Annotated in this window: 46 protein-coding genes (2 of these 46 running past the window's edge); 16 read left to right on the forward strand and 30 right to left on the reverse strand. The window is 72.5% G+C overall.

The window, feature by feature from the left end:
• The 4 genes from AB0F40_RS04915 to AB0F40_RS04930 all read right to left on the reverse strand — a co-directional run.
• A protein-coding gene (locus AB0F40_RS04915; protein WP_357464794.1) for a metallophosphoesterase family protein crosses the window boundary here: on the reverse strand, positions 1–371 show its 5' end (the start). Its footprint begins 376 nt before the window's first position; only the first 371 of its 747 coding nucleotides appear in the window; it begins with the start codon at positions 369–371; its stop codon lies beyond the left edge, outside the window.
• A gap of 31 nt (positions 372–402) precedes the next feature.
• Positions 403–1,284, reverse strand: coding sequence for a hypothetical protein (locus tag AB0F40_RS04920; protein ID WP_357464796.1), 882 nt, complete (start codon positions 1,282–1,284; stop codon positions 403–405).
• A 62-nt stretch (positions 1,285–1,346) separates the two neighbouring features.
• Positions 1,347–3,977 carry a tetratricopeptide repeat protein gene (locus AB0F40_RS04925; RefSeq protein WP_357464798.1) on the reverse strand — a complete coding sequence of 877 codons (2,631 nt, stop codon included), beginning with the start codon at positions 3,975–3,977 and terminating at the stop codon, positions 1,347–1,349.
• Between the two features lie 65 nt (positions 3,978–4,042).
• Complete coding sequence (locus tag AB0F40_RS04930; protein ID WP_357464800.1) at positions 4,043–6,271, reverse strand: DEAD/DEAH box helicase; 2,229 nt, start codon at positions 6,269–6,271, stop codon at positions 4,043–4,045.
• Positions 6,272–6,368: 97 nt separating this feature from the next.
• Here AB0F40_RS04930 and AB0F40_RS04935 point away from each other — a divergent pair, with 97 nt between their 5' ends.
• Positions 6,369–7,025 carry an MSMEG_1061 family FMN-dependent PPOX-type flavoprotein gene (locus AB0F40_RS04935; protein WP_357464802.1) on the forward strand — a complete coding sequence of 219 codons (657 nt, stop codon included), beginning with the start codon at positions 6,369–6,371 and terminating at the stop codon, positions 7,023–7,025.
• Here the strand turns inward: AB0F40_RS04935 and AB0F40_RS04940 are convergent.
• Positions 7,016–7,708 (reverse strand): GNAT family protein, encoded by a 693-nt coding sequence (locus tag AB0F40_RS04940; RefSeq protein ID WP_357464804.1) that lies wholly within the window; start codon positions 7,706–7,708, stop codon positions 7,016–7,018. The two genes, AB0F40_RS04935 and AB0F40_RS04940, sit on opposite strands and share 10 nt — an antisense overlap.
• A 169-nt stretch (positions 7,709–7,877) precedes the next feature.
• On the opposite strand from AB0F40_RS04940, the gene AB0F40_RS04945 reads away from it, so the two are divergent.
• Positions 7,878–8,579 (forward strand): hypothetical protein, encoded by a 702-nt coding sequence (locus AB0F40_RS04945; RefSeq protein ID WP_357464805.1) that lies wholly within the window; start codon positions 7,878–7,880, stop codon positions 8,577–8,579.
• A gap of 407 nt (positions 8,580–8,986) precedes the next feature.
• Positions 8,987–9,364 (forward strand): helix-turn-helix transcriptional regulator, encoded by a 378-nt coding sequence (locus AB0F40_RS04950; RefSeq protein WP_357464807.1) that lies wholly within the window; start codon positions 8,987–8,989, stop codon positions 9,362–9,364.
• Positions 9,365–9,430: 66 nt separating this feature from the next.
• Here AB0F40_RS04950 and AB0F40_RS04955 read toward each other — a convergent pair whose 3' ends face one another.
• Together AB0F40_RS04955 and dxs are read right to left on the reverse strand one after the other, a co-directional pair.
• Positions 9,431–10,516 (reverse strand): glutamate--cysteine ligase, encoded by a 1,086-nt coding sequence (locus AB0F40_RS04955; RefSeq protein ID WP_357464809.1) that lies wholly within the window; start codon positions 10,514–10,516, stop codon positions 9,431–9,433.
• Positions 10,513–12,435: a 1-deoxy-D-xylulose-5-phosphate synthase gene (gene dxs / locus AB0F40_RS04960; RefSeq protein ID WP_357464811.1), complete on the reverse strand. Its 1,923-nt coding sequence runs from the start codon at positions 12,433–12,435 to the stop codon at positions 10,513–10,515. Before dxs ends, AB0F40_RS04955 begins: the two co-directional genes overlap by 4 nt.
• Before the next feature lie 172 nt (positions 12,436–12,607).
• Here dxs and AB0F40_RS04965 point away from each other — a divergent pair, with 172 nt between their 5' ends.
• A complete protein-coding gene (locus tag AB0F40_RS04965; protein WP_357464813.1) occupies positions 12,608–14,059 on the forward strand; it encodes a GuaB1 family IMP dehydrogenase-related protein in 1,452 nt (483 codons plus the stop codon).
• A 22-nt stretch (positions 14,060–14,081) separates the two neighbouring features.
• Here the strand turns inward: AB0F40_RS04965 and AB0F40_RS04970 are convergent, their stop codons facing one another.
• The gene (locus tag AB0F40_RS04970; RefSeq protein ID WP_357464815.1) at positions 14,082–16,121 is read right to left on the reverse strand and encodes an AAA family ATPase; all 2,040 of its coding nucleotides are present in this window, start codon (positions 16,119–16,121) and stop codon (positions 14,082–14,084) included.
• Positions 16,122–16,148: 27 nt separating this feature from the next.
• On the reverse strand, positions 16,149–16,394 hold the full coding sequence (locus tag AB0F40_RS04975; protein ID WP_357464817.1) for a hypothetical protein: 246 nt from the start codon (positions 16,392–16,394) through the stop codon (positions 16,149–16,151).
• A gap of 63 nt (positions 16,395–16,457) precedes the next feature.
• Between AB0F40_RS04975 and AB0F40_RS04980 the strand changes: the two genes are divergently transcribed.
• Positions 16,458–17,348 carry an aminoglycoside phosphotransferase family protein gene (locus AB0F40_RS04980; RefSeq protein ID WP_357464819.1) on the forward strand — a complete coding sequence of 297 codons (891 nt, stop codon included), beginning with the start codon at positions 16,458–16,460 and terminating at the stop codon, positions 17,346–17,348.
• A gap of 9 nt (positions 17,349–17,357) precedes the next feature.
• Here the strand turns inward: AB0F40_RS04980 and AB0F40_RS04985 are convergent, their stop codons facing one another.
• The 4 genes from AB0F40_RS04985 to AB0F40_RS05000 form a co-directional block, all read right to left on the reverse strand.
• On the reverse strand, positions 17,358–18,290 hold the full coding sequence (locus AB0F40_RS04985; protein WP_357464821.1) for a threonine/serine dehydratase: 933 nt from the start codon (positions 18,288–18,290) through the stop codon (positions 17,358–17,360).
• Between the two features lie 121 nt (positions 18,291–18,411).
• Positions 18,412–19,098: a CoA pyrophosphatase gene (locus tag AB0F40_RS04990; protein ID WP_357464822.1), complete on the reverse strand. Its 687-nt coding sequence runs from the start codon at positions 19,096–19,098 to the stop codon at positions 18,412–18,414.
• Positions 19,099–19,151: 53 nt separating this feature from the next.
• Entirely contained in the window at positions 19,152–20,165 is a 1,014-nt protein-coding gene (locus AB0F40_RS04995; protein WP_357464824.1) for a LacI family DNA-binding transcriptional regulator, read from the reverse strand.
• A gap of 27 nt (positions 20,166–20,192) precedes the next feature.
• The gene (locus AB0F40_RS05000; protein ID WP_357464826.1) at positions 20,193–20,975 is read right to left on the reverse strand and encodes an alpha/beta hydrolase; all 783 of its coding nucleotides are present in this window, start codon (positions 20,973–20,975) and stop codon (positions 20,193–20,195) included.
• A gap of 187 nt (positions 20,976–21,162) precedes the next feature.
• Between AB0F40_RS05000 and AB0F40_RS05005 the strand changes: the two genes are divergently transcribed.
• The 4 genes from AB0F40_RS05005 to AB0F40_RS05020 all read left to right on the forward strand — a co-directional run bounded on the left by AB0F40_RS05005 (position 21,163) and on the right by AB0F40_RS05020 (position 29,316).
• A complete protein-coding gene (locus tag AB0F40_RS05005) occupies positions 21,163–21,780 on the forward strand; it encodes a hypothetical protein (RefSeq protein ID WP_357464828.1) in 618 nt (205 codons plus the stop codon).
• A 430-nt stretch (positions 21,781–22,210) separates the two neighbouring features.
• Positions 22,211–23,278 carry a multicopper oxidase domain-containing protein gene (locus AB0F40_RS05010; protein WP_357464830.1) on the forward strand — a complete coding sequence of 356 codons (1,068 nt, stop codon included), beginning with the start codon at positions 22,211–22,213 and terminating at the stop codon, positions 23,276–23,278.
• A gap of 87 nt (positions 23,279–23,365) precedes the next feature.
• Positions 23,366–27,367 (forward strand): ThuA domain-containing protein, encoded by a 4,002-nt coding sequence (locus AB0F40_RS05015; protein WP_357464832.1) that lies wholly within the window; start codon positions 23,366–23,368, stop codon positions 27,365–27,367.
• A gap of 29 nt (positions 27,368–27,396) precedes the next feature.
• Positions 27,397–29,316, forward strand: a complete 1,920-nt coding sequence (locus tag AB0F40_RS05020; protein WP_357464834.1) for a copper-binding protein — start codon at positions 27,397–27,399, stop codon at positions 29,314–29,316.
• An 87-nt stretch (positions 29,317–29,403) separates the two neighbouring features.
• Here AB0F40_RS05020 and acnA read toward each other — a convergent pair whose 3' ends face one another.
• The 4 genes from acnA to AB0F40_RS05040 all read right to left on the reverse strand — a co-directional run bounded on the left by acnA (position 29,404) and on the right by AB0F40_RS05040 (position 36,556).
• A complete protein-coding gene (acnA, locus tag AB0F40_RS05025; protein ID WP_357464836.1) occupies positions 29,404–32,163 on the reverse strand; it encodes an aconitate hydratase AcnA in 2,760 nt (919 codons plus the stop codon).
• A gap of 131 nt (positions 32,164–32,294) precedes the next feature.
• A complete protein-coding gene (locus tag AB0F40_RS05030; protein ID WP_357464838.1) occupies positions 32,295–33,107 on the reverse strand; it encodes an SGNH/GDSL hydrolase family protein in 813 nt (270 codons plus the stop codon).
• A gap of 47 nt (positions 33,108–33,154) precedes the next feature.
• Positions 33,155–34,540, reverse strand: coding sequence for a TRAM domain-containing protein (locus AB0F40_RS05035; protein WP_357464839.1), 1,386 nt, complete (start codon positions 34,538–34,540; stop codon positions 33,155–33,157).
• Between the two features lie 18 nt (positions 34,541–34,558).
• Positions 34,559–36,556: an APC family permease gene (locus AB0F40_RS05040; protein WP_357464841.1), complete on the reverse strand. Its 1,998-nt coding sequence runs from the start codon at positions 36,554–36,556 to the stop codon at positions 34,559–34,561.
• Between the two features lie 111 nt (positions 36,557–36,667).
• Here AB0F40_RS05040 and AB0F40_RS05045 point away from each other — a divergent pair, with 111 nt between their 5' ends.
• A complete protein-coding gene (locus AB0F40_RS05045; RefSeq protein ID WP_357464944.1) occupies positions 36,668–37,321 on the forward strand; it encodes a TrkA family potassium uptake protein in 654 nt (217 codons plus the stop codon).
• On the forward strand, positions 37,321–37,986 hold the full coding sequence (locus AB0F40_RS05050) for a TrkA family potassium uptake protein (RefSeq protein WP_357464843.1): 666 nt from the start codon (positions 37,321–37,323) through the stop codon (positions 37,984–37,986). Before AB0F40_RS05045 ends, AB0F40_RS05050 begins: the two co-directional genes overlap by 1 nt.
• 20 nt (positions 37,987–38,006) lie before the next feature.
• Here the strand turns inward: AB0F40_RS05050 and AB0F40_RS05055 are convergent, their stop codons facing one another.
• The 4 genes from AB0F40_RS05055 to dut form a co-directional block, all read right to left on the reverse strand.
• Complete coding sequence (locus AB0F40_RS05055; RefSeq protein WP_357464845.1) at positions 38,007–38,795, reverse strand: DUF3159 domain-containing protein; 789 nt, start codon at positions 38,793–38,795, stop codon at positions 38,007–38,009.
• A gap of 31 nt (positions 38,796–38,826) precedes the next feature.
• Positions 38,827–39,207 carry an OB-fold nucleic acid binding domain-containing protein gene (locus tag AB0F40_RS05060; protein WP_357464847.1) on the reverse strand — a complete coding sequence of 127 codons (381 nt, stop codon included), beginning with the start codon at positions 39,205–39,207 and terminating at the stop codon, positions 38,827–38,829.
• Positions 39,208–39,222: 15 nt separating this feature from the next.
• Entirely contained in the window at positions 39,223–39,948 is a 726-nt protein-coding gene (locus AB0F40_RS05065; RefSeq protein ID WP_357464849.1) for a DUF3710 domain-containing protein, read from the reverse strand.
• Positions 39,949–40,084: 136 nt separating this feature from the next.
• Positions 40,085–40,561, reverse strand: coding sequence for a dUTP diphosphatase (dut, locus tag AB0F40_RS05070; protein WP_357464851.1), 477 nt, complete (start codon positions 40,559–40,561; stop codon positions 40,085–40,087).
• A gap of 78 nt (positions 40,562–40,639) precedes the next feature.
• Here dut and AB0F40_RS05075 point away from each other — a divergent pair, with 78 nt between their 5' ends.
• Positions 40,640–41,086: a DUF3093 domain-containing protein gene (locus AB0F40_RS05075; protein ID WP_357464853.1), complete on the forward strand. Its 447-nt coding sequence runs from the start codon at positions 40,640–40,642 to the stop codon at positions 41,084–41,086.
• A gap of 102 nt (positions 41,087–41,188) precedes the next feature.
• Here the strand turns inward: AB0F40_RS05075 and AB0F40_RS05080 are convergent, their stop codons facing one another.
• On the reverse strand, positions 41,189–41,488 hold the full coding sequence (locus tag AB0F40_RS05080; protein ID WP_253871289.1) for a DUF4193 domain-containing protein: 300 nt from the start codon (positions 41,486–41,488) through the stop codon (positions 41,189–41,191).
• Positions 41,489–41,801: 313 nt separating this feature from the next.
• Positions 41,802–42,665: an inositol monophosphatase family protein gene (locus tag AB0F40_RS05085; protein ID WP_357464855.1), complete on the reverse strand. Its 864-nt coding sequence runs from the start codon at positions 42,663–42,665 to the stop codon at positions 41,802–41,804.
• Between the two features lie 120 nt (positions 42,666–42,785).
• On the opposite strand from AB0F40_RS05085, the gene sepH reads away from it, so the two are divergent.
• Positions 42,786–43,964: a septation protein SepH gene (gene sepH, locus AB0F40_RS05090; RefSeq protein WP_357464857.1), complete on the forward strand. Its 1,179-nt coding sequence runs from the start codon at positions 42,786–42,788 to the stop codon at positions 43,962–43,964.
• Here the strand turns inward: sepH and AB0F40_RS05095 are convergent.
• Genes AB0F40_RS05095 through AB0F40_RS05115 form a run of 5 tightly spaced genes read right to left on the reverse strand, consistent with a single transcriptional unit; the run spans position 43,961 to position 49,825 of the window.
• Entirely contained in the window at positions 43,961–44,602 is a 642-nt protein-coding gene (locus tag AB0F40_RS05095; protein ID WP_357464859.1) for a thymidine kinase, read from the reverse strand. The two genes, sepH and AB0F40_RS05095, sit on opposite strands and share 4 nt — an antisense overlap.
• A 9-nt stretch (positions 44,603–44,611) precedes the next feature.
• Positions 44,612–45,805 (reverse strand): nucleotide pyrophosphatase/phosphodiesterase family protein, encoded by a 1,194-nt coding sequence (locus AB0F40_RS05100; RefSeq protein ID WP_357464861.1) that lies wholly within the window; start codon positions 45,803–45,805, stop codon positions 44,612–44,614.
• On the reverse strand, positions 45,802–46,380 hold the full coding sequence (locus AB0F40_RS05105) for a DUF5998 family protein (protein WP_357464863.1): 579 nt from the start codon (positions 46,378–46,380) through the stop codon (positions 45,802–45,804). The genes AB0F40_RS05100 and AB0F40_RS05105 overlap by 4 nt, the downstream gene beginning before the upstream one ends.
• Before the next feature lie 34 nt (positions 46,381–46,414).
• Positions 46,415–49,333 carry a GNAT family N-acetyltransferase gene (locus AB0F40_RS05110; RefSeq protein WP_357464865.1) on the reverse strand — a complete coding sequence of 973 codons (2,919 nt, stop codon included), beginning with the start codon at positions 49,331–49,333 and terminating at the stop codon, positions 46,415–46,417.
• 36 nt (positions 49,334–49,369) lie between these two features.
• A complete protein-coding gene (locus tag AB0F40_RS05115; RefSeq protein ID WP_357464867.1) occupies positions 49,370–49,825 on the reverse strand; it encodes a hypothetical protein in 456 nt (151 codons plus the stop codon).
• A 219-nt stretch (positions 49,826–50,044) separates the two neighbouring features.
• Between AB0F40_RS05115 and AB0F40_RS05120 the strand changes: the two genes are divergently transcribed.
• From AB0F40_RS05120 to AB0F40_RS05130, 3 genes are all read left to right on the forward strand, one after another.
• Positions 50,045–52,522 (forward strand): DNA topoisomerase IV subunit A, encoded by a 2,478-nt coding sequence (locus AB0F40_RS05120; RefSeq protein ID WP_357464869.1) that lies wholly within the window; start codon positions 50,045–50,047, stop codon positions 52,520–52,522.
• An 80-nt stretch (positions 52,523–52,602) separates the two neighbouring features.
• Positions 52,603–52,983: a YciI family protein gene (locus tag AB0F40_RS05125; RefSeq protein WP_357464871.1), complete on the forward strand. Its 381-nt coding sequence runs from the start codon at positions 52,603–52,605 to the stop codon at positions 52,981–52,983.
• Between the two features lie 13 nt (positions 52,984–52,996).
• Entirely contained in the window at positions 52,997–54,367 is a 1,371-nt protein-coding gene (locus tag AB0F40_RS05130) for a DUF6596 domain-containing protein (protein ID WP_357464873.1), read from the forward strand.
• 461 nt (positions 54,368–54,828) lie between these two features.
• On the opposite strand, the gene AB0F40_RS05135 is transcribed toward AB0F40_RS05130, so the two are convergent.
• Both AB0F40_RS05135 and pip read right to left on the reverse strand, forming a co-directional pair.
• Complete coding sequence (locus AB0F40_RS05135) at positions 54,829–56,853, reverse strand: HNH endonuclease (RefSeq protein ID WP_357464875.1); 2,025 nt, start codon at positions 56,851–56,853, stop codon at positions 54,829–54,831.
• A gap of 160 nt (positions 56,854–57,013) precedes the next feature.
• A protein-coding gene (gene pip, locus AB0F40_RS05140; protein WP_357464877.1) for a prolyl aminopeptidase crosses the window boundary here: on the reverse strand, positions 57,014–57,671 show its 3' portion. It continues 302 nt past the right edge of the window; only the last 658 of its 960 coding nucleotides appear in the window; the start codon falls outside the window, past its right edge; the stop codon is at positions 57,014–57,016.

Here is a 57,671-nt window from a genome sequence, read left to right on the forward strand (position 1 = left end):
ACGTGCGGGCTGGTCGCGGAGGCGTGGAACAGCCTGATGTGGCGGCCGCTGACCAGCAGGTCATGGCTCAGCGGCAGCGTCCTCAGCCAGTCCCGCTGGTCCGGGCGCAGCTCGTCGCGCCACCAGGTCATCTCGGCCGCCGATTCGTCGGTCCACACCGGCAGGTGGTCGTCCCAGTTGCCGCGGATATTGACGTCGCACACCTTGTCGCACCGGTCGACCGCGGCACTGCCGCGCGGCCCTTTTCCGACGAAGTCACCGAGATTGATGATCTGATCAACCCCGCGCGACTCGATGTCATCGAGCACCGCGTCAAGTGCGGTGAGGTTGCCGTGCACGTCGCTGATCAGGGCAATTTTCTCCAAAGGCACACCCCGGATAGTGCCACATCTCGGCTGGGCGTTATGCAGCGGCACCCGGGCGCTCGTCCTCCTCGCCCAGCGCCCGACCCTCGTCGCCGCGCCCCAGAGCCGGTGGACGGCGCTCGGCCGGCACCGGGTGCCCGACGGCAAGGGCCAGTGAGTGCAGTACGTGCTGCAGGATCGGCGGGTTGAGGTCGTCGTCGTCGTCGTACTGCGTCAGGCCGATACCGAGCCGCTCGATGGACTTGCGGTAGAGGTGGAACTCCACGTACCCGGAGGCCTCGGGGGTGCCCGGGTCCCGGATCGAGCCGCTGTACTGCACGGTGGTCCGGTAGGTGTGGATGCTCAGCTGGCCCCTGCCCTCCGCGTTGATCTGGCGGGCCAGCCCCTCCAGCCGGTCGTGCGCCTGGCGCACCTGCCCGATGAACGCCTCGTCCCGGTCGTAGTACCCGTCGATGGTCGCGGCGATCGCGGGCTGGTCGACGAGCCACTCCGGATCGACCTTGATGACGTCGACGTCCACCCCGCGGTTCACCATCGCCCAGATCAGGTTGGGGTCGCGCGCGACGCTCGTCATACCGAAGCCGAAGACGACCACCTGTCGCCGCGCGGCTCTCCAGATGTCGAGCGACGCGTTCCGGTGCTCGCGGTCAGCGCTCACCCACTCGATGCCCCGGTACTGCCGCAGCTCGTTCAGCAGGCGGGCCCGTTCCAGCTCGGCGTCCCGCTCCACCCGCTGACGGGCGGCGATGGTCTGCTCGAACAGGTACACGACGGCGATGACCACCGTCGCGACGGCCGTGCACCAGACGATCGGGATCGTCACCCGACGCGGCATCACATCGGGAACGAACGTCAGGACAAGGTTCGACGTCGCACCGAGCGCGACGACGAGGAGACTTCCCCGAGCCCAACCTTGCATGTGGACCACCCCCAGGAATCGCGCACGACCTGGTATCAATATTTCGATGCTAAGGCAACAAATCAGTCAAGTCCAGTTAATACCGGAGCATCGCTTTCGCCGGGCAACCACCGGAATCCTGCCGTCCCATCGCCGGAGAGTCCCGGTGTTCCCGCCAGCTCGTCAGCCTCGGCCCGTGCCCGTCGCGCCTCGTCGAACCGCTCCTGGTCGTGCTGCGCGAGCGCCAGCGTCCGCAGCGCCTCGGCCAGCCTCGGGCCGTATTCCGCCCTGCTCTGCGCGGCGAGGCCCCGCAGGAGCTGCACCGCCTCGCTCGCGGGCGCCACCGCCTCGTCACCGAGCTTGAGGACGGCGAGGACCGAGCTCAGGTTCAGCAGCGACTGCGCGAGCAGGGGCTGGTGGGCGCGCCGTTCGGCGCCGACTAGCTCGCGCCAGATCCTGGTCGCCTCGCGCACCACGTCGAGCGCGTCCTGCGCGCGGTCCAGCCGGACATGCGTGGCGCCGAGCGCCGACAGCGCCGCGGCGAGCTCCGGCACGTACCGTCGGGGATCGTCGGCGGTGAGCCGCCGCTGCACCTCGACCGCCTCCTGCTGCAGCACGCGGCCCTCGTCCCGCCTGCCGAGCTCGGAGAGCTGCGTGCCCAGCGCCTGGAGGGAGTGCGCGAGCCCCGCCAGGTACCGGCCGGGGTTCTCCTGGGCGGTCCTGCGCCGGATCTCGACGGCCTGCTCCAGGTACCGCAGCGATTCCTCGCCATGGCCACCGACCGTGAGCACGGTGCCCAGGACCTGCAGCGAGTCGCTCAGGCCCGGCAGGTGCTCGTCGGGGCCGACGGCGGCCAGGCGGCGCCGGAGCTGCAGCGACTCCACGGCGGCAGGCAGCGCCTCCGCGTCCCGGCCGAGCTCCAGCAGCCGCCGCGCCTCGTGCTCCGCGGACCGGGCCAGCATCCCGGCCAGCCGGCCGGGACGGCGGCCGGCGCGTTCCCGCAAGAGCCCTTCCGCCTCGTGACCCGGCCCGCGCCCGACCAGCGGCTGCCCCAGCTCCGCGCTCGTCAGTGCCAGGTCCGACTCCACCAGCGCCAGGTCGAGCGTGACCACACCGGGGCGGTCCGCGTCGATCAGGTGGAGCAGGTCGAGCGACTCCTGCGTGCACCGCAGCGCCTCCTGCGGCCGTCCCTGGCCGGACAGCGTGCCGCTGAGGCTCACGAGCAGGGCGGCCAGCCGCGGCCGGAACCGGTCCGGGTCGGACTCGGCCAGCTCCCGCACCAGGGCGACGGCTTGTCGCTCGTAGCGCTCGGCCTCCGCGGCGCGGCCCACATCGTCGAGCGCGGTCCCCGCGTCACGCAGGGCGTCGGCCCGGCGTGCGGCGTCCTCGGGCGAGGTGGCGGCGAGGGCACGCAGCGTCAGCTCGGCGCGCAGCTCGCCCAGCACGAGCGACGGGCGCGGGAGCGCTCCGGCGACCGAGCTCAACAGGTCACCGTCCTCCGGGAGCGCGGCGACCGCCGCACCGAGCTGGTCGAGGGCGAAGCCCAGGTCACCGGACCGTCCGTCGAGCCGGTCCACGACGAGCCCGGCGGTGCGCAGGGCGGCTCGCCGCGCCGCGGCAGCGTCCGCCCCGGCAGCGTCCGCCTCCGCAGCGCCCTCCCCTGCCAGGCATGCGCCCAGCAGCCCCGGCGTACCGGTCAGCTCGGCCAGCAGATGGGGGTCCACCAGTCGCCGGGACAGCGCGCGGTGCGGGTCGAGGCCGAGCAGCCACCGTGCGACGTCGCCCTCCGCGCCCGACCGCACGCCGGGGACGACGGTCGCGACGCGACGCACGAGGCGTTCGGCGGCGTCCGGCGTGCGTACCCCGGTGAGTGTCACGGCCGCGACCAGGCCGTCCATGGCTTCGGGGAGGAAGCCGCTCTCGCCGAGCACGCCGGTCTCCTCCGCCGAGCGGAACCAGGTCCAGCGCTCGTGCTCGAGCAGCTCGTCGAGGGCGTCGGACACGTCGACGGGCAGCACGCCGCGCTGCTGCCGCACCTGCGTGCGCATGACGGCGCAGAGCGCCGCCGCGTGCAGGTCGAGCATCCTGGCGCCACCGCCCACCGACGCGACGGCCACCCGCGGCGGGGCGATCCCGAGCGCCCGGGCGTACGGCTCCACGAACGCCACCACGAGCCGCGCGTCCACCTGCCCCGGAAGCACCTCGGCGGGCAGGTCGTCCCCGGCCCTGGCCGGCTCGAGCAGGGCGCGGACGGCCAGGTCGGCCGTGGTGAGCCGGCTGAGCCACTCCCCCGCGCCACGGGCGGTCAGCAGGACGCGGAGTGCTCCTGCGCGGTCTCGTGCCGCCGCGCGCAGCAGGTCAGCGAGCGCCGGGCCGCGCGTCTCGGCGTCGTCGATCAGCAGGAGCGCGGGGGCGCCGTCCGGCACGGCGGCCAGGGCGGCGGGCTCGGCGCCGTCGGGCACGTCGAGGCAGGTCCAGCCGGCGCGCGCCTGCCGGTGGGCCACCTCGCGGGCCAGGCGCGTCTTGCCGACGCCGCGCGGGCCGCTGATCAGCCGTACCGCTACCGCCTCCGGACCGCAGCACCAGTCGAGGAGCGATGCCAGCTCGGTGGTCCGCCCGACGAACGGCACGATGCGTCGTGCCGGCGCGAGCAGGCGCCCGGGTGACCCGGCGTGCGCGACGGCCGCGCCGGGCTGTGACGTCGACAAGGACACGACGCCAGTGAACCTCAATCCGGATCGAACCGGTTATCACACCCATATGGGCGCGCGCGGGCGGCTCATGGTGTGCGTCCGAGCCGCTCCTTCTCCTCCGCGAGGATGGTCCGCGACAGGGAGGTCTCCGAAGGCGCCGCCACGTCGACCGCGGACGGCGAGGCGTCGGTGATCTCGGACTGCCGGGCGAACTCCTCGAACAGTGCGGACTTGGACCCGAGGATCTCCATCATCCGCTGGTCCACGGAGTGCTCGACCAGGAGCCGGTGCACCTGGACGGTACGGGTCTGGCCCATGCGGTGCGCGCGGGCGACTGCCTGCGCCTCGATGGTGGGTTTGACCTGGGGCTCGCAGAAGATGACGACGCTCGCGGCCTGCACGTTCAGCCCGACCCCGCCCGCGGTGATCTGGCTGACCAGCACCGCCGGGCCGCCGGGCCGGGACAGCGCGTCCACCATGGCCTGGCGGTCGGGTACTGGCACGGAGCCGGTCAGCGGGCCGACCGCCAGCTCGCCGAGCAGGTCCATGACCTGCTCGAGGACCGTCAGGAAGTAGGAGAAGACGATGACGCGGCGGCCGCCGTCGACAGCCTCGGTGACCAGCTCGCGCAGGCGCACGAGCTTCGCGGACTCGTCGGTGTCGGACACCGCGAACGCGGCCCGCCGCATCGCCATGAAGTTTCCGGCCAGGACGGCGTCGCGGTAGGCAGCGCCGTCGACCGGGCCGAACTGCTCCCACTCCTCGACCTGCACCACCTCGGGCAGCTCGGTGAGCACGTCCTCCTGGTTGCGCCGCAGGTAGGCCGGCGCGACGATCCGGCGGAAGGCCTTCGCCCCGGACAGGCCGGCGTTGGGGTCGAGCTGTGCCGCCACCTCCGGCTGCAGGTAGCCGACCATGTTCTTGAACTCGGCGACCTTGTTCTCCATCGGCGTGCCGGACAGGAACAGGACCCGGTCGGACCGGTCGGCCCAGCGCCGCACCTCGCGGCCCCGGATGGTCTCGGGGTTCTTCACGTAGTGCGCCTCGTCGACGACCAGGAGCGCGGGCGTCAGGTCGTACGGGAGGTCGAGCCTGCCCAGCACCTCGAACGTCGTGATCGCCACACCGCCGTCGTCGAGCCAGGCCGCGGCGGTCTTCTCCCGGTCGTTGCCGTGCATCACCACGGCCGTCAGGCCGGAGTGCTGCTCCACCTCGCGCTTCCAGTTGGTAACGACGCTCGCCGGGCACACGACGAGGACGTGCGTGCCGCCGGTGGCCACGAGGTGTGCGGCGACCGCTATGGACTGCATGGTCTTGCCGAGGCCCATCTCGTCGCCGAGGATCGTGCGCCGCTGGACCAGCGCGTACCTGGCGCCGAACTGCTGGTAGCCGCGCAGGTTCGCGCGCAGCAGGGTGCGGTCCAGCGGCTGCGCCTCGACCCGCCGCACGACGTCGGCGGGCAGGCCGCCCTCGGCCGCCTCGTGGTCGTCGCCCAGGTCGACCACCTGCGACAGCAGGCCGTAGTACTCGGCGGACCGGGCCTCGAAGTCCGCCCACACCTGAGCACCCTCCGGCGGCTGCCCGACGGCGGCGCGCACCGCCCGCGCATCCTCGGTCAGGCGCGCGGTGCTCACCTGCTCCGCGAGCGCGGAGACCGCCGCGCAGGCGGCGGCCTTACGGCCGGCAGGCGCCACGAGGCCCCGCCAGAAGCTCGTGGCGAGGGCTGCGGGCTCCAGGTGGCCGGGGACGACGGCGGAGACCCGGCGCGCCTCGTCCAGGTGCCGGTGCCGGGCGTCGGTGGCCAGCCCGAACGCGTACAGCGCCTGGACGAGCACCGTGGCGTACGGGTCATCGGGGTCGACGTCGATGCGGAACCGCAGGTCGGCGTCGACATCGGCGGCCAGCTCGCGGGCCGCGGCGGTGGCGAGCTTCGCGGTTCCCGCGCCGATGCCCGCCTCGACGAGCCGGTCGGTGCCCGCGACGAGCACCTGGGTGACCTGGGTGAACCCGGCCTTCTCCAGGACGGCCACCCGGAGCTTCTTGCGCCGCTCCTCCAGGGCCGTGACGCCGACGGTGCGCAGGCCGGCGTGGACGCGCACCTCGCGCGTGGCCGTGTAGGCGTCGCGGACGCGCTCGCGCAGGCCGACGTCGGCGGTGGTGAGGAGCCGGGCGTCGTCGAGCAGTGCCCGGGCCTGCTCCACGACGCGGCGGGCCGCGCGCGCCTTCCAGGGCCGGGGCGGGCCGACGGGGGCGTCTGCAGGGCGCGGGACGGCGGGGGCGTCTGCGGGGCTGGGGAGGGTCGTCTGCTCGGTCATGGCGCTGCGAGCGTACCGGGATGGTGTGACATGCCCCATTTGCGAAGCCGCAGCCGAACCCTGTCCGAGGATCGCGCGTCCCGCCTATGTTGAGTCCATGACCAACCAGCGAAGCAGCCGGCCGAGCAGGTACGGCGGGACCACCGTCACCACCGTCGAGGAGCTCCGCGGGATCGTCCCTCCCCCGCTCAGCACGGCAGAGGGCAAGGTCCGTCCCGCGCTGCACGACCTCGACCGGCAGTGGCTCGCGGCGTCGCCACTGTGCCTGGTCGCGACGTCGGACGCCGAGGGCAACCTCGACGTCTCCCCCAAGGGCGACCCGGCGGGCTCGCTGGTACGCATCCTGGACGACCGCACCATCGCGATCCCCGAGCGGCCCGGCAACCGCCGCCTCGACGGCTACCTCAACGTGCTCGCCAACCCGCACGTCGGCCTCGTCTTCGTGATCCCGGGCCGCGGCGACACGCTGCGGGTCAACGGCTCGGCCCGCATCGTGCGCGACGCGCCCTACCTCGCCGAGCTCCAGGTGCGCCGCAACGTCCCGACGCTGGCGCTGGAGGTCGACATCTCCGAGGTCTTCCACCACTGCTCCAAGGCGTTCCTGCGCGCCAACGCCTGGGACCCCGACACGTGGGACCTGGAGACCGTGCCCCGGCGCGCCGTGCTCGCGCACGCCCTCGAGCGGCAGCACCAGACGCTCGAGCAGGTCGACGCGCACTACGGCCCCCAGTACGCCGACACGATCTACGGCTGAGGCGCCCCCGGATCCGGATCCGGATCCGGATCCATCTGGAGCATCGCCCGGACCGGCGCGACACCCTCCAACGTGACGTCGAGCCGGTGCACGTCAGGCCGTACGTGCCACATCGCGCGCGCCATGCGGTAGCGGTTCTCCGTGGCGGGCTCGCCCGTGCGCTCCCTCAGTACGACGCCGTTCGGGGCGTAGCCGAGCGCCCGCGTCACGCCGTTGGACTCGGGGTTGTCCTCGAACGACTCGGTCGTCGCCTCCAGCGCGTCGAACCCGTCGAACAGCAGGTGCAGGGCCATCAGCCGCATCCGCTTGCCGATGCCCTGGCCGTGGTGCTCCAGGCCGAGCCACGAACCGGTCACGGCCGACCGGGTCACGCCGAACGCCGTGGCGCTCACGCTCTGGATCCCGATCGGCTCGCCGCTGCGGAACACCGCGAGCTCGAGCGCCCAGGCCTCCGGCGACACCCTGCCCCGCGACGTCCAGTGGTACTGCAGGATCCCCCTGCGCACCTGGTCCGGCTCGCCGACGTTCCACGCCACGAGGAACGGCCGCCGCTCCGGCGGGTGGATACCGGCGACGACGACGTCGGCCAGGCGAAGGAGATCGGCGTCGTCCGGCAGGCGCAGCTCGAGATCGCCGCAGGCGACCCGGAGGCCGAAGGTCGGGAAGGCGCTGGCGAGGTCCATGCGCCTACCGTTCCCGTTGCCACGGTCCCGGACAACTTGATTTCCGCTCCGCCGGAGCTCGCCGGGAGTAGCGGGCGCGAGCGGGCGCGAGCGGGCGCGAGCGGGCGCGAGCGGGTGAATTCCGGGGCCTTTCCTTGGCGACGCACCGGGCCCCCGGCACGATGCCAGCATGACCACACCGCCTCCTGGACCGGGGCACGGCTTCGCCGCCGGTCCCACCCCGCCGCCCCCCGCCGCAGGCGCGCAGTACGGATATCCCGCTCAGTACCCGCCAGCGCCCCGGCCGCGGAAGACCGGCCCCAAGGTGCTCACCTTCACCGGCGCCGCGATCCTGGTGGCAGGTCTAGTCGCAGGCATCGTGGGCGTCGCTGGAGCCGCCGGCGGGATCGCGGACCTGCTCCCGACGGACCTCGTCACCACCGACGGCACCGCGGGCAGCGACGCCATCGCACTCGGGGCGAGCACCGAACCCTTGGCCTTCGACGTGCCGGACGAGGGCGCGTACCTGGTCTTCGAGGTCTCGCAGGGCCAGTCGGCCCGGCTGCCCGTCTCGGCGGTGACCGCGGAGGGGCCGACCGGATCGGTGGGTATCGAGCCGCCGGACCAGACCGGTGCCCTGCCGACCAACGGCTGGTCCGTCTTCCCCGTCGGGGTGCTCGTTCCCCAGGAGACCGGCCCGCACACGCTCGTCGTCGCCGAGGCGGTGGCGTCCGCCGACGTCAGCCTCGCCGTGAGCGCGCCCATCAACGTGGACCACGTCGAGGGGATCGGCGGCAGCAGCCTCATCGCCCTGTTCGGATTCCTCGTCGGCGGACTCGGCTTCCTGCTCCTCGTCGCCGGGATCATCTGGTGGGCGGTCGCCAAGAAGTGAGGCCTCGCGGCCGGGCCGGCTCAGCCGGGGCCGGATCGGGCCGCGGGGCAGGCCAGGCCGACCCTGCCCTGCCTGCCCCTGCCTGACGTATACCCGGGCGAGGGGTGCCAGGTAGCGCGGATTTCGTTCACCTGAGCCACGAGCAGTTCAGCACACCTGATCGGTTCAGCCAGTGCGAAATAGGCGGCGCTCAGGTGAACGAAGTTCACCGGGTCCGGCACTCCTCGTCCGGGTATACCTGACCCCCGCGCTCCCGCGCTCTCATCCCCGCAACCTCAACCCGCACGCTCGCCCCGGCACGCTCACCCGGCACGGCGGCCCGCACGCTCACCCCGCACGGCAGCCCAGACCTCCAGCCCTGTGGACAGCCGCGGACCGCCGGCCGGCGTAGGCGCCACGCTGGTCACATGGCACGCACCAACTACGACCCGCTGGACCTCGATCCGATCTTCGACGGCACCCTCGATCCCGACATCGACGACGCGGACGGTCCCGTGGTCCACCGCCCCCGGCCGGCACCCACCCTGTCCCGCGACGGTCTCGCCCGACTGTGCGCGGCGGCCATCCGCTTCGAGGCCGCCCGCCGGGGCCTCAGCCAGCAGCAGATCGCTGCCGAGGTCGGGCTGTCCAGAGCCGCGGTCTCCGACCGGTTCCGCGGGCGGACTCCCTGGACGCTGGACCAGGTCGGCGTGATCGCCGAGCTGTTCGGCTGCGACCCCTCCGTGCTCGTCAACGAGCCACGCAGGCCCGTGCGGGACGTGGCCGGGAACTACGGGAGCTGGTGAGCACCCCGCGCCGGGGCGCAGCCGGCCTCGGGGCGCAGCCGGCCTCGGGGCGCAGCCGGCCCCAGCTCATTCCAGCGTCGCGTCCGCCGCACGCCGCGCGACCGCCGCGAGGTCACCGCCGGCCTCGGCCGCCCAGGAACGCTGGCGCGTCGCGCCGTCCCCGCCGGACCACAGACCGCCCAGCAGCTCGGTGACGGCGTCGAGGTCGTCCAGGTCCACCAGGGCCTCGCGCACGTGGTCCACCAGCGCGCCGACGACGTCGTGCGCCGGAGCCGGGCGCCAGGTCCGTGGGTCCACGAGGTCACCGCCGAGGCCTGAGCGGCCCGCCCGCCAGAGCGCGGTGCGCAGGACCTCGACCGGCACGTCGGGCGCCGGGGAGTCCGCCGCGCGAGCAGCCGTCTCCACGAGCCCGCGGGCCAGCGCGGCCAGCAGGGTCGCCGTGTCAGCGGAGAGGCAGACGTCGGCGACCCGGATCTCGACGGTGGGATAGCGCGCCGACAGGCGGGCGTCGAAGTAGATCATCCCCTCGTCCAGGATGGTGCCGGTCGCGACCAGGCCCTCGACGGCCGCGTGATACGCCTCCGGGGTGCCGAAGTGCCGCGTCGGTCCCGCCGTGTGCCAGCGGGACCAGACCTGGGAGCGAAAGCTCGCGTACCCGGAGTCGACGCCCATCCAGTACGGCGAGTTCGCCGACAGTGCCAGCAGGGGTGCGAGCCATGGCCCGATACGGTCCAGCACCGCGACACCCTCGGTGTCGTCGGCCACCGCGACGTGCACGTGGCAACCGCTGGTGAGCTGCTCGCGGGCGGTCAGCCCGAACTCCGCCCGCGCGGAGAGGTAACGGAGCTTGTCCACCGTCGTGCCGTCGAGGGCCAACGGCGAGGTGGCGAGCGCCGCCACACGGGCGCCGTGCCGGTCCGCTGCCGCTTGTGCGCCGGCCCGGCCCTCCCGGATCGCGGTGGCGATCTCCTTGAGCGTGGAGCGTGGCGGCGTGGCCGTCTCGAGCTGCTCCTCCATGAGCTCGTGCTCGAGCGGACCGTCGGCCGGCTCCGCGCTGCCGAGCACGTCCCGGGCCCGCGGGACCGGGGTCCCGTCGTGCCCGACAAGCATCAGCTCCTCCTCGACGCCGACCGAGCGTGCCCGCTCCGTCACAGCAGCGCCAGGGCGGCCAGCGCGTCACGCGTGGCGTCCGCCGCCGTCATCCGCTGCGCACGGACGATGTGGTCACGGCTCGCGTGGTCGAGGAACGCCACCGGCAGCCCGACGTGCACCTGCGGCGCGCTGATGCCCTGCTCCCCTGCGCGCTGCGCGAGCATGTCGCCCACACCGCCGTCGACCACGCCGTCCTCCAGCGTGACCACCAGGTCGTGCTCGCCGCAGAGCTTGACCAGGTTCTCCGGGATCGGCAGCACCCAGGTCGGCGACGCGACGGTCACCTCGACGCCGTGCGCCGCGAGCGCCGCGCCGGTCTCCATGGCGCAGCCCGTCATGGCACCCACGCCGACGACTAGCACCCGCCGCGCCGTCTTCCCGCCCTCGCTCGGGACCCCGCCGCCCCCGCTCGTCGAGCCTGTCGAGACCTCGAACCGCCCCACCACGTCCACCCCGTCGAGCTCCTCGAGGGCCGGGATGTCGTCGCCGAGCGCCCCCTTCGGGTACCGCACCACGGTGGGCGCGTCGTCGACGTCGACGGCCGCGCGCAGGGCGGCGCGCAGGGTCGTCTCGTCGCGGGGTGCCGCCAGGCGCAGGCCGGGCACGATCCGCAGCATCGCCATGTCCCACATGCCGTTGTGGCTGGCGCCGTCGTCGCCGGTGATGCCTGCACGGTCGAGCACGAAGGTGACGCCGGCCTTGTGGAGCGCCACGTCCATGAGCACCTGGTCGAACGCCCGGTTCAGGAACGTCGCGTAGACGGCGACGACGGGGTGCAGCCCCGCGAAGGCCATGCCGGCGGCCGACGTCGCGGCGTGCTGCTCGGCGATGCCGACGTCGAAGGTGCGCTCCGGGAACTGCTGCTGGAACGGCGCAAGCCCGACGGGGTGCAGCATGGCCGCGGTGATGGCGACGACGTCGGAGCGGCGGCGGCCGATCTGCACGATCTCGTCCGCGAAGACCTTGGTCCAGCCGAACCGGCTGGGCGCGACGGGCAGCCCGGTCTCGGGGTGGATCGCGCCGACCGAGTGGAACCGGTCCGCGATGTCCTCCTCGGCGGGGGTGTAGCCGCGGCCCTTCTCGGTGATCGCGTGCACGATCACGGGGCGGCCGAACGCCTTGGCGCGGCCGAGCGCCCGTTCGAGCGCCTCGGTGTCGTGGCCGTCGACGGGGCCGATGTACTTGATGCCGAGGTCCTCGAACAGGCCCTGCGGCGCCACGACGTCCTTGAGGCCCTTCTTCAGGCCGTGCAGCCAGCGCCAGGCGAACCGCCCGGGCGCGCCGGAGCGGTGCAGGGCGCGCGTGCCCCAGCTGAGGAACGCCTCGTAGCCGCTGGTGGTGCGCAGCGTGTCGAGGTGGTTGGCGAGCCCGCCGATGGTCGGCGAGTACGAGCGGCCGTTGTCGTTGACGACGACCACGAGCCTGCGGTCGCGGCTCTCGGCGATGTTGTTCAGCGCCTCCCAGGCCATGCCGCCGGTGAGCGCGCCGTCGCCGATGACGGCGACCACGTGGTCGTCCTTGCCGCGTACCTGGTTGGCCTTGGCGATGCCGTCCGCCCAGGACAGGGCGGTGGAGGCGTGCGAGTTCTCGACGATGTCGTGCGCGGACTCGGAGCGGCTGGGATAGCCGGACATGCCGCCGCGCTTGCGCAGCTCGGAGAAGTCCTGGCGGCCGGTGAGCAGCTTGTGCACGTAGGCCTGGTGGCCGGTGTCGAACACGATGGAGTCACGTGGCGAGTCGAAGACCCGGTGCATGGCGATCGTCAGCTCGACGACGCCGAGGTTGGGGCCGAGGTGGCCACCCGTGCGCGAGACGCTCTCCACGAGGAATCTGCGGATCTCCTCGGCGAGCTCCGGCATCTGGCCGGGCGTCATCGCCCGGACGTCCTTGGGCGAACGAATGTCGCTCAGCAGCCCCATGCTCGTCCTTTCGTCGTGCCCCCAGCGGGGGAATCGGGGCCCCACTCTAAGGGGCGCCGACCTCTCCACTGTGCCACGAGAGCCTCGTCTCCCACGCCTGTCTGCGATACCTCCACAACGATGTGGCCGGACTCATATGCAGGGCGGGAAGAACTCCTTACCCTTGGTGAACGTGCGCTTCCTCCCCGAGCAGAGCCCTGCCACCGACCTCACCTACGGCGACGTCTTCCTCGTCCCGTCCCGCTCGGACGTCACGTCGCGGTTCGACGTGGACCTCGCGTCCGACGACGGAACCGGCACCACGATCCCCGTGGTCGTCGCGAACATGACCGCCGTGGCGGGTCGCCGCATGGCGGAGACCGTCGCACGGCGCGGCGGTCTGGCGATCATCCCGCAGGACGTCCCCGCCGACGTCGTCGCCGGCGTGGTCGCGGACGTCAAGGCCAAGGACCCCGTCATCGAGACGCCGGTGGTCGTCTCCCCGCACGACACCGTGCACAGCGTGCTGAACCTGCTGGGCAAGCGCTCGCACGGGGCCGCCGTCGTCGTGGAGGACGACCGGCCCGTCGGCGTCGTGACCGAGTCGGACTGCACCGACGTCGACCGGTTCACCCGGGTCGCCGAGGTGATGTCGGCGGAGCCCCGGCTGCTGGACGCCGCTCTCCTGGACGGCCCGGGCGGGCTGGAGGCGGCCTTCGACGTGCTGCACTCCGCGCGCCTCGACCTGGCACCCGTGGTGCGCGACGGACGGCTCGCCGGGGTGCTGACCCGCAAGGGCGCGCTGCGCTCGTCGATCTACGGTCCGGCCCTCGACGCGTCGGGGGCGCTGCGCATCGGTGCAGCGGTCGGGATCAACGGCGATGTCGCCACGAAGGCGAAGGACCTGCTCGCCGCGGGCGTGGACGTGCTCGTGGTCGACACGGCGCACGGTCACCAGGCCAAGATGCTCGCCGCGCTGGAGGCCGTCCGGTCGGTGGGCCCGACGGTGCCGGTGGTGGCGGGCAACGTCGTCACCGCGGACGGTGTGCGGGACCTGGTGGCCGCCGGCGCCGACATCCTCAAGGTCGGCGTGGGCCCCGGCGCGATGTGCACCACGCGCATGCAGACCGGCGTCGGGCGGCCGCAGTTCTCCGCGGTCCTGGAGTGCGCGGCCGCCGCGCGCGAGCTCGGCAAGCACGTGTGGGCCGACGGCGGCGTGCGCCACCCCCGCGACGTCGCCCTGGCCCTGGCCGCCGGCGCGTCGCAGGTGATGGTCGGCTCCTGGTTCGCCGGCACGTACGAGTCGCCCGGCGACCTGAAGTCCGACGGCACCGGCCGGCTCTACAAGGACTCGTTCGGGATGGCCTCGGCCCGGGCGGTCGCGGCCCGCAACTCCGGTGCGGGGACGGCGTTCGCCCGGGCACGCAAGGCTCTGTACGAGGAGGGCATCTCCACCGGCAAGATGTACCTCGACCCCGCGCGGCCGGGCGTCGAGGACCTGCTCGACGAGATCACGTCGGGCCTGCGGTCCTCGTGCACCTACGCCGGAGCCCGCTCGCTGGCCGAGTTCTCGGAGCGTGCCGTGGTGGGCATCCAGTCGGCCGCGGGCTACCAGGAGGGCATGCCGCAGGCCACGAGCTGGTGACCCGCCCCTGACCGGAGCGGGGTCAGCCGACGATCACCAGGCGCCGCGTCGGGCGGGTCAGCGCTACGTAGAGGTCGCGCTCACCGCCCGGCCGGGCGGTCCGGATGCCCTCGGGGTCGGCGACCACCACGGCGTCGAACTCCAGGCCACGCACCTGGGAGACGGGCACCACGCGGACGCCAGTACCGTCCAGCGCGCCCGCGATCCCGCCGACCGCACCGTCCGCGGCGACGACGGCGACCAGCGCGTCGGGATCGGCCGCCGTCTCCGACCGCACTTCCGCGACGACGGCGCCCGCCAGGTCGCCGTCCGCTGCCCGACGGCGGGGCTCGTCCCCGTTCCGGACGGCACGGCTCGGCGGCTGGTGCGGGGCGATCCGGGTCAGCAGCGGGGCCGCCTCCGCCAGGATCTCGGCGGTGGTGCGGTAGCAGACCGTCAGGGTGCGCACGTCGGCGCGCCGGGCCAGGTCGCCGCCCAGCGCGTCGGCCCAGGAGCTCGCGCCGGTCGCCGGGCCGGCCTGCGCCAGGTCGCCGACCACCGTCATGGACCGGGCCGGGCAGCGGCGCAGCACCGAACGCCACTGCATCGGCGTCAGCTCCTGGGCCTCGTCCACCACCACGTGGCCGTAGATCTTGGCCGGCGGGCCGTTCAGCAGGTGCTCGGCCTCGTCGAGCAGCGGCAGGTGCGCCGAGGTCCACGCGCCGTCCGCCTCCACGGCCAGCACCGGGTGCTCGTCGAGCACGTCCAGCACGACGTCGCCGGCGGTGAGGCGCGGCCAGGCGGACTCGACCGCCTGTTCCAGGGAGAGGTCGTCGAGGAGCTCGGCCCGCAGCGCGCCGGGGTCGAGCTCCGCCACGGCCGCGGCATGTCCGAAGGCGCCGCCCTCGTCGGGGCCGAAGCCCAACTTCTCCAGGTCCTTGGCCGCGGCCCGGTCGACGTCCACGCCGCCGGTGAGCACCTCGATGTCCTCGTCGAGCTTCGCGAGCAGCACGCGGGCGCGAGCCTGGACCTCGTCGGCCACGAAGTCCACGACCAGGTCCTTGAACAGGGCCCTGGCCCGGTTGTGCGGCAGGCTGCTGCCGGCGGCCGTCTCGCGGGCCTCGGCGAGGGCGTGCTCGTCGAGCGTGACCGCGTCACCGTCGACGACCACGGCGAGGGTGCCGGACGGCGCCTGGTACCGCCGCACGGCCTCGGCGAGCCGGTCGGCGAGCCGGACGTCGCCGGCGGCGCGGCGCAGCTCGTACCCCGCGCCGGGAGGCGTGTCCAGGCCGAGGGCGTCGGCGACGAGCCGGTCGGCGGTGCTCATCGCGACGTCGTTCTCGCCGAGGGACGGCAGGACCTCCGCGATGTAGTCGAGGAAGCGCGAGCCCGGGCCGAGCACGAGCACGCCGTCGGTCCTGGCCTCGTCGAACCCCGCGAGGACGTAGGCGGCGCGGTGCAGGGCGACCACCGTCTTGCCGGTGCCGGGTCCCCCCTCCACCACGGTGACGCCGCGGTGCGCGGAACGGATGATCGCGTCCTGCTCGGCCTGGAGCGTGGAGACGACGTCCCGCATCCGGCCGGTGCGCCGTGCGCTGATCGCCGCGAGGAGCGGCCCGTCGCCGATGACGTCGTGGGGCCCCGGCTCGGCGCCGTCCAGGATCTCGTCGCTGACCCGTGCGACCTTGCGCCCGTCCAGGCCCAGGTGCCTGCGCCGGTGCAGCCCCATCGGGTGGGCAGCGGTGGCGGCGTAGAACGGGCGGGCGGCGTCGGCGCGCCAGTCGACGAGCAGCTGGTCGTCGCCGTCGCTCAGACCGGTGCGGCCGATGTGCAGCGAGCGGCCGTCGGCGTGGTCGATCCGGCCGAAGCAGAGGTGGTGCTCGGCTGCGTCGAGGGTGCGCGCCCGGCGGGTGAGCATGCCGACGCGCACCTCGCGGGTGAACGCCTCCTCCGGGTCGGTCGACGAGGTGCGTACAGCGGAGTCCAGGTCCGCACGGACACGCGTGACCTCAGCGTCGAGCCTGGCGTACAGGCCATCGACGTACTCCTGCTCGGTGGACTGCTCGGTCTGGCGTTGCTGCACCGGGTCTCCTCGTGGTCGGGCCTGATGTCAACGCGGACGGTTCGCAGAACGTTCCTGGGGTCGCACCGCGCCCGGAGCGTGCCCCGAGTGCCCGCTCGCGTACACGTACCGGTACTCGCCGAAGCCGATCATCGACGTGCCGAACATGCGCGGCGCCTCGCCCGTGACGCGTTCCATGAGGTCGCACAGCGTCCGTGCGTCCCGCTGCCGGACGGCGGGCGTCACCGCGTCGAGGTAGGCGGCGGGGCCGCCGTCGGTCCAGGTGGTGGCCATGCTCCAGTATGGGCACACCGGTACCGTTGACCGCCCACCCAGCACAGGAACAAGGAGGCCGCCGTGGTCGCCGCCGACCTCGACGTCACCGTCGACCTCACCCGAGCGCTCCTGAAGGAGCAGCACCCCGACCTCGCCGACCTGCCGCTCGATCTCGTGGCGAACGGATGGGACAACGTCATGGTCCGGCTGGGCGACGACCTCGCCCTGCGCCTCCCCCGACGCGAGCTCGGGGGCCAGCTCCTGCGCAACGAGCACCGCGTGCTGCCGCTGCTCGCCCCGCTGCTGCCCGTCCCCGTCCCGGCTCCCGTCCGGATCGGCTCACCCAGCCCGGCGCTCGGCTACCCGTGGCCGTGGGGTGTCGTGCGGTGGGCCGACGGCGTCCCTGCGGCCACCGTCCCGGCCGCGGAGCGCACGCCGTGGGCCGAGCACCTGGCACGGGTCTTCGTGGCGCTGCACCAGCCGGCGCCCGAGGACGCCCCGGGGAACAGGTTCCGCGGCATCCCGGTCGCGGAGCGGTCGGCGACCTTCGACGACCGCCTCGCCCTGCTCCCGGAGCGGCTGCACCGCCGCGCCCGCGACCTGTGGGCCTCCGCTGCGGACGCCCCCGGGTACGACGGCGTCCCCGTGTGGCTGCACGGCGACCCGCACCCCGCCAACCTGGTGGCCGACGGCGACCGGCTCTCCGCCGTCATCGACTTCGGCGACGTGACCAGCGGCGACCCGGCGTCGGACCTGGGCGCGATGTGGCTGACCTTCGACGCGGAGGGCCGGGACCGCTTCCGCCGCGTGGTCGACACGCACGCGTGCGACGGGCGCGGCTGGGACGCCGGGATGTGGCGCAGGGCGCAGGGCTGGGCCCTGCTGTACACGACCATCTGCTTCTCCTACCCCGACACGCACCCGATCATGGTCGGCGTCGGGGAGCACGCGGTCGAGCAGCTCTTCGGCTGATTCGGCGCGTCAGAACCGCACGGCGGTCGTGTTCGCCCCGCACACCAGCACAGCCACCCGCTCCCCCGGCCGCGGCACGTAGGCACCGGACAGGAGCGCGGAGAGCGCCGCCGCGCCGCCGGGCTCGGTCACCACCCGGGCCGTCTCCCAGAGGGAGGCCTGGGCGGAGGCGATGGCGTCGTCGGTGACCAGCACCGACTCGGCGACGAACCGCTGGGCGATCGGGAACATGTGCCGCCCCACCTGCTTCGGCGCCAGCGAGTCGGCGGCGATGCCCTCGGTCGGCGCGTCGACCGGCTCGCCGGCCGCGAGCGCCCGGTGCAGGGTCGGCGCACCCTCAGGCTCGACGGCGACGACCTTGACGTCGCCGCGGAACCAGGCGGCGAGGCCGCCGATCAGCCCGCCGCCGCCCACGGCGACGAGCAGGGTGTCGAGGTCGGGCAGGTCCTGGCCGATCTCCACCCCGAGCGTGCCCTGCCCGATCAGGGTCTCGGGCTGGTCGTACGCGTGGACGGTCAGGGCGCCGGTGCCCGCGACGAACTCCTCGCTCGCGGCGAGCGCGTCGGCGTAGCGGTCGCCGCCCACGACGAGCTTGGCGCCGTACCCGCGGATGCGGTCGGCCTTGGCCGACGAGGTCACGCCGGGCACGAAGATCGTCGCGGGAATCCCGAGCCGGGCGGCGGCGTAGGCGACCGCGGCCCCGTGGTTGCCGCCCGAGGCGGCGACCACGCCGGCGTCGGGCACGTCGCAGGTCAGGAGGTTCGTGAACGCGCCGCGTGCCTTGAACGAGCCGGAGTGCTGCAGGCACTCTAGCTTGAGCGCGACGGGGTGCGCGGGCCGGCCGAAGTCGGCCAGGTCGGCCTCCAGCACGGGGGTGTGCCGGACGTGCGGGCGGATCAGCTGCTCCGCGGCGCGGATGGCTTCGCGGGTCACCTCGGTCATCGGTTGCTCCTTGGTGCGTCAGCGGTGAGCGTCATGGCTCTGCGCATCTTCGCGTGAGCCTGCGGTTCCGCTTCGGGCGGGTGCCTCGTTCCTCGGCCCCACCCTGCGCTGCACCTCCGGCTCACGCGATCCCCAGCTCCTTGGTGCGGTCCCAGTCCTCGGTCCAGCCGAGCTGGTCGAACATCGCGTCCAGCACCCCGGCGGTGAACCCCCACACGAGGTGGGTGACGTCGCCGTCGTGCACGTGGAAGCCCGGGCCGCGCCAGGTCTGGTTGCCGCGGCGCGCGACGACGGTGAAGCGGTTGGCGGGGTCCAGCAGGTCGGCCACGGGGGCGCGGAAGACGTGCGCGGACTCGGCGACGTCGACGACGCGCACGGGTGTGGGGCGGGCCCACCAGCCGAGGACCGGCGTCACGACGTGGTTGCTGACCGGCATCGGCAGCTCGTCGAAGGCGCCGAGCACCTCGATGCCGGACGGGTCGAGCCCGGTCTCCTCGACGGCTTCGCGCAGGGCTGCCGTGACGGCGTCCTCCCCGTCGTCGGCGCGGCCGCCGGGGAAGGCCACCTGGCCCGCGTGGCTGCGCAGGGTGGCCGCGCGCGCGAGGAGCAGGACGTCGAGGTCGGCGGGCACCGCGAGGTCGTGGTCGTCCCGGTGGGACACGAGGCCGTCCAGGACGCCGAACAGCACGAGGACCGACGCTGGGCGCGCGTCGCCGGAGAAGTCGCCGCGCGCGTGCCGCCACGGCCCTTCGAAACCCTGTTCGGCGAGCGCTACCAGCTGCTTGCGTGCGGATGCGGAGGAGCTCACTGCCCGACCTTAACGCTCGCCGCACCACCCCCTGTCCCCGCGAGGAACGGGTGTCACTCCTTGCGGCCGGTCGAGCCGCGGACGAGGAGCTGGGACGGGAGCAGCGCGGGGCGCAGCCCGCGGGGCGCGTTGACGGTCAGCTGCCCGAGCATGGTCTTGATCGCGAAGGCCCCGAGGTTCCGCAGCGGCGCGGCGACCGTGGTCAGGGGCGGGGTGCAGAAGTCGGACCCGAAGATGTTGTCGAACCCGACCACGCTGACGTCCTCCGGGATCCGGGTGCCCATCTCGGTCAGGCCACGCATCATGCCGATCGCCATGAGGTCGTTGTAGACGATGACGGCGCTCGTCGGGTTCTCCCCGAAGACGTGGGCGGCCGCGAGCCCGCCGGCGACGGTGGGCGGGAACGGCCCCACGCGGCGCGCGCGCAGCTCGAGCTCGTCGGTGGTGTCCCGCAGCGAGCGCCAGCGCATCCCGTCGACCCAGGACGCCTCGGGGCCCGCGACGTACGTGATCGTCGTGTGCCCCAGGTCGGCCAGGTGCTCGACCGCCCTGCGCATGCCCCGGGCGTTGTCGGTGACCACGCTGGGGATGTCGGTCATGACGCGGTTCAGGACCACGGTGGGGCGCTGCTTCGCGGTGACGCGGATGGACGAGTCCGAGAGCCGCGACGTCGCCAGGACGATGCCCTCGACCAGCGGGATGACCCGGTCGAGCGTCTCGCGCTCCGTCTCCATGGATTCCTCGACGTCAGCGACGAGCATCGTGTAGCCCGCCTTGCGGGCCACCCCCTCGGCACCGCGGATGATCTCGAAGAAGAAGGGGTTGGTGACGTCCGCGACGACCAGGGCGAGCAATGACGTCTTGCCCGTGGGCAGCGCCCTGGCCAGCGGGTTGGTGCGATAGCCAAGCTCTGCGGCGACCTTGCGGATCCGCTCGGCCGTCTCCGCGTTGACCCTGCCGGGTCGGGAGAAGGCCCTGGATACGGTCGAAGGTGCCACACCGCAGGCCTTGGCGACGTCGTAGATCGTCGGTCCGGAGGGTCTCGGTGTCCCCGGCGTCGGGTCCATGGGGGGCACGTTACGCGGTGACCGGGCTCACCAGATGAACGACCGGACCGCCGCCGCCACCGCCGAGGGCCGGTCCCGGTGCACGGCGTGCCCCGCGCCCACCACGACGCGCACCCGCACGCTCGGGTTGCGGATCATGAGCTCGACGCCCGTGCGGGGCCGGAACAGCGCGCCGTGGGCGGGGTCGGCCCCCAGCACGAGCGTGGGCACCACGAGCCGGGTGATGGCGTCGGTGTGCCGCCAGGGCGCGTTGTCCCGCAGGGTGTGGGCCACCGCACGGGCGTCGGCGGCCTTCGCCGCGGCGGCGACCGTCGTGACGTCGCGGCGGTCCCATGCCGCGTGCGCCGCCCGCACGGCCTGGGCCGACGGCGGGTGGGTGACCTCGGCGATCTCCTGGACCGCACGGGTCTCGAACCGGTCGTCGGGGATGTCGAGGGCCGGGTCGAGCAGCACGAGACGGCGGGTGAGCCGGCGGTCGGCGCCGGCGGCCAGCGCGCCGAGCAGGCCGCCGAGGCTGTGCCCCACCACGACGTCCCAGCCCGCACCGAGGGCGCGCACGTCGGCGACGTGGTCGGCGAGCAGGTAGGAGTCGGCGCGCGGGCTCGTCCCGTGGCCACGCAGGTCGGGGGCGACCACCTCGTAGCCGTCGTCGGCGAGGGTCTCGGCGAGCCGCCACCAGGTCGCGCCCGCCGACGCGATGCCGTGCAGCAGCAGCGCGCGGCCGGGTCCGGCGCCCCACCGGGTCGTGGCGAGCGCGACCGGAGCGGGCGGCTCGGACGCGCCGTCGGGAACCTCGTGCCACATCACCATGAACAGAGAGTAACGATCAGGTGTACGCCGGTTTGAACCATTTGAACATCTTGCTCCACCGGCGCGCCCCGGGATCGACGCCCCACGCCACGAGCATCAGTCGGATGCATGGATCCTTCCCTGACCTGCAAAAACACCCTATTCTTGCGTCCGGTTCGGTCCGTCCCGCACCGCAGAGGGGAAGACGATGGAGCATGCGAGCGACCACGCCCTCGCGGCGACGGCGGTCGGCATCCTGGCCATCCTGTGGTTCGCCTGGACGGTCCGGCACTCCGGCCCCTGGACCCGTCTCGTCCCCTACGTGGGCGTCGCGCTCTCGGCGGTCGTCGTGGCCCTCGGCGTCCTGGCCGCCGTGCGCGCCTGGCCCGACGGCACCGTGGTGACCGGGCGGGTGGTGAGCATCTACGTCGCGGCGCTCCTCGCCCATGGCGTGCTGACGCGCTGGTGCACCGGGCTCATCGCGAGCAGGTACCGCAGGGCGGTCGCGGCAGCCAAGGACGACGCAAAGGCCGGCGTCACCACCGGCAAGCCGCGGCTCCACCTGATCCCGACGGTCGTCGCCGTGTCGACGGCGATCCAGGTGGCGATCATCGCCAACACCCTCGACGTGGCCGGCCTCTACCTCGGCGCCGCCGCCGGGCTCCTGGCCGCCGTGCTGGCCTGGCCGCTCGGCTGGGCGCTCCGCCAGACGGCCCGCCCGCGGGGCCATCGCTCGACCGCGGCGCTCGCCCACCCACTGACCGGCCTCCTCACAGGGGCGGTCCTGCTCGGCACCGCGGCCTGGGTGCTCCTGCCACCGCCGTAGCCCAGGCCGTCCCCGGTCGCACGCACCCGGCGCTCCGTCCCGCACTCACGCGGGCCGGGGCGCCGCATCTTTACGTGGAGGGATAGAGGAAGTATGACGTTGTTCCTTCAACTTTTGCTTGACACTCGACAGAAGTCGCCATAGGTTCACAAAGCCACCTTGTGGTGCACAACACCCATGCGAGCCATCTAAGGTCTTCCCGACAAGACGGCCGCATGAGTCATGAGGGCGTGTCCGCCGCCGTCGACGGTCACGAGCCGACGTCCTTGGAGGGAACGACGATGTGGTCCACCTTCGTGACAACCGTGACACCGCTGTCATCCGCGGCGCCGCCCCTTATGGCCTCGCGCGCCTGAACCCCCCAGTCCCTCCTGATCCCTGCCTCGCCGGGACGGCCCCAGGCCTGCCCGACGGTGTCGAACGGAGACGCATGTCTGAGAACACAGCTGAGAATCGATCCCAGAAGGGCGGCCTGTCGCGCCGCTCCATCCTGACCGGCACCCTCGCCGGGCTCGTCGCACCGACGGCGGTCCTGGCGCTCGGCGCCGACACCGCTGCCGCCGCCGGCCCGGGGGCTATCCGCCCGCTGGGCACCACCCGGCACATCACGATCTTCGCGGAGCCGCTGCCCGACGGGCAGTACGGCTACGGGCTCACCCCGGGCAAGGCCACCATCCCCGGCCCGCTGCTGGAGATGTGGGAGGGCGACACCCTCCAGATCGAGCTGGTGAACAACACGGACAAGCGCCTGTCGATCCACCCGCACGGTGTCGACTACAAGACCGAGTCGGACGGCAGCCCGTTCAACGACTCGTTCAACGAGCCGGGTGAGACCCGCACCTACACGTGGGCAACGCACGCGCAGCAGCAGCTGGACGACGGCCACTGGCTGCCCGGCTCCGCGGGCTACTGGCACTACCACGACCACGCGCTGGGCGGCGCGCACGGCACCGACGGACTGCGCGCGGGCCTGTACGGCGGGCTCATCGTGCGCCGCAAGGGCGACATCCTGCCCGACCGCACCTTCACCGTCGTGTTCAACGACATGACCATCAACAACAAGTCTGCGCCCGACACACCGATGTTCGAGGCGAACCTCGGCGAGACCGTCGAGTTCCTCGCGATCGGGCACGGGGACCAGCTCCACACCTTCCACGTGCACGCCCACCGCTGGGCGAACAACCGCACCGGGTACCTGACCGGCCCGGACGATCCCAGCCAGGTCGTGGACAACGCCGACCTCAACCCGGGGTCCTCCTTCGGGTTCCAGGTGAAGGCCGGGCAGAAGGTCGGCGCGGGCGCCTGGATGTACCACTGCCACGTCCAGTTCCACTCGGACGGCGGGATGGCCGGGGTCTTCCTGGTCCGCAACGCCGACGGATCCATGCCCGACGGAGCACAGGAGGCCATCGACCGGTTCCACGAGCACGGCGGCCACACGAGCGGCAGCACCACCGAGTCCGCCACCGAGGCCGACGCAGGCCACACAGGCCACTGACCGCCAGACACGCCGCGTCCCCCTGACACGGCGTAGCGGGCGGGGACGAAGCCCCCGGACGCATTGATCACGCGCAAAGGAGCAGTGATGGAACGGATAGGAAGACGCAGGATCCACGGGGCAGCAGCCCCGCGCAGGACGGTACGCAGCACCCTCGCGGCAGTCGCCGGCGCCACCCTCGTCGTCGGGCTGGCGGCGGTGCCGGCGCAGGCTCAGCGCAGCACCACCGACGCCACGGCCCTCGCACCGGCGGCGCTCGACGTGTCCAAGGACGCGACGGACGTCAACGTGCTCGTGTTCCACGGCGCACCGAACAAGCAGGACGACCCGGTGGCGACAGCCACCAGGACCATCCGGGAGCTCGGCACCGAGCACGGCTTCACCGTGCACACGGCCAGCGACCCGAGGGTCTTCACGGCGAAGAACCTCGCGGACTACCGCGGCGTGGTCTTCCTCTCCGCCGACGGCGTCGAGCTGTCGACCGAGCAGGAGGCCCAGCTCAAGGCGTACATGCAGGATGGTGGCGGGTTCCTCGGCATCCGCGACGCCGCGCGCGTCCAGGCCCGTTCGCAGTGGTTCACCGGCCTGATCGGCACCCGGCCGGCCGGCAACCTGCCGGACCCGCTGGCCGTCGCGAGCGTCACCGCCACGGCGGAGAACCCGCCGAACGAGGACGCCGAGAACCTGATCGACGGCGACTCGAACACCAAGTGGCTCGCCTTCGAGCCGACGGCGACGATCACCCTCGAGATGGCGGAGCCCGTCGTGGCCTCCCGGTACGCGCTCACCTCGGCGAACGACTTCGCCGGTCGTGACCCGCAGAGCTGGGCGCTGGAGGGCTCCACCGACGGTGAGACGTGGACCGACCTGGACACGCAGACGGACCAGGAGTTCCCCGACCGGTTCACCGCGATGGACTACCGGTTCGAGAACGAGACGGCCTACCAGCACTACCGCCTCGACATCACGGCGAACGCGGGCGACGACCTCACCCAGCTCGCCGAGATCCAGCTCTTCGACGCGGCGTCCGACGAGGTGCCGGTGCCCGAGGTCAAGGTGCAGGAGGCGACCGTCAACGTCGTCGACCGCCAGCACCCGGCCAACGAAGGCCTCCCGCTCAACTGGACCCGGTCGGACCGGTGGCTGAACTGGTCGCCGAACCCGACGGGCGACGTGCACACCGTCGCGCAGGTCCAGGAGTGGGACTACGACGCCGGTGAGAGCGCCAACGGGCCCTTCCACCCGGTCTCCTGGTGCCGCGACTACGACGGCGGCCGGTCGTTCTACACCGGCATGGGCGGCACCGCGGACAGCTATGCGGAGCCGGAGTTCCGCTCCCACCTCCTCGGCGGCCTGCTCTGGTCGACCGGCATGGTCCGCGGCGACTGCCAGGCGACCATCGCAGAGAACTACGACGTCCAGCGCCTGACGACGGAGAACGCCGAGGGCAAGCTCGACCAGATCGGTGAGCCCCACGGGCTGACCGTCGCCCCCGACGGCGGCGTCTTCTACATCGGCAAGGCCGCGTGCCCCTCCGGCCCGATCGAGTCCTGGGACGACCCGAACGTCGGGCTCGGCTGTGGCACCGTCCACCGCTGGGACCCGGAGTCCGAGGAGACCAAGCTGCTGACCACCCTCGACGTCATGGGCAACCGTGGCAGCGGGAGTGAGCTCGTCAAGAACGAGGAAGGCCTGCTCGGCCTCACCCTCGACCCGAAGTTCGACGAGAACAGCTGGATCTACCTGTACTGGATGCCGCACGAGTCGATCGACACCGAGCGGCGCGTCGGCGAGCGGACGGTGTCGCGCTTCACGTACGACGCCGAGGCGAACACCATCGACCAGTCCACCCGCAAGGACCTCCTGTCCTGGGAGACGCAGATCCACAGCTGCTGCCACGCGGGCGGCGGCATGGACTTCGACGACGACGGCAACCTCTACATCGGTTCCGGCGACGCGAACTCCTCCGGCGGTTCCGGTGGCTACTCCGGTAACAACTGGACCCAGGAGTACGCGGGCCTCTCGTTCCAGGACGCGCGCCGTACCGCCGGCAACACGAACAGCCTGAACGGCAAGATCCTGCGCATCCACCCGGAGCCGGACGGCACGTTCACCGTCCCCGAAGGGAACCTGTTCCCCGAGGCCGACGACCCGGGCGACAAGACCCGCCCGGAGATCTACGTCATGGGCGTCCGCAACATCTCGCGGCTCGCCTACGACACGAAGAACGACTGGCTGACCGCCGCCTGGGTGGGGCCGGACGCGAGCCAGCCGAGCCCCGAGCTCGGCCCGGCCAAGTACGAGACCGCCACCATCATCACGTCGGCGGGCAACCAGGGCTGGCCGTACTGCATGGGTAACGGGCAGCCCTACCGTGACCGCAGCAACGAGGACGCGTCGGTGCTGACCGGCTGGTACGACTGCGACAACCCGAAGAACAACTCGCCGCGCAACACCGGCCTGGTCGACATCCCGCCGGTGCGTGACAACATGATCTGGTACTCGCCGAGCGGCGGCGGACCGGTCTTCCCGATCGGCGAGGACGGCATCCCGTCCTACGTGGACGACGAGGCCACCTACACCCAGCCGTACCTGCGTGGCGGCGGTCAGGCCATCATGAACGGCCCGACCTACCACCGGTCCGAGGTCGACACCGACAGCGGTGCCGCCTGGCCCGCGCACTGGGACAACAAGTGGTTCATCGGTGACCAGTCGAACTCGAACAACCGGATCGCCGTCACGGTGAACCCGGACACGGTCGAGGAGGCCGGTGCCCCGGCGTTCGCCGAGGACCTGCGCCAGATCATCCCGGGCGGCAACGGCGACGACCGCGTCGACCAGTGGATGGACGCCAAGTTCGGTCCGGACGGTGCGCTGTACCTGCTCGACTACGGCGGCGGCTTCTTCTCCCTGACCGATCGCCAGAAGCTCACCCGGATCAGCTACACGGGCGGGCCGGCCACGCCGGTCCCGGCCGCTGCAGGGACCAGCGTGCAGAGCGACCCGCTCACCGTCGCCTTCACCGGCGGCGAGTCGGGCGGCGTCTCCTACGCCTGGGACTTCGGTGACGGGGCCACCTCCGACGAGGCGAACCCGCGGCACACCTACGACCGGGTCGGCAGCTACGACGCGACGGTCACGGTGACCTACGCCGACGGCGAGACGAGCACGGTGGACGTACCGGTCGAGACCACCTGCACCATCCCGGACGACCGGGACACCGTCTGGTTCGGGGACAGCAACAGCCGGGTCCAGAACGACGACCTCGGCGGCTGCACGATCAACGACCTGATCAACGACGAGCGGGAGTACGACACCAACGGCCGCTTCGTCAACCACGTGACCGACGTGGCCGACCAGCTCCGGGCCGATGAGGTCATCACCAAGAAGGAGCACCGGACGCTGCTCCGCACCGCGGAGCAGTCCGGCATCGGCGCCGACGGCAGCACCGGGTACCGGTGGCTCTACGACGGTACCGCCGAGTCGCTCGCCGGCTGGCGGCAGGCTCCTGGCGGCAACTTCGACCACCTGCCTGACGGGTCCATCAAGGCCCAGGGCGGCCTGGGCATGCTCTGGTACCCAGGGGAGGAGCTCGAGGACTTCTCGCTCAAGCTGGAGTTCAAGGACGTCGCCCCCGGTGACGGACACGCCAACAGCGGTGTCTTCACCCGGTTCCCCGACCCGCGGGTACCGAAGGACGAGCGGCCCGAGTGCGGGCAGCTGACGGACGCCGAGGCCTGGGTAGCCATCTACTGCGGCCACGAGGTCCAGATCTACGACGGGGAGTCCGGCGAGCCCCAGAAGACGGGTTCGATCTACAACTTCGACCCGAACGGTCTGGCTGACGCAGCGGTGACGCCCAAGGGCGAGTGGAACGACTACGAGATCCAGGTGGTCGGCCAGCAGTACACGATCATCCGCAACGGCGTGGTGATCAACGAGTTCGAGAACTCACCGGGCAAGGAGTCCTCGCGTGCCGGTGACCCGCCGACCGACATGCGGCAGTTCCTCAGCGGCTTCATCGGTCTGCAGAACCACAGCGACGCGGACGCCATGGAGTTCCGCAACATCCGGGTTCGAGACCTGTGACCACGTCCGAGAAGATGAGAGGCACCCCCATGTTCCGACAGAAACTCTCCCGGTTCCTCGCCGGGGCAGCGGTCAGTGCCCTCGTGGCACTGCCGCTGGCCCCGGCGGGCGCCGCCGCGGTGGAGTACCGCGGCGACGCACCGGACAGCTCGTCCATCACCTCGTCCACGACCCCGTCGTCCGCCACCTCGTCCGACGGCCAGGCGCCCGAGGCGGCGGCTGAGGCGGCGGAACAGGTCCTGACCTGGACCGCGAGCGCCAGCGTCACGGAGTACGCCTCGGCACCGACCACGGCGACCGCCGGGGCCACGACGATCGTCTTCGAGAACAGCGCGGCCACCGGCAACAACATCGGCATGTCGCACACGCTGACGTTCGACACCAGCACGCCGGGGTACAACCACGACGTCGACCTGGACATCCTGGCCAATCCGTTCGACGACAACGCCGGACGCTACGAGGCAGAGGTCGTCCTGACCCCTGGCACGTACCGGTACTTCTGCGCGATCCCCGGGCACCCCGACATGGTGGGCGAGATCGTGGTCACCGAGGAGGGCGGGGGCGAGGACACGACTGCCCCGGTCGTCACGTCGCAGGTCACCGGCCAGCAGGACGCCGACGGCGCCTACATCGGCTCGGCGACCGTCAACCTCACGGCCGAGGACGACAGCTCGGGCGTCGAGAGCATCGAGTACGCGCTCGACGGTGGCGAGTACGTCCCGTACACCGAGCCCGTCGTCATCGGCGAGCCGGGCACGCACACGCTGGAGCACCGCGCCACCGACGTCGCCGGCAACACGTCGGCACCCGAGACGGTGCAGGTGGTGGTGGTAGCCGCCGACGGCGAGGACACGACGGCACCAACCGTCACCGGTGAGGTGACCGGCGAGCTCGACGACAACGGCGCCTATGTCGGGTCCGCGACCGTGAACCTCACGGCAGTGGACGCGGGCACGGGCGTGGCAACTGTCGAGTACGACCTGGACGGTGCCGGCTACGCGGCCTACACCGACCCCGTGGTCGTCGACGCGCCGGGCGAGCACACGGTGACCTACCGGGCCACCGACGTCGCCGGGAACGTCTCGGAGCCCGGTTCGGCGACGTTCACCGTCGTCGAGGCGCCGGTCGAGGACACCGCTCCCCCGACCGTCACCACCGAGGTCACCGGCGAGCAGGACGCCGACGGCGCCTACATCGCCTCGGCCACCGTGCAGATCCTGGCGGAGGACGCCGGCTCGGGCGTCGCTACCGTCGAGTACGACCTGGACGGCGCCGGCTACGTGGCCTACACGGACCCGTTGGTCGTCGACATCACGGGTTCGCACACGGTGTCCTACCGGGCCACCGACAACGACGGCAACGTCTCCGAGCCGGGCACCGTGGAGCTGGTCATCGTCGGTGGCGGCGACCCGCCGGACACCACGGCACCGATCGCGTCCGCTCAGGTCGAGGGTGACCAGGACGAGGACGGCGCCTACATCGACTCGGCGACGGTGACCATCAACGCCCGGGACGGCGGGTCGGGGGTGGCGTTCATCGAGTACGCGCTCGACGACTTCATCTTCCGGTCCTACACGGGCTCGTTCGACGTCACCGACCCGGGGGCGCACGCGCTGCAGTACCGGGCCACCGACAACGCCGGGAACGTCACCTGGACCGGGACGCTCAGGTTCTCCGTCTCGCGGGCCGCGACGGACGCCTGCCCGGTCTCCGACGAGCGCCCGACGGTGATCATCGGCGGAGTCGACAGCGAGGTGGCGAACGTGGACACCGGCAACGGCTGCACGATCGCCGACCTCGTCGACGCGGACGGCCTGTGGGTCAGCCAGAAGGCGTTCCTGAGCCACGTCGGCCAGATCGCGGACCGGCTCGAGGCGGAGGAGCTGATCAGCAAGAAGGACAACAGGATGCTGATCAACGCCGCCAGGAAGTCCGGCATCGGCAAGTAGGCACGACCAGCAGCACGACAAGAACGAAGTGGACCGTCTGCCTCTCGGCAGGCGGTCCACTTCGTTGTGCCGGAACCAGCGCCGGAGCTACGAGACGAGCGAGCGCAGCACGTACTGCAGGATGCCGCCGTTGCGGTAGTAGTCCGCCTCGCCCGGGGTGTCGATGCGCACCACGGCGTCGAACTCGACCTGCGAGCCGTCACCCTTGGTCGCGGTGACCTTGACCGTCTCGGGCGTGACGCCGTCGTTCAGCGCCGTGACGCCGGTGACGTCGAACGTCTCCGTGCCGTCCAGGCCCAGCGTCTCGGCGTTCTGGCCGTCCGGGTACTGCAGCGGCAGCACCCCCATTCCGATGAGGTTCGAGCGGTGGATGCGCTCGAAGCTCTCGGTGATGACGGCCTTGACGCCCAGGAGCGCGGTGCCCTTGGCGGCCCAGTCACGCGACGAGCCGGAACCGTACTCCTTGCCGCCGAGCACCACGAGCGGGGTGTCAGCGGCGGCGTAGTCCTGCGCGGCGTCGTAGATCGTGTCCTGCGCGTCCTTCACGAAGTTGAAGGTGAAGCCACCCTCGACGTCGGTCAGGAGCTGGTTGCGCAGGCGGATGTTCGCGAACGTGCCACGGATCATGATCTCGTGGTTGCCACGGCGCGAGCCGTAGGAGTTGAAGTCGCGACGCCCCACGCCGTGGTCGGCGAGGTACTTGCCCGCCGGGCTGTCCGGCTTGATGGAGCCGGCCGGGCTGATGTGGTCCGTGGTGACCGAGTCGCCGAGCTTGGCGAGCACGCGGGCTCCGCGGAAGTCGGTGACGGGCTCCGGCGTCATGCCCATGCCGTCGAAGTACGGGGGCTTGCGCACGTACGTGGACTCGGGGTCCCAGGAGAACGTGTCGCCCTCGGGCGTCTCCAGCGCGGCCCAGCGCTCGTCGCCCTTGAACACGTCGGCGTAGTCCGCCTCGAACATCTTGCGGTCGATCGAGGCCGCGATGGTCTTCTCGACCTCCTCCGGCGTGGGCCAGAGGTCGCGCAGGAACACCGGGTTGCCTGCCTCGTCACGGCCCAGCGGGTCGTGCTCGAAGTCGAACTCCATGGTGCCGGCCAGGGCGTACGCGATGACCAGCGGCGGGGAGGCCAGGTAGTTCATCTTGACGTCCGGGTTGATCCGGCCCTCGAAGTTACGGTTGCCCGACAGCACGGAGACGACGGAGAGGTCGTGCTCGTTGACGGCCTCGGAGACCTTCTCGTCGAGCGGGCCGGAGTTGCCGATGCAGGTGGCGCAGCCGTAGCCCACCAGGTGGAAGCCCAGCTTCTCGAGGTACGGCCAGAGACCGGCCTTCTCGTAGTAGTTGGTCACGACCTGCGAGCCGGGAGCCATGGAGGTCTTGACCCACGGCTTGGCCACCAGGCCCTTCTCCACCGCGTTCTTCGCGAGCAGCGCGGCGGCCATCATGACCGACGGGTTCGAGGTGTTCGTGCAGGACGTGATCGAGGCGATCGCGACCGCGCCGTGGAACAGCTCGAACTCCTTGCCCTCGCTGTTCGTGACGTGCACGTGCTTGCGGCCGTTCGGCGTGATGGCCGGCGAGTCGGACGCGGGGAACGACTCCTTCTCCGCCTCGTCCACCCGGTCCATGACCTCGGGCGCATACGTGGGCAGGTCGCGCATGAACGCGCTCTTCGCGTTCGTCAGCTCGATGCGGTCCTGCGGGCGCTTCGGCCCGGCGATCGAGGGGACGACCGTCGACAGGTCCAGCTCGAGGTACTCGGAGAACACCGGCTCCGGCGTCTCGGCGTCGAGCCAGAGGCCCTGCTCCTTGGCGTAGGCCTCGACCAGCGCGACCTGCTCCTCCGAGCGGCCGGTCAGGCGCAGGTAGTCGACGGTGACGGAGTCGATCGGGAAGATCGCGGCGGTGGAGCCGAACTCCGGCGACATGTTGCCGATGGTGGCGCGGTTCGCGAGCGGCACCTGGGCCACGCCGTCGCCGTAGAACTCGACGAACTTGCCGACCACACCGTGCTGGCGCAGCATCTGGGTGATCGTGAGCACGACGTCGGTGGCCGTCACGGCGGCCGGGATCGAGCCGCTCAGCTTGAAGCCGACGACGCGCGGGATGAGCATCGAGACCGGCTGGCCGAGCATCGCGGCCTCCGCCTCGATGCCGCCGACGCCCCAGCCCAGCACACCCAGGCCGTTGACCATCGTGGTGTGCGAGTCGGTGCCGACGCAGGTGTCGGGGTAGGCCCGCAGCACAGGCGCCTCCCCGTTGACGGACACCTCGCGGGTCATGACCGTGCGCGCCAGGTACTCGATGTTGACCTGGTGCACGATGCCGGTGCCCGGCGGGACGACCTTGAAGTCGTCGAACGCCGTCTGGCCCCAGCGCAGGAACTGGTACCGCTCGTGGTTGCGCTGGTACTCGAACTCGACGTTGCGCTGGAACGCGTCGGCCCGGCCGGCGACGTCGATCTGCACGGAGTGGTCGATGACCATCTCGGCGGGGGCCAGCGGGTTGACCTTCGTCGCGTCGCCGCCGAGGGCCGCGACCGCCTCACGCATGGTGGCGAGGTCGACGACGCAGGGCACGCCGGTGAAGTCCTGCATGATCACGCGCGCCGGCGTGAACTGGATCTCGGTGTCGGGCTGTGCGTCCGGGTCCCAGGACGCGAGAGCGCGCACGTGGTCGGCGGTGATGTTGGCGCCGTCCTCCGTGCGCAGGAGGTTCTCGGCGAGGATCTTCAGGGAGTACGGCAGGCGCTCCGCTCCCTCGACCGCGTTGAGCCGGAAGATCTCGTAGGACTTGCCCGAGACCTCCAGCGTTCCCTTCGATCCGAACGTGTCCACGGTGCTCACTGTGGCTCCTTCTGCGGGGCTGACGGTGCGTCGGCTCTCACAGGCGCGGTCATCGCGCAATGGAGCCTTCGCATGGGTTCCAGGGGGCTTCACCCAGACTAAGCCGGGCTGCTCACGCCAGCATAACGCATTTATCTTGACGTCAAGATATCTGCCGGCCGGGCGCCGTCCTCCTGCTGCTCGGCCGCCGGTCCTTGGAGCGCCCGCACCACCTGCCGGGCGATCGCGGCGTTGCCCGCGTCGGTCGTGTGGACCCCGTCCTCGTGCACCAGGCCGCCCTGGACGATGTTGGGGTCCAGCAGCGACACGTAGGTGGCCTCTGTCTCGACCGCCGCGGCCCGCACCGCGCTGTCCAGGGCGCGTACCTCCAGGCCGACCGCCCGCGGGGTGGAGGGCCCGACCGACACGATCTCGGCGCCCGGGAACTGCCGCACGGCCAGGGCGTACGTGTCCTCGACCGCGTCGAAGACCGCTCCGGGCTTGCTCCGCAGCGTCCGGAAGTCGTTCTGCCCGCCGGCGATCACCACGATGTCCACGCTGCCCGGGGGCACCGACCGGAGCTGGGCGGGGTAGTTGTCGCGCTTCGCGTTCCCCTTGACGAACCCGGTGCCGCGGACGGCCACGTTGAGCTCGCGCCAGCCCAGCGCCTCGGACACGAGCGTGCTCCACCGCAGCTCGGGCGACGTCGCACCCTGCCCCACCGTGTAGGAGTCGCCGACGAAGAGGGCCACCGGCTCCTCTTCGACCACCGGGGACGGAGACGGCGACGGCGACTCCGCCAGGACCGACGGCGCGTCCCGCGCCGAGGCCCCGCCCGTACCCCCGACGGTGATGCCGCCGACGGTGATGCCGCCGGCCCCCAGGACCATACCCACCAGGACGGCGACCGCGAATGCCGCCACTACTGACACCGCGATCCCGCCGCTCACCAGCCTCCGCTTCACGATGCGCATCCTATGCGCACTGACCTGGGGCTTCGTCCATCGTCCAGTCAGACCTTCCGGTCCAGCACCGCTACCGCCTCGACGTGGTGGGTGTGCGGGAAGAGGTCGAACCCGCGAACGCCCGACAGCGTGTAGCCGTGTGCGGCGAGATAGCCGACGTCACGCGCGAGCGCCGCCGGGTCGCACGCCACGTACACGATGCGGCGCGGGGCGCGGTCGGCGATCGCGTCGACCACCGCTCGTCCGGCGCCCGACCGCGGCGGGTCCAGCACCACGACGTCGGCCGTCGGCACGGTGTCCGACGCGAGCACCCGGTCCACGGCGCCCACCTCGAGCGAGACCTGCTCGTACGCGTGCGCGTTGCGGCGGGCATCCTTCGCTGCCTGCTCGTCACCCTCGACGGCCACGACCCGGCCCTCGGGCCCGACGGCGTCCGCGAGCGGCAGCGTGAACAGCCCCGCGCCGGAGTACAGGTCGAGGACGGTGGCCCCGGCCAGCTCGCCCGACGTCGCGCCGGACGCTTCCAGCACCGCGCGCGTCAGTACGGACGGCGCCTCGCGGTGCACCTGCCAGAACCCGCCGGCCGCCACGCGGAAGCGGTGCGTACCCCACGGCCCGCCCACGAGCTCGCTCACGGAGCGGCGGGCGTTGGGGCGGGTGTCGGGCTTGCCGCGCCGCCACGGCTCGCCGTCGACCAGCAGCACCGGATCCCCCTCGGACGGCGCCACCAGGGTCAGCTGTGCACCCCGGGGCCAGATGCGCGTGAACACGTCCTCTGCCACGGCGAACGCCGCGACCTCCGCCGTGCCGAGCGGCATCTTCTTCAGCGCGACGACGTCGTGCGAGCGGTGCTTGCGCATGCCCGCGTGCCCGTTCGCGTCGGCCACCAGGTCGATCCGGGTGCGGTAGTGCAGGCCGCGGCGCTCGTCGTCGCCCGGGGCGCCCTCGACGGTGACCTCGCGGGCCAGCCACTCCGGATCGATGCGGGCCAGGCGCTGCAGCTGCTCGACGAGCACGTCGGTCTTCCAGCGGCGCTGCGCGGGCAGCGCGACGTGCGAGAGCTCGCCGCCGCCCACGCCGTCGGGCCCGGCCGCGGGCCACGCGGGCTCCACCCGGTCGGGCGAGGCCTGCAGCACCTCGATGGCGTCGGCCCGCCAGAAGCTGGGGCCGCCCTCGCTGACACGCGCGCGGACACGTTCGCCGGGCAGCGTGTGCCGCACGAAGACGACGCGGCCGTCGAGACGGGCGACGCAGTGCCCGCCGTGCGCGACGGGCCCGACCTCCAGCTCGACCTCAAGGCCCACCTCGGGGGCTGGCACGTCGCTGACGCGGCGGCCGCGGTCCGGCCGCGGGGAGCGCTGCGGACGACGGCGCGGGCGGCCGCCCGAGGAGGGGTCGGCGGGCGCGGAGCGACGGTCGGGGTTGCGGGGCATGCCCCCAGTATCCCCCGCCTAGAGCCGCCTGCCGTGCAGGAAGGCGTCGTCCTCGAGACCCGTGTGGCCCCGCGACGAGGCGAGCTGCCACGGCACCGACGCCACCACCACCCCGGGCGTGAACAGCAGGCTGCCCTTGAGCCGCAGCGCCGACTGGTTGTGCAGCAGCTGCTCCCACCAGTGGCCCACCACGTACTCGGGGATGTAGACGATCACGAGGTCGCGCGGCGACTCGCGGCGCACGGACCGCACGTACTTGAGGACGGGCCGGGTGATCTCGCGGTACGGCGAGTCGAGGATGCGCAGAGGAACGGGCAGGTCAAGAGCCTCCCACTCGGCGACCAGCCCGTCGATGTCCTCCCGGTCGACGCCCACCGTGAGGGCCTCGATCACGTTGGGCCGGGCGGCGCGCGCGTACGCCAGCGCCCGCATGGTCGGCTTGTGCACCTTGGAGACCAGCACGACGGCGTGCACCCGGCTGGGCAGCGCGCGGGCGGCCGAGACGTCGTCGAGCGCGAGCTCGTCGCGCACGCGGTCGTAGTGCTTGCGGATCCCCCGCATGAGGACGAACAGCACGCCCATCGCCAGGAGCGTGATCCACGCGCCGTGGGTGAACTTGGTCACGAGCACGATGATCAGGACGGTGCCGGTGAGCCCGAAGCCGATGCCGTTGACCACGCGCGAGCGCTTCATGCGGCCGCGGACCGCGGGGTTGGGCTCCGTGCGCAGCTCGCGGGTCCAGTGCCGCAGCATGCCGAGCTGGGACAGCGTGAACGACACGAACACGCCGACGATGTAAAGCTGGATCAGCCGCGTCGTCGAGGCGTCGAAGGCGACGATCAGGACGATCGCCGCCACGGCGAGGGTCACGATGCCGTTGGAGAACGCCAGGCGGTCACCGCGGGTGTGCAGCTGGCGCGGCAGGTAGCCGTCGCGGCCGAGGATCGAGCCCAGCACGGGGAACCCGTTGAACGCCGTGTTAGCGGCGAGCACCAGGATCAGGCCGGTGACGGCCGATACCGCGTAGAAGGCGGGCGGGAAGCCGGAGAAGACGGACTCGGCGAGCTGGCCGATCACGGGGATCTGCACGTAGTCGTCCGGGACGGGCTCGCCGTTCACCTCGAGCTGGGTGTACGGGTCCTCGGCGAAGCGGACGCCGGTGGCCTGCGCCAGCAGCAGGATCGAGATGATCATCGTCGACGAGATGGCACCGAGCAGCAGCAGGGTGGTCGCCGCGTTGCGCGACTTGGGCTTGCGGAAGGCGGGAACGCCGTTGCTGATCGCCTCGACACCGGTCAGGGCCGCACAGCCGGAGGCGAACGCACGGGCCAGGAGGAACGCGCCGCCGATGCCGACGAGCCCCTGGTCGAACGCCGCCTCGCCCACGAGCTCGAACCCCGAGCTGTCGGCCTGGGGCAGGTTGCCGGCGAAGTAGCGGACCGCGCCGGTGACGACCAGGGCACCGATGATCGCCATGTAGCAGTACGTCGGGATCGCGAACGCCCGGCCCGACTCCCGCACGCCGCGCAGGTTGATCAGGGCGAGCACCGAGATCGCCACGACCGCCGCGGTCACCTCGTGGCCGCGGATGCCGGGGACGGCCGCGGACGCGTAGTGGGCGGCCGCCGAGATCGACACCGCCACGGTGAGCACGTAGTCGACGAGCAGCGCCGACGCCACGCCGGTGCCCGCCGTCCGGCCCAGGTTGGTGGTGACGACCTCGTAGTCGCCGCCGCCGGACGGGTAGGCGCGCACGTTCTGCCGGTAGGACGCCACCACGATGAGCAGCACCGCGACCACGACCAGGCCGACCCATGGCGAGAAGGCCAGTGCCGCGACGCCGGCCAGCGAGAGGGTCAGGAGGATCTCGTCGGGCGCGTAGGCGACGGACGACAGCGCGTCCGAGGCGAACACGGGCAGGGCGATCCGTTTGGGCAGCAGCGTGCTCCCCAGGCTCTCGCTACGTTTAGGACGGCCGACGAGTAGTCGCTTGGCCGCATCGACGATGTCCGACACGTTGGAAGACTCTATGCCCGCGGATGGTCGGCAGCGCACCGGCGCGCGCGACGCGCAGGCCACCGCACGCGCCCGCATCGGGGTAGCGTTCCGTTCGTGCACTTCGTGATCATGGGCTGCGGCCGCGTGGGCTCCAGTCTCGCCCAGGAGATCGAGGGCCGTGGACACTCCGTGGCCGTCGTCGACCAGAACCCGGACGCGTTCCGGCGCCTGCCCGCGGACTTCTCGGGCAAGAAGGTGACCGGCGTGGGCTTCGACCGCGACACGCTCGTCCAGGCCGGGATCGAGGACGCGTACGCGTTCGCGGCGGTGTCCGACGGCGACAACTCGAACATCCTGTCCGCCCGGGTGGTGCGCGAGACCTACGGCGTGGACAACGTCGTGGCCCGCATCTACGACCCCCACCGCGCGGAGATCTACCAGCGCCTGGGCATCCCGACGGTCGCCACCGTGCGCTGGACCGCCGACCAGGTGCTGCGCCGCATGCTGCCGCTGGGCTCCACCGACGAGTACCGCGACCCGTCGGGCACCGTCCGGCTGGCGCAGATCGACTACCACCCGCGGTGGGTGGGCCGGCCCGTGCTCAACATCGAGGCCGCTACGGGCGCGCGCGTCGCGTTCCTGACCCGGTACACGTCGGCGGTGCTGCCGACGTCCGACATCGTGCTCCAGGAGAACGACGTGCTGCACCTGCTCATGACGGCGGACGCCTCCGCAGAGGTCGAACGGATCCTCACCGCGGCCCCGAACCCCGAGGAGGACTGATGCGCGTCGTCATCGCCGGGGCGGGCTCCGTGGGCCGCTCGATCGCCCGGGAGCTGCTGAGCCACGACCACGAGGTCACCCTGATCGACAAGAACGCCTCGGCCATGCGGGTCTCGCAGGTCCCCGAGGCGGAGTGGGTGCTCGCCGACGCGTGCGAGCTCCCCGCGCTCGAGGCCTCCGAGATGGAGCAGGCCGACGTCGTGGTGGGTGCCACGGGCGACGACAAGGTGAACCTCGTCTTCTCGCTGCTGGGCAAGACGGAGTTCGGGGTGCCCCGCACCGTCGCGCGCGTCAACAACCCGAAGAACGAGTGGATGTTCGACCAGTCGTGGGGCGTGGACGTGGCCGTCTCGACGCCGCGGATCATGACGGCGATGGTCGAGGAGGCCGTCGCTGTGGGCGACCTCGTGAAGATCTTCAGCTTCAGCCAGTCGCACGCCGACATCCTCGAGCTCACGCTGCCCGCCGACTCCAGCGTCGCGGGGACGCGCCTGGGCCGCGTGGTGTGGCCCGCCGACGTCACGCTCGCGACGATCGTGCGCGACGGCCGCCCGCTGGTCCCCAGCCCGGACGACACCCTGGAGCCGGGCGACGAGCTGCTCCTGGTCGCGGGGGCGGACGCGGACACCGACGCCCTGCAGCAGCTGCTGGTGCCGAAGGGCTGAGCCCCACCGCGGGCGGCCGGCTACGCGGCCGGTGCCGCCGCCTTCGGTCGGCGCACGACGTACCAGGTCAGATACAGCACCAGCGCCCACAGCGGCACGCCGAGCAGCAGGTGGAACGTGCCGAGCCACGCGATGTCGCCAGCGAAGTACAGCGGCGTCTTGACCGCGAGGCGCAGTGCGAACAGGCCGACCCAGAGCCAGGTGGCGACAGCGTAGGTGCGCATCTTGGCCGGGTCGTCCCGCCAGGCGGTGAGGGCGGCGAACGGGGAGGGCGAGTCGTCGTCCTTCGTCTCACCGTCGCGCGTCTCGCCGTCGCGGTCGGCGCTCCGGTTCGCCTCGGCCTTCACGGCCTCCGGCGTCAGGCCGGCGCGCAGCGCCTCCACGACATAGCCGACGACGGGGCGGCGCACGACGATGGAGACGAGCAGCACCACGAGATAGCCGGCGTTGACCAGCAGACCGCCCGCGTAGTAGTTCTCCGCCTCGCCGGACGTCCAGGCCCACACCACGCCGATCGCGATGCCGAGCAGGCCGCTGAGCGCCTGCGTGACGGGCGTGCGCTGCACCAGGCGCGCCACGACGAGCGCCAGCGCCGCCACGACCGACGCCACGAGCGGCACCAACAGGTCGGGCGTGAAGATCACGAACGCGACCACGAACACCAGGCCGGGCAGCACCGCCTCCACCAGGCCGCGGACGCCACCGATCGCCTGCGCGGCGGAGAACTCCTCGCCGGCGAGGGCGCGCATGCCGCGCGCAGGGGCTTCTGCGGGCTCCGGAGGCACGTCAGGACGTGCGGGTTCACTCATGGGGTTCATTGTGCCGTGCTCGACCGGCAGGTCATTCACCCGGCCGCGGCCGGAGCTCGTAGCGCGGGTTGAACATGGTGCGACGTCCGTCGACGTCGCAGACCATGCCCTCGACGCGGATCCGCCGCCCCGGCTCGATGCCGTCGATGGTCCGCCGCCCGAGCCACACGAGGTCCAGCGCGCCGGAGCCGTCGAACAGCTCCGCCTCCACGGTGGGCACGCCCTCGCGAGGGCGCAGCACCACCGAGCGCAGCACCCCGGCCACCTTGCCGCGGGTACGGAACGGCAGGGACGTGACCGCCGCGCACCCGACGTTCCGGGAGGCGTCGGCGCGCTCCTCGGTGTCCCGCACCTGCTCGTTGGACGCCAGCGTCGCCGCGAGCCGGGACGCGAGGCTGGAGCGCAGCGACATCAGCGGTTCACCTCGTCAGCCGATCTGAGTGATCTCGGGGCCGCGGCGCAGCGGGTCGATGTCGGACATCTGCGGTGCGGCGCCCTCCGGGCCGGCGGCTTCCGCTGCCGGCTGCGCACCATCCTTGCGCGCCGACTTCGGCAGCGCCAGGGGCAGCAGGTCGCGCGGCGGGCGCGGGCTCTGGTCGCGCACGACCACGATGTTCGCGAACACGGACTCCAGCGGCTTGGCCGCCTCCGCGTCCAGCGCCGCCTTGCCCGCGAGGACACCGCGGATGAACCACCGCGGGCCGTCCACCCCGACGAACCGCGCCGGCCGCTGGCCTGCCTGCCCGTCCGGGCCCTTCACCGGCATCCGGACGAGCAGCTCGCGGCCGAACACGCCGGGGACGTCGTCGACGATCCCGCCCTGTCCGCCGACCGACTGCGCGATCTCGTGCCGGATCTCGTCCCAGATGCCGTCGGTGCGCGGCGCGGCGAAGGCCTGGATCTGGAGGTTCGACCCCTCCAGCGCGGCCGTCACCCCGGTCACCTTCTGCGTCTTCTTGTCGATCTCCATGCGGAGCTCGAGACCCGGCATCACCGGCAGCCAGATCGCACCGAGGTCGACGCGGGGGCCCATCTCCCCCACCTGCGACCGGTCGAAGGGTCCGTGCGGCCGCTTCTGCTGCTCGGCCTCCACCGACGCCCACTCCACCGGTGCGGGCTCATTCGCCGTGCCTCGTCGGCTGAACAGACCCACAGCCACGCTCCTTACGTCGTTCGTCGTTCTGCGTGCGCGCGATCGGCGCGCACGACAGCGTTATCCACTCGTTACTTACAGACTAGACCCGTCCGGGCCAGAACCGGGACGGTCGGGACAGCTCGGTACGCGACGTTCAGCGTCCCGCGAAACCGCCGCTCGATCCGAAGCCGCCTTCACCCCGGTACGACCCGGGCAGGGTCTCGGCGGGCAGGAACCGCGCCCGCTCGACCCTCTGGATCACGAGCTGCGCCACACGGTCGCCCCGGACCAGCTTGACCGCCTCGGCGACGTCGGTGTTGAGCAGCGTCACCTTGATCTCGCCGCGGTAGCCCGCGTCCACCGTGCCGGGGGCGTTCACGATGGTGACACCGTGCTTCGCCGCGAGCCCCGACCGCGGGTGCACGAACGCCGCGTAGCCGTCCGGCAGGGCGATCGACACCCCCGTCGGCACCGTCACCCGACCTTGCGGCGGGATCTCGACGTCGACCGTGGTCACCAGGTCGGCACCGGCATCGCCGGGATGCGCGTAGGAGGGGACGGGGACGTCGTCGAGGAGGCGGATGAGCACGTCGACCGTGCTGCCGTCGTCGCCTGGCGCGGGGGTAGGCACGCCGGAAGAGTACGCCACCTCGGCGCGCGACGCCGCAAGAGTGCTCGGACGGACCCGCGGGCCTGGAATGATGTCCTCATGACGGCGACCACCCTCACCTTCCACGAGCGTCTTCTCCCCGGTCCCGGTGGCTGGCTCGGCACGGTCGGTCTGGGCGCCATCGCGGCGATCGCGCTGTGGCCGGTGCACGTACCCGCCGCGATCGTCGTCGGGCTGCTGGTCTGTGTCGGGTCGGCGGTCGCCCTGGCGGCGACCTCCCCCGTCGTCGAGGTGTCCGACGGCGTCCTGCGCGCCGGGCGGGCCCGGGTACCCGTCACGCTGCTCGGCCCCGCGCAGGACCTCGACGTCGCCGCCATGCGGCACGAGCTCGGCCCCGGACTGGACGCGCGCGCCTACGTCTGCCTGCGTGCGTGGGCCCGGACCGGTGTGCGGGTCGCCCTCGACGACCCGGCCGACCCCACCCCCTACTGGCTCATCTCCACCCGTCGCCCTCAGCTGCTGGTGCAGGCGCTGCGATACGAATAGAGCCTGAGCCCTACGAGTGGAGTCTGAGCCCGGACACGACGAAGGCTGCCACGCGATGCATGACAGCCCGGTCGTGTCGTCAGTGCTCGAACGCCTGGTGGATCAGGCGGCGCACTCCGTGCAGATCATCTGGCCGGACTTCTCGTAGGCCAGCTGGCTGCGGTGGTGCACGAGGAAGCAGCTGGAGCACGTGAACTCGTCCGCCTGTCGCGGCAGCACGCGAACCGCGAGCTCCTCGCCGGACAGGTCGGCGCCCGGGAGCTCGAAGCCCTCGGCCGCCTCGGTCTCGTCCTCGTCCACAACGCCCGAGGACTTGTCAGATCGACGTGCCTGCAGCTCCTGGATCGAGTCCTGCTCGACATCCTCATCGGTCTTGCGTGGGGCGTCGTAGTCAGTTGCCATCTGGTGTTCTCCGTCGGTAGGTGGTCGCGCCGGAAGGTTTTCGGGACATCCGGGGATTCGACGCCGCCCCGGCCGGGTCACCGCAGGTGCCGTCGAACGGCGTCCGTTGCGGGTGTACGCGCTGATAATGCACACGGTCCCGGATTTGTTCCCGAGTCGGCCCACGGATTGTGCACCATTTCTGTCAGGCGCGCTACATCTGCCGGTGTAACCCCGGTCACGTACGCTCTGACCTGCATCGACGGGGTGTTGACCAGCTTTCGCCCGGCTCTGGCAGTGACGGCTCTCCCACAGCCGTGTCAGAAAAAATTACTCACGGTATCTCGGCGAGTCCCGCTCCGTCCGCGTCCGCGGCCTCGAGGATCTCGGCGAGCTGCGCCACGAGATCCGCCGGTCCCGCCACCGTCATGGCGTTGCCGGCCGGCCCACCGCGCAGCCCGGTCACCACGGCCCCCGCCTCGGTGGCCACCACGGCTCCGGCCGCCATGTCCCACGGGTTGAGCCCGCGCTCGTAGTACACGTCGATCGAGCCGTCCGCGAGCAGGCACAGGTCGATGGCGGCCGAACCGAGCCGCCGGATGTCCCGGATCCTCGGCAGCACCTGGGCCAGCACCCGGCCCTGCTGGGCGCGGCGCTCGGCGTCGTACCCGAAGCCGGTCCCCAGCAGCGAGGCGCCGAGCGACGTGGCGCTGCCCACGTGGACGGGAGTGCCGTCCCGCGTGGCCCCCTCGCCGAGCCCGGCGGACCAGGTACGGCCGTCGGCGACGCTGTGCACGCACCCGGCCAGGACGGTCCACGTCGCGGGCTCCGGCGGACCGGCCACCACCGCGACGGACACGGCCCAGGACGCGACCCCGTACAGGTAGTTCACCGTGCCGTCGATCGGGTCGAGCACCCAGGTGAGCCCGCTCGTGCCGGGGACGTCGTCGCCCTCCTCGCCCATGATCGCGTCGTCGGGGCGCTCAGCGGCGATCATCTCGCGCAGGAGCTCCTCCGAGGCGCGGTCCATGACCGTCACCGGGTCGACCTCGCTCGACTTCGTGGCAGCGACCACCACCCGATCCGGTCTACCCTCACGCACGAGGGCACCGGCGGCCGTCGCGAGGCGGACGGCGAGGTCGCGGAGGGCGGTGACGGTGACGCCGTCGGGCAGCTCGGGCAGTGCGGGTGAGATCACGCACCCATCCTGCCCCACGCGTGTGCCAGCGACTATCCCGCGGCACACCGACGAGCCTGCGCTGCGGGACCGCCCCGCGGTGGCAGGCTCGGCCCACAGGACTACCCCGGGAGGACTGGCATGGACGAGCTGGAGCTGGTACGGCTGCACGAGGACGGTGAACGACTCGTCCTTGCTGCGCGCGACGGCGCCCAGAGCACCCTGCCCATCACCGATGCCCTGCGCGCCGCCATCCGGGGTGACCGCCCCCGCATGGAGTCGATCCGAGCCCAGGAGGAGTCGACGCTCCGGCCCCGCGAGATCCAGGCGCGCCTGCGCGCCGGCGAGACCTGCGAGGCCCTCGCCGAGGCGTCGGGCCTGCCGATCGACCACGTCCGGCGCTTCGAGTACCCGGTGATCTCCGAGCGGGAGCACTCGATCGCGCGCGTCCGGGCCAAGGCCGTCCTGACGGACGACGACGGCGCCACCACGCTCGGCGAGGTCGCCGACGAGCGCCTCCGCTCGCGCGGCGTGAAGCGCGACGCCGCCCGGTGGAGCGCCACCCGGGAGGGCACCCACCCGTGGCTGGTCCAGGTCGAGTTCGAGGCCGCTGAGCGGCCGCGGGTGGCCCGCTGGTCGCTGGAGCCGCGCGGTGGCTTCGTGACGGCCCTCGACGACGAGGCGCGCTGGCTCGGCCTCCCGGAGGACGACGACGGCCGGACCCTCGCCGGGGTGTCGGCCCTGCCGCCGCACCGCGGCAACCAGCACCCGGCGTCCCGCCCCGCCCCGCCCGAGCAGGACGACACCGACCTCCTGCTCGACAACCTGTCGGAGCGGCGCGGACAGCGCCCGGCCCGGCGCCAGACCCCGGACCCCGAGCTGCCCGACATGATGGAGCTCGACCTCGACGGCCCCGGCGCGCAGCCAGAGCACGAGCCGGAGCCCGAGCCCTCCGCGGCCGTCGTCGACATCGGCGCGCGGCGCGGCGGGTCGCGCCCGAAGATGCCGTCGGTCCAGGTGCCCGACTCCCCCGCCGGCCTCGAGTGGGAGGCACCGAGCCAGTGGGAGATCGCCGCCCCGGAGACGGACCCGAAGGCGGACCCGGCGCAGCGGCCGGACGCCGGACCGGAGCAGGACGCCCGGCCGGTGCCGCCGGCCGAGCAGGACCAGGCACCCGAACCCGTGCCGGACAAGGTGCCGGAGAAGCCGCCGGCCGACCCCGCGCCGCCCAAGCGGCCGGCGGCGAAGCGCGGCCGCAAGTCACGTGCGCAGGTGCCGAGCTGGGACGAGATCGTGTTCGGCTCGCGCCCGGAGGTCTAGCCGCCCTCGCCCCAGAGCGACTCGTCGGCCGAGCGGCGGCGCGCGGTCAGCGCGGTCATCCGGCGCATGTGGTGGCGTCGGCACAGCACCTCGTACGCGACCTCGCCCCGACCGACGTCGCCGATCACCACCTGCTCCCCCTCGGTGACCATGAGGCCGTCGACGGTGCGCGCGTTGAGCGTGGCGCGCGCACCGCACCAGCACAGGGACTGCACCTGAAGCACGTCGATGCGGTCGGCGAGCTCGATGAGGCGGGCGGAGCCGGGGAAGAGCCGGGTACGGAAGTCGGTCGTGATGCCGAACGCGAAGATGTCGATCTCCATCTCGTCCACCAGCCGGGCGAGCTGCTCCACCTGCTCGGGCGAGTAGAACTGCGCCTCGTCGCACACGAGGTAGTCGACGGCCTCGCCGCTGGAGCGCCTGCCGCTGATCTCGGCCCAGAAATCGGTGTCGTCCGTCACCTCGTGGGCGGCCACGTCGAGCCCCAGCCGGCTGGAGACCCGCGCCTGGCCCGACCGGTCACCACGGCTGAAGATGAGCCCCGCGCGCCCGCGAGCGCGATAGTTGTGGTCGGTCTGGAGAGCCAGGGTGGACTTTCCGGAGTCCATGGTCCCGGAGAAGAAGACGAGCTCGGCCACGGGTTCCCCCTATGCGACGGCCGTGAGAAGGGGCACGAGCATCTCGTGCGGGGTCAGCGAGCCGTGCACACCCGGCAGCCCGCGGGCGGCCGCGGAGTGCACGCGCGAGTCGACGACGGTCGCCGCGCCGGTCATCGCGACCACCACGTCCCCGATCGCTGAGCGCACGTGCTCGGCGACCGGGCCGAACCAGCCCTCGGCCACCGCCTGCTCCCGCCGCACGACGACGGCATGGTCGCCCAGCCGCTCCCCCCAGCGGTGCGCGACGTCGGCCGGGTCGGCGCCCTGGTCCGCATAGACGTGCAGCGCGCGGGGCTCGCCCCCGACCATCGCGACGCCGGGCTTCAGCGCCGGGTCGGCGGCCACGTCCCACTGGGTGCTCAGGTCGGCGGTGATCTGGCCGTGGTCCGCCGTGATCACCACGAGGGTGCCCCGCGGGACGCTGCGCAGCAGCCTGCGCAGCTCGCGGTCGGTGGACTCCAGCGCGTCGCCCCACTGCCGCGAGTCCCAGCCGTGGCCGTGGCCCGTCTTGTCGACGTCGCCCTGGTACAGGTAGACCAGACGCTGCGCGTCCCCGGGCTGCCGTAGTGCGGCGACCGTGGCGTCCACGCGCTGCTCGAACGTCTCGGCGGCGACGTAGGCCGGGCCGCGCAGCGCCGCCTGGGTCATGCCGGACCCGGCGAACTTGCCCGGGCCGGGCGCCGTGACACGTGTGCCGGCCGCGGCGAGCGTCTCGAACACGGTGGGTTCCCGCTGCAGGTCGGCGGGGTCGCCGAGCTCGCGCCACTGCACCAGCGACGCCAGCCGGCCCGTCTCCGGGTTGCGCTGGGTGTAGCCGAGCATGCCCGTGCGGCCGGGGGCGGTGCCCGTGCCGAAGGTGCTCAGGCCGGCGGCGGTGGTGGAGGGGAAGCTGGAGGTGAGTGTCGCGGCGTCCTCGTCCCGCTCACGCAGGAGCCCGCGCAGGAACGGCGCGTGGCCGCCGCGCTCGGCGAGGTTGCGGATGCCGAGCCCGTCCACGAGCACGACCACCACCCGGTCGGCGTCGGGCAGACCGAGGGCCGTACGGCAGCCGGCCGCGGTGAGGCCGGTCGCGGTGGTGAGGTCGTGCCCGAGCGCGCCGGCGGCGGCGGGCAGCACCGCGGCCAGGCTCCTCGTGTCGTAGGACGGCGCGACCAGGCCGCCGGGCAGGTTCGGCGCCGTCACGCAGACGTGGCCCGCGACAGCGCGCCGGCGAAGCTGACCGCCGCGCGGACCGCCGCGTCGCCCTCTGCCTCGCTGGAGACCCGTACCACCACGTCGTCCGGGGTGACCTGCCCCGTCAGGCCGTGGTCGGCGGTGCAGTTCGGGTCCACGCACGTGGCGGGCTCCAGGTCGACGCGCGACACGGCACCCCAGCCGATCGCCAGGGTGACCTCACGCGTCGCCCCGCGCCGGGGATACCGCTCCGGGTCGGCGATCACGTGGGTGAGCGCCACGGAGCGGATCTCGCGCACCGGCACCACCTCGGTGGTGGCCGACGCCGAGCCGGGGCGGTCCGGGTCCTCGCCGGAGTGGTCGTCCACGTGCGCGGTGACCAGGCGGGTCGGGGTCAGCACCAGGACCGTGAGGTGCCGGCGCACCTCCGAGTCGAAGGTGGTCTCCGCCTGCACGAGGTGGGCCACGACCTCCTCGTCGGCCAGCGCGACGTCGAGCACGTCCGCGACGAGCTCCGGGTAGTAGCCGGCCCGGTGCAGGTGGGCGGTCAGGTCATCACGGGCATCGGTAGGGGCATGGGGCACGGTTGGCATCATCCCATGAGAGGGGCCTTCCCCGTTAGCCCGGGAGAGCCCTGCGCAGCGCGTCCGTCCGGCGTTCGGCGGGCCGGAGCCGGATCGTCGCGTGCAGCACCGCCGCGCCGCGCTCCGCCACCGCGACGGGGTAGAGCTCGAGGGACGCCAGCTCCGGCAGGTCCTCCGCCATGACCGAAACCCGCGTCAGTACGTCCTCGAGCGCCGCGACGTCGGCGGCGGGCGCGCCCTGGTAGCCGAACAGGCGCGGGGCCGCCCGGACACCGCGCACCATGCGCGCCACGTCGACGTCGGTCAGCGGCGGCACGCCGTGCGTCACGTCGTCGAGCAGGTCGACGGCGTCGCCGGCCAGCCCGAACGACACCACCGGGCCGAACAGCTCGTCCTCGACCGACCGCACCACGCACGCGACGCCGGTAGGGGCCATCGCCTGCACCTCCAGCACCGGGTCGGGCGCTGGCAGCAGGGACGACGCCGCCGCGAGCATCCGCTCGGCGTCCTCGCGGAGATCCTCGGCGTCGGCGATGTCGAGGCGCACGCCCCCCAGATCGGCCCGGTGGCGCAGCGCGGGTGCGGCGATCTTGAGCGCCACCGGCCAGCCCAGCGCCTCGGCGGCGGCCACGGCGTCGTCCGCGGTGCGCACGCTCCGGGCGCGCCACAGGGTCAGGCCGTAGCAGGCCAGCAGCTCGGCGGCCTCGTCCTGGTCCAGGACCGTGCCGTCGTCGGGCCACTCGTCGCGGCGGAGCAGAGCCTCGACGAGCGTCCGGGCCTGGGCGCGCGCGACGCCGTCGGACACCCCCTGCCGCAGCGCCGGGCGGACCGGCGAGCCGTGGTCCTGCGTGCGCCACTGCGCGTAGCGCACGACCTCTCCGAGGGCCCAGACCGCGTCCTCCGGCGTGGAGAACGCCGGTACCCGGACGTCGCCGGACGCGAGCTCGTCGGGCATGCCGTGCAGGCCCAGCGCGCTGACGACGGTGGTGCGGCCGGTCCGGGCGGCGGCGTCGGCCACTGCGCGGGCCAGCGCGTCGGTGCGCGGGAGCACCACGGGCACCGAGACCACGACGACGGCGTCGCACGCACCGGGCGCGTAGAGGGCGTCGACGGCGGCGGCGATCTCGTCGTCGGGCGCACCGGCGGACAGCGGCTCCAGCGGCCCGACGACGGTCAGGCCGGCCGCCGCGACGGCGTCGGCGACGAGCGCCGCGAGCGACGGCGAGCTTGCGAGGATCCCCACCCGGCCGCCGGCCGGGAGCGGCTGGTGCGCCAGGACCTGCGCGACGTCCATGAGCTGGTGCGTGTTCTCCGCGCGGATCACGCCGGACTGCCGCAGCACCTCGTCGAGCATCCGCCGCGGCGCTCGCGTGGCGCGCACGGTGTGCCCGGGCGGCACGACGCTCCCGTGCCGGCCGGCCACGACCACTATCACCGGCTTCACCAGCGCCAGGCGCCGCGCGATGCGCGAGAACTTGCGGGGGTTGCCGAGCGTCTCGAGGTAGAGGCAGACGACGTCGGTGTGCGGGTCGTCCTGCCAGTACTGCATGACGTCGTTGCCCGACACGTCCGCCCGGTGGCCGGCCGAGACCAGCGTGGACAGCCCGAGGCCCCGGCGCTTGACGGTCTCGGCGGCGGTGACGGCGACGGGGGCGCTCTGGCTGAACAGGCCGACCCGGCCAGGCCTCGGTGCCCTGCGCGCGAGGCTCGCGCGCAGGCTCGCACCCGGCACGTTCGTGAGCAGGCCGTAGCTCGCCGGGCCGACCACCCGCATGCCCTCGGTGTGCGCGGTGCGCAGCAGCTCGCGGCGGCGGGCGACGCCGTCGGGCCCCGCCTCGGCCCACCCGGCCGACAGCACGACGACGCCGCGGGCGCCCGTGCCGCGGAGGCGCCGGACGGCATCGAGCACCTCGTCGGGCGGCGCTGCGACGACCGCGAGGTCCACCTCGACCTTTCCGGCCGGGGCGCCCGGCTGGTTCGGTTCGCTCGGCGCGTCCGGCTGGTTCGGCACGCTCGGGGTGCTCGGGCTGCTCGGGCTGCTCGGGGTGCTCGGGCTGCTCGGGCCGCCGCCTGGGCCGAGGTCCGCCCAGGTCACGTCGTCGCCGAGCACCATGAGCTCGGTGTCGCCGGGGTCTGCGGCATGGGCCTCGCGGACGCGGGCGGCCAGGAGCTCGTCGACGGTTCCGCCCTGCGCAGGACCGACCAGGAGCACCCGGCGGGCGGAGAGCAGTCCCTGCATGGACCGGGCCTCGGTGCGGTGCTCGCGGTCGGCCATGACCTCGCGGGACCGGTCGGTGGGGTCGAGGTCGACGGAGACGGTGACGACGCCGTCGTCCAGGTGCTGCTCGACGGCGTAGCCGGCCTCCCGGAACACGCCGAGCATGGCCCGGTTCTGGGGCAGCACCTCCGCGATGAAGCGGTGCACGCCGCGTTCGCGTGCGGCGGCGGCGATGTGCTCCAGCAGCACGGAGCCGAGGCCCTGGCCCTGGAGGGCGTCGGCGATGTTGAACGCGACCTCCGCGGTGCGACGCCCGGGCTGGTCGTCAGTCACGTCGTAGCGCGCGACCCCGACCACGTCCTCGGTCCGGTCGGCACCGTCTCCGCCGTCGGGGCCGTCGGGGCCGTCGGGGCCGTCGGCACCGGCCGCACCTGCCGCGCCGTCCGCGCTACCCGGACGCACGGCGACCAGCGCCGTCCTGCGCACGTGGTCGACGGTGACGAGCTGGGTGAGCATCCGGTCGGGGATGCGCTGGAGCGCGGCGAAGAACCTCAGGTACGTGGAGCGCTCCGACTGGGCCATCTGGAAGCGCTGGATCGCGTCGGCGTCCTCGGGGCGGATGGGGCGCACGTGGATAGTGGACCCGTCGCGCAGCACCACGTCCGCCTCCCACTCGACCGGGTACTGGGTCGAGTAGGGCAGGCGCACGCTGCCGACCCGTTCTGGCTGGTCCACGAGACCAAGGCTATCCAGACCGCCGTCCGGGCGCCGTCAGCCCACCAGCACCATGCCCGCGAGGAGCATCACGGCGAAGCCGACGAGCACGAGGCGCTGGCGGCGGTTCGGGCCGGACGCGGTGAGGATGGCCGCTACGGCGGGTCCCGCCGCGACCAGCAGCCATGCGCCGAGCGCCGGGGCCACGTTCGCGGACACCGCCGCGACCGCCACGACCACCAGGCCGTGCACCACACCGAGGCCGAGCCGCATCGCGACGACGATGTGGAGCACGGCGGCGAGAACCGACAGGCCGGCCCACATGGTGATGCCCTCCTCCAGGCAGCCCCACTCCTGCTGGGCGCACTGCCAGGACTGCATCCACCAGGTCACGAGGGCGCCGAGCACCAGGACGGGCACGACGCTGAGCCCGACGACGCCGTAGGCGAGCCCGATGCGGACCAGCCACCCGGGCAGGGTGGTCGACCTGCTGGCCAGTGGCATTTCGGGCATACCCGAATAGTGCCAGGTGCGCCACGAAAAGGCACATGACTGGCCCCGTGACCTCGCGCGATACCGACCGTGATACCGGCCGTGCCATCGGAGTGACATGGGAGTGACATCGACCGCGATGTCGCGGTCGCTGTCAGCGAGGTGCCACCGGAGTGTCGGCGGCGCGCGGTACGGTTTGCCTGTCCGAGACCACCCCAGATTCCAGGAGCTCCACGAACCATGGCGCGCAAGCCGTCGCAGCCGCTCGACGAGAGCGAGATCCACGAGAAGGTCGTGGACATCGACGTCGCCTCGGAGATGGAGGCCTCGTTCCTCGAGTACGCCTACTCCGTCATCTACGCGCGGGCTCTCCCGGACGCGCGCGACGGACTCAAGCCGGTCCAGCGCCGCATCCTCTACATGATGTCGGACATGGGGTTGCGTCCCGACCGCGCGCACGTGAAGTCGTCGCGCGTGGTGGGCGAGGTGATGGGCAAGCTCCACCCGCACGGTGACGCGCCCATCTACGATGCCCTGGTGCGCCTTGCGCAGAGCTTCTCCCTCCGGCTGCCGCTCGTGGACGGGCACGGCAACTTCGGCTCGCTCGACGACGGTCCCGCGGCGCCCCGGTACACGGAGGCCCGCCTCGCGGCGCCGTCGATGGCGATGACCACGGGTCTCGACGAGAACGTCGTGAACTTCGTGCCCAACTACGACAACAAGCTCACCCAACCGGAGGTGCTACCGGCCGCCATCCCGAACCTGCTGGTCAACGGCGCGTCCGGGATCGCGGTCGGGATGGCCACGAACATGGCGCCGCACAACCTCGTCGAGGTCGTCTCCGCCGCGCAGCACCTGATCAAGAACCCCGAGGCGACGCTCGAGGACCTGCAGCGGTTCGTCCCCGGTCCGGACCTGCCCACGGGTGGCAAGATCGTGGGGCTCGACGGCGTGCGGGACGCGTACCGCACCGGCCGCGGCAGCTTCCGCACCCGCGCCACGGCGCGGATCGAGAACGTGACCCCGCGCCGCAAGGGCATCGTCGTCACCGAGCTCCCCTACCTCGTGGGCCCGGAGAAGGTGATCGAGAAGATCGCCGACGGCGTCAAGGCCAAGCGCATCCAGGGTGTCACCAACGTGCAGGACCTCACCGACCGCACGCACGGGATGCGCCTGGTCATCGAGGTCAAGACCGGTTTCGACCCGGACGCCGTGCTGGAGCAGCTGTACCGCGTCACGCCGCTCGAGGACTCGTTCGGCATCAACAACGTGGCGCTCGTCGACGGTCAGCCGCGCACCCTCGGCCTGCTCGAGATGCTGCGGGTCTGGGTGGACCACCGCATCTCCGTGGTCCGTCGCCGGTCGCAGCACCGCCTGGACAAGCGCCTGGAGCGGCTGCACCTGGTGGACGGTCTGCTCGTCGCGATCCTCGACATCGACGAGGTCATCCAGGTGATCCGCACGTCCGACGACGCCGGTATCGCCCGTGACCGCCTGCGCGAGATCTTCGACCTGTCCGAGCCGCAGGCCTCCTACATCCTGGACCTGCAGCTGCGCCGCCTCACCCGGTTCTCCCGCGTCGAGCTGGAGAAGGAGGCCGAGGAGCTGCGTCGCGAGATCGCCGAGCTCGAGCAGATCCTCGGTGACGAGAAGCTCCTGCGCCGCGTGGTCAGCACCGAGATGGGCGAGGTGGCCAAGACCTACGGCACCCCGCGCCGCACGGTGCTGCTCGACGCGGCCGGCGGGTCCGTCGGCTCCGTGGCCGTCGCCCCGGCGAACGGGCGCAAGAAGAACGTCGAGCCCATCGACCTGCAGATCAAGGACCTCCCTACGCGCGTGCTGCTCTCGGCGACGGGTCTGCTGGCCCGGCTCCCGGACGACGTCCCGGTGCCGCGCGTCGGCAACCGCGCGGCGCACGACGCCCTGCGCGGCGACGCTGCGGCGACCACCCGCAGCCAGGTGGGTCTCGTGACGTCGGCCGGTCGCATGCTGCGCGTCTCCGTGCTGGACCTGCCGTCGCTGCCGCCCACCGACGGTGCGCCGTCGCTGTCGGGCGGCATCCCGGTCAGCGAGCTCGTCGAGCTGGAGCACGGCGAGACCGTGCGGACCGTGACCGCGCTCGGCTCGGACGCTCCGACCATCGCCGTCGGCACGGCGCAGGGCATCGTCAAGCGCATCGCGCCGGCGGACGCCCCGGCCAAGGGCGACGAGTGGCCGGTGATCGCCCTCAAGGAGGGCGACACCGTGGTGGGCGCGGCCGTCGTTTCCGACGACGACGAGCTGGTCTTCCTCGCTGACGACTCGTCGCTGCTGCACTTCCCGGCCTCCGCGGTGCGCCCGCAGGGCCGCGCGGCTGGCGGCATGGCGGGCATCAAGCTCGCGGCCGACCGGCGGGTGGTGTTCTTCGGCGCGGTCCCGGCCGGTGTCGACGCCACGGTCGTGACCATCGCCGGCGCGGCCGACTCGCTGCCGGGGGTGGAGCCCGGTGCGGGCAAGGTGACGCCGTTCGCGCTCTACCCCGGCAAGGGTCGCGCGACGGGCGGTGTGCGGTCCCAGCGCCTGCTCAGGGGCGAGGACGGCCTCATCCTGGCCTGGGTAGGTGCCACTCCCCCGCGTGCGCTCGGCGCCGGTGGCCAGCCGGTCGAGCTGCCCGACGTGGACGAGCGACGTGACGGGTCCGGCACCCCGATCGCGGCGCCGGTCGCGGTGATCGGCTGACCAATTTTGTCGAGGCTGTCGATTCTGGTGTCGCTCGCCCGTCCAAGGCGTGTCAACATTCGACGAACGAGGAGTTCGACATGGCTGAGAACTGGGTCTTCCTGATCCGCGAGAACGACTGGGACTCCGACGCCTACCTGCCGGAGAACCTGAAGGGGCGGGACCCCTCCGAGGACCCGGACATGGCGGCGCACGGGCGCTTCATGAAGGCCGTCGAGGAACTCGGCGTCAAGATGTCTGGTGCCGCGGCCCTGCAGAACGCCAGGTACGGCGGATGGGTCGTGCCCGGCAAGGACGGCGCAGAACCCGTCTACACCGACGCCCCGTTCACCGACACCAACGAGGTCATCACCGGCTTCTACCAGTTCGAGTGCGACGAGGCGACTGCCCGCAAGATCGCCGCGCTCGTGCCGACCGGGAACGTGATCGAGTGGCGCAAGGTCATGGACTTCGGTTCCTAGGAGGGACCTCTGCGTGGCGATCGACCCCGCGGCGTTCCGCACCGCCTGGCCACAGGTGGTGCGGTCGCTCGCGGTGGTCACTCGCAGCCTCGACAGCGGTGAGGAGTACGCCGCCGAGGCGTTCGCGCGCGCCGCAGCGCAGCCCGACGGGGCCATCGACGACCTGGTCGGCTGGTGCATCCAGGTGGGGCGCCGGACCTGGCTCGACGCGGTGCGTCACCAGGCGGTGTTCGCTCGCATCCAGCCCCAGCTCGCCCGTCCGGAGGTGGCTGCCATGGACGTGCCCACCGGGCCGGACGCACCCGGCGACGACCTCGACGACCGGCTAGCCCTGCTCTTCGTCGCCTGCGACGACGCCCTCGCCTCCGGCGCACAGCTGGTCCTGGCGATGCGGGTGGTCTGCGGTCTCACGATCCGGCAGATCGCGGGCCACCTCGGCATCGCGGAGGCCACGGCGGCCGCGCGGCTCACCCGGGCCAAGTCCGCGCTGGCCCGGGCCCGTGGCGAGTTCGCGGTGCCCGACGGCCCTGCGCGGGCTACCCGCCTGCCCGTCGTGCTGGCGTGCGTCGCGGGCCTCTTCGCCGTCGGGCAGCGGGATGCGCTGCAGCCTGCCGACGCGACGCAGGACCCAGCCCGCGACGCACTGACGCTCGCCGAGGCGCTCGTCGCCCAGTACCCCGACGAACCCGAGGTGCTCGGCCTGCGCTCCGTGTGCCGCCTGGGCCTCGCCCGGCGTCCCGGGCGCGTGCGCGACGGCGTCGCGCTGCCCCTCGACGAGGTGGACCGCTCGACGTGGGACCAGCGGCTCCTGTCAGCCGGCCTGGCCGACGCCGCGGCGGCGATCGCCACCCCCGCGGACCCGCCGGAGCAGTCGGACCCGTCGGGACGCGGGCCGGAGCGCGGGCCGGAGTGCGGGCCGGAGTCCAAACCGGAACGCGAGCTGGAACGCGGGCCGGAGTCCAAACCGGAACGCGGGCGACACCGCGAGCCGGAACGCCTGCCGGGGCGCTTCGCCCTGGAGGCCGCGATCTCCGGGGTGCACGCGACGGCTCGCGACGCGGCCGACACGGACTGGCCCCGACTGGCCCAGCTCTACGACGCGCTGCTGCACGCGTGGCCGTCCCCGGCGACGCGGGTGGCGCACCTGGTCGTGCTGGGCCGGCTCGCGATGCGCGATGGCGGTGACCTCGGTCAGATCGAACGCGACCTCGAGGAGCTCGTCGCCGACGGGCCGCCCTATGCCGCCCGGGACGCGAGCCTCGCCCTGGCGGACCTGGCCCGGCGCACCGGCCGGACCGACGAGGCGGCAGGTCGCTACCGCGAGCTGCTGGACGTGATTCCGGCCGGCCCCCTGCGAGAGTTCTGCCGACGGTGCTCCGGCTAGTCGCCTTGCTGCGTCGGGCCCCGGCTGTCGGAGAACAGATCCTCGGCAGGCCTCCACGGCTGAGTCACGACGCCAGCCCGCCGACGTCGTGGTCACGACGCCAGGCCACCGAAGTCGGAGTCACGACGCCAGTCACCGAAATCGCAGCCACAACGCCAGGCCACCAATGCCGTGGTCACCACCCAAGCCACCGAAATCGCAGCCAAAGCGCCAGGCCGTCGAAGTCGCAGGCACCCCGTAGTCCCCCACGGCGCCGGCGCGGCAGCCGACCGACGGCGCGTCGCAGCCGGCTCTCACCGCGGCACTGCCGCCGCGGCGATCTGGTGTTGAGCGCATAGCAACCGACGCCCCATGTCGCGGGGACCATGCTGACGCTCCACGGCCGCCGACGCTCGCCGACGCCCAGCCCGGCCTCCTGCTGTCGCGGGCAACGCGACCCTCCACGACAGACGCGCCTCCGGTCAGAACGGTGGCGCACTCGGGTCAGCAGGTGGGCCCGGATCGCCGGGTTCGGCCGAGGATCCGGCGGTGCTGTAGCTGCGGGGCAGCCGTTGGCCGGTGAGCGCCCGAAGGCTGAGGTCCCCGCTCGTGTCGGGATCGACTTCGCCGAGCTCGACGTGCGGATCCAGCACGGTTGGTGGCCGCTCGTGCTGACGTCCGGTGGGCGTGGTCCAGGTCGTGATCCCGGTGTCGGGGTCGCGAACGACACCCCAGCCCGCATGAGTCTTCAGGAGGTGGTGCCTACGGCACAGGGGTTGGAGATTGGTGGCCCGGGTCTGCCCCGGAGCACCGGGTGGCGAGGTCGCCGGGTCGAGGTCATGGTCGAACGGGACGATGTGGTCCAGGTCGTCCCACGCGGCAGGACTGTCGCACCCGATGAAGAACGTGCAGGTGTCGTCGCGGGCCTGCACAGCGGCGCCCAGCACCTTGCCGGGCCGGTAGGTAGTGGTGGAGTAGTCGGTCAGGATCCCTGTGGTCGGGTCCGTGAGCAGGCGCTGCCAGGTCGCGTCGGTGGCGACCGCGCGGGCGACGTCGGCCGGGATCGGGCCGAAACCGAGCCGCTGGCCGGGTGCGTCGTCCAGGCCGAGCAGTGCGCTGGCGGGGACGGTGACCCGGACGACGGGACGGGTGGGAGTGACCCGCACCAGCTGTACCACTTCCTGGACGACCTGCTCCACGACGGGCGCCCGTCCACCGCACGTGCACACCGGCTCGTCCGCGTCGTCAGGACCGCCGGAGTCCTCGGAGGCCTGCCCACTGCCGGTGTCCGCGCTCGGATCGGTGCTCGGATCGGTGCTCAGGTCCGTGCTCAGGTCCGTGCTCAGGTCCGCGCTCAGGTCCGTGCTCAGGTCCGCGCTCAGGTCCGCGCTCAGGTCCGCGCTCAGGTCCGCGCTCGAGTCCGCGCTCGAGTCCGCGCTCGAGTCCGCGCTCGAGTCCGCGCTCGGGTCCGGGCTCGAGTCCGTATAGCGGTCGGCAGGCAGGAGGCGGCCGGTGACGATGCCGGTCAACGAGTCGGCGCGGAGCTGGCCAAGGGTGCGGTCCTCCCCCGCGGCGTGCCGCAGCTGGTGGGCCATGTCGTCCACGACGCCCCAGACCGCTGCCGCGTCGACAGCGGGCAGGTAGGCCGACAGCCAGCCCATGTCGTTCTCTGCCCGGTCCAGCTGCACGCAACGCCCCTGGGCCGCCGCCCTGGCGGTCTCCGCCGCACCGTGGCGGTCCTTGGCGAACTCGAGCATCCGGTCCCGGAGCCACCGCCACGTGCGGCGCGGGGCACGGGGCAGGAACCGGGCGATCGCCTCGGCGCGCTCGGCCACGGTCAGCTGGGCGGCGCTACGAAGCAGGGTGTGTGCCTTACGGACGTCGATCCGCCCCGCCTCCAGAGCCGCGATCACGGTGGGATGCCGGGCGCCGGACTCGGCACGGACCACGACCTCGGTGGCCTCGGGGTCGGTCACCACCAGCTCGGTGGTGACCTGCCCGACCAGAGAGCTGTGTGCCAAGGGGTGCGTCTCTCGCGCGGCGCGTTGCGCTACGGCTCGGGCCTGCACGCCGGCCGCCCAGGACTGCAGGCGCCCGCACGCGCTCACCAGGTCGCCCAGTGCGTCGTCGGACAGGTCGGTCAGCAGGTCAGCGTCAGCGCCGGAAGCCTCCGCCACCACCCGCGCCAGCGCCGCACCTGGTGTACCCGACAGAGCCTGCTGCAGCATCTCGACCGGCCACAGGGCCACCGGCACGCCCTCCGGCGGCCCGGCCGGCGCGGCTTCGGGCGCGTTGCCCAACAGGCCGTCGGGTGCCACGGTAGGCGCCCAGTCGGGCGGGGCGTTCAGGACCCAGGCGGGGACCTCGTCGTACGGCACCAGACGCACTGCCATCCCGTCCCGCACCGCAGGCACGCCCAGAAGTCCGTCGCCCATGGCCGCATCGACCGCGGCTGGGTCATCCAAGACCACGCTGCTCCTGCCCGCGTAGCGCTGCCCGTCGTCCATTCTGATCCCACCTCCCTGGTCGATGACCTATCGGCCTACTTCATTGCTGCGGACGTTTGTTCGATAGTAGCCCTCACCACCGACATCCTCCCGCCGTCTGCTGTCCGCAGAAGAAGGTGCGATCAGCGCTGGCCGCCGGTAACAGACACCGGCCGTGACGTCAGCGCTGCCCCAGCTCCGCGATCGCCTCGACGAGCAGCTCCCACATCCGGGGGCCGCCGTGGCCCTCGTCCTCCACGACGCGCAGGCTGCTCCCTGGCCAGGACCGGTGCAGCCGCCAGGCGGTCACGAGCGGGCTGCCCACGTCACGCCGGCCGTGGATCAGCACCGCGGGCACCGGCCGCAGGGCCGCGATCGCGTCGAGGATGCCGGTCGGTCCGAGGAACGCATCGTTCGCCCAGTAGTGCGTCACGAGCGTCGCCTTGTTCCGTGCGACGACGTTCCGAGCGGCGACGTTCCGAGCGGCGACCACGGGGCTCGGCTCGAACCCCGGGTCCAGCGAGACGATCGTCGCCTCCCATTCCGCCCAGACCGCAGCGGCCGCCTCCCGAACGGCGGGTTCTTCGCTCCGCAGGCATCGGGCCACGGCTTCCACCACACGCTCCCCCGGTAGCGGAGGCGCGGCGGCGTGCAGACGTGCCCAGGCCTCGGGGAACAGCCGCGCGACGCCGTCGGTGATCCAGTCCACCTCTTCCCGGCTGGTGCTGGTCACCGCCAGCAGTGCCAGGCCGTCGACGCGTTCCGGGTGCGATTCGGCGTACGCCAGCGCCAGCGTCGAGCCCCACGAGACCCCCACCACGAGCCATCGGTCGATGCCC

The sequence above is a fragment of the Promicromonospora sp. NPDC023987 genome (assembly GCF_040639055.1).
Lineage (GTDB): Bacteria > Actinomycetota > Actinomycetes > Actinomycetales > Cellulomonadaceae > Promicromonospora.

Excerpts from the sequence above, each read along its gene's own strand:
- AB0F40_RS04945 (WP_357464805.1), top strand. The coding sequence starts at position 7,878 with ATGACCACACCGCCTCCTGGACCGGGGCACGGCTTCGCCGCCGGTCCC.
- AB0F40_RS05125 (WP_357464871.1), top strand. The coding sequence starts at position 52,603 with ATGGCTGAGAACTGGGTCTTCCTGATCCGCGAGAACGACTGGGACTCC.
- AB0F40_RS05055 (WP_357464845.1), bottom strand. The coding sequence starts at position 38,795 with ATGAGTGAACCCGCACGTCCTGACGTGCCTCCGGAGCCCGCAGAAGCC.
- AB0F40_RS05080 (WP_253871289.1), bottom strand. The coding sequence starts at position 41,488 with ATGGCAACTGACTACGACGCCCCACGCAAGACCGATGAGGATGTCGAG.
- AB0F40_RS05020 (WP_357464834.1), top strand. The coding sequence starts at position 27,397 with ATGTTCCGACAGAAACTCTCCCGGTTCCTCGCCGGGGCAGCGGTCAGT.
- AB0F40_RS05120 (WP_357464869.1), top strand. The coding sequence starts at position 50,045 with ATGGCGCGCAAGCCGTCGCAGCCGCTCGACGAGAGCGAGATCCACGAG.
- AB0F40_RS04930 (WP_357464800.1), bottom strand. The coding sequence starts at position 6,271 with ATGACCGAGCAGACGACCCTCCCCAGCCCCGCAGACGCCCCCGCCGTC.
- AB0F40_RS05135 (WP_357464875.1), bottom strand. The coding sequence starts at position 56,853 with ATGGACGACGGGCAGCGCTACGCGGGCAGGAGCAGCGTGGTCTTGGAT.
- AB0F40_RS04995 (WP_357464824.1), bottom strand. The coding sequence starts at position 20,165 with ATGGACCCGACGCCGGGGACACCGAGACCCTCCGGACCGACGATCTAC.
- AB0F40_RS05115 (WP_357464867.1), bottom strand. The coding sequence starts at position 49,825 with ATGCCCGAAATGCCACTGGCCAGCAGGTCGACCACCCTGCCCGGGTGG.
- AB0F40_RS04940 (WP_357464804.1), bottom strand. The coding sequence starts at position 7,708 with ATGGACCTCGCCAGCGCCTTCCCGACCTTCGGCCTCCGGGTCGCCTGC.
- AB0F40_RS05015 (WP_357464832.1), top strand. The coding sequence starts at position 23,366 with ATGGAACGGATAGGAAGACGCAGGATCCACGGGGCAGCAGCCCCGCGC.
- AB0F40_RS05060 (WP_357464847.1), bottom strand. The coding sequence starts at position 39,207 with ATGTCGCTGCGCTCCAGCCTCGCGTCCCGGCTCGCGGCGACGCTGGCG.
- AB0F40_RS05035 (WP_357464839.1), bottom strand. The coding sequence starts at position 34,540 with ATGCCCCGCAACCCCGACCGTCGCTCCGCGCCCGCCGACCCCTCCTCG.
- AB0F40_RS04950 (WP_357464807.1), top strand. The coding sequence starts at position 8,987 with ATGGCACGCACCAACTACGACCCGCTGGACCTCGATCCGATCTTCGAC.
- AB0F40_RS05050 (WP_357464843.1), top strand. The coding sequence starts at position 37,321 with ATGCGCGTCGTCATCGCCGGGGCGGGCTCCGTGGGCCGCTCGATCGCC.
- AB0F40_RS05000 (WP_357464826.1), bottom strand. The coding sequence starts at position 20,975 with ATGGTGATGTGGCACGAGGTTCCCGACGGCGCGTCCGAGCCGCCCGCT.
- sepH (WP_357464857.1), top strand. The coding sequence starts at position 42,786 with ATGGACGAGCTGGAGCTGGTACGGCTGCACGAGGACGGTGAACGACTC.
- AB0F40_RS04920 (WP_357464796.1), bottom strand. The coding sequence starts at position 1,284 with ATGCAAGGTTGGGCTCGGGGAAGTCTCCTCGTCGTCGCGCTCGGTGCG.
- AB0F40_RS04985 (WP_357464821.1), bottom strand. The coding sequence starts at position 18,290 with ATGACCGAGGTGACCCGCGAAGCCATCCGCGCCGCGGAGCAGCTGATC.
- dxs (WP_357464811.1), bottom strand. The coding sequence starts at position 12,435 with ATGGGGCTGCTGAGCGACATTCGTTCGCCCAAGGACGTCCGGGCGATG.
- AB0F40_RS05075 (WP_357464853.1), top strand. The coding sequence starts at position 40,640 with ATGACGGCGACCACCCTCACCTTCCACGAGCGTCTTCTCCCCGGTCCC.
- AB0F40_RS04975 (WP_357464817.1), bottom strand. The coding sequence starts at position 16,394 with ATGGCCACCACCTGGACCGACGGCGGCCCCGCCGCCTACCTCGACGCG.
- AB0F40_RS04935 (WP_357464802.1), top strand. The coding sequence starts at position 6,369 with ATGACCAACCAGCGAAGCAGCCGGCCGAGCAGGTACGGCGGGACCACC.
- AB0F40_RS05005 (WP_357464828.1), top strand. The coding sequence starts at position 21,163 with ATGGAGCATGCGAGCGACCACGCCCTCGCGGCGACGGCGGTCGGCATC.
- AB0F40_RS05010 (WP_357464830.1), top strand. The coding sequence starts at position 22,211 with ATGTCTGAGAACACAGCTGAGAATCGATCCCAGAAGGGCGGCCTGTCG.
- AB0F40_RS05045 (WP_357464944.1), top strand. The coding sequence starts at position 36,668 with ATGGGCTGCGGCCGCGTGGGCTCCAGTCTCGCCCAGGAGATCGAGGGC.